The sequence below is a fragment of the Streptomyces sp. NPDC029292 genome (assembly GCF_055569295.1).
On record NZ_JBVHXR010000005.1, the window covers coordinates 110,659 to 168,046 of the forward strand.

Annotated in this window: 51 protein-coding genes, 2 tRNA genes and 1 pseudogene (1 of these 54 cut by a window edge); 21 read left to right on the forward strand and 33 right to left on the reverse strand. The window is 68.0% G+C overall.

Annotated features, from left to right (window positions below; all coding sequences use genetic code 11):
- The 4 genes in view from ACZ4WS_RS13915 to ACZ4WS_RS13930 are tightly spaced (at most 31 nt apart) and all read right to left on the reverse strand, a layout consistent with a single transcriptional unit that may run on beyond the window.
- A protein-coding gene (locus ACZ4WS_RS13915; RefSeq protein ID WP_467980164.1) for an aminodeoxychorismate/anthranilate synthase component II crosses the window boundary here: on the reverse strand, window positions 1–344 show its 5' portion. 295 nt of this gene lie to the left of the window's left edge; the window shows 344 of its 639 coding nt (coding positions 1–344); it begins with the start codon at window positions 342–344; the stop codon falls past the left edge of the window.
- Window positions 341–502 carry a hypothetical protein gene (locus ACZ4WS_RS13920; protein WP_046727640.1) on the reverse strand — a complete coding sequence of 54 codons (162 nt, stop codon included), beginning with the start codon at window positions 500–502 and terminating at the stop codon, window positions 341–343. The genes ACZ4WS_RS13915 and ACZ4WS_RS13920 overlap by 4 nt, the downstream gene beginning before the upstream one ends.
- Before the next feature lie 31 nt (window positions 503–533).
- Entirely contained in the window at window positions 534–1,292 is a 759-nt protein-coding gene (locus tag ACZ4WS_RS13925) for a class E sortase (RefSeq protein ID WP_467980165.1), read from the reverse strand.
- 24 nt (window positions 1,293–1,316) lie between these two features.
- Window positions 1,317–2,096, reverse strand: coding sequence for a DUF881 domain-containing protein (locus ACZ4WS_RS13930; protein WP_467980167.1), 780 nt, complete (start codon window positions 2,094–2,096; stop codon window positions 1,317–1,319).
- Window positions 2,097–2,238: 142 nt separating this feature from the next.
- Between ACZ4WS_RS13930 and crgA the strand changes: the two genes are divergently transcribed.
- Entirely contained in the window at window positions 2,239–2,493 is a 255-nt protein-coding gene (crgA, locus tag ACZ4WS_RS13935) for a cell division protein CrgA (RefSeq protein WP_189187114.1), read from the forward strand.
- Window positions 2,494–2,748: 255 nt separating this feature from the next.
- On the opposite strand, the gene ACZ4WS_RS13940 is transcribed toward crgA, so the two are convergent.
- On the reverse strand, window positions 2,749–3,663 hold the full coding sequence (locus tag ACZ4WS_RS13940) for a rhomboid family intramembrane serine protease (protein WP_467980168.1): 915 nt from the start codon (window positions 3,661–3,663) through the stop codon (window positions 2,749–2,751).
- Window positions 3,664–3,774: 111 nt separating this feature from the next.
- Window positions 3,775–4,308, reverse strand: a complete 534-nt coding sequence (locus tag ACZ4WS_RS13945; protein ID WP_467980170.1) for a peptidylprolyl isomerase — start codon at window positions 4,306–4,308, stop codon at window positions 3,775–3,777.
- Window positions 4,309–4,704: 396 nt separating this feature from the next.
- On the opposite strand from ACZ4WS_RS13945, the gene ACZ4WS_RS13950 reads away from it, so the two are divergent.
- Complete coding sequence (locus ACZ4WS_RS13950) at window positions 4,705–5,394, forward strand: DUF5324 family protein (protein ID WP_467980172.1); 690 nt, start codon at window positions 4,705–4,707, stop codon at window positions 5,392–5,394.
- A 126-nt stretch (window positions 5,395–5,520) separates the two neighbouring features.
- On the opposite strand, the gene ACZ4WS_RS13955 is transcribed toward ACZ4WS_RS13950, so the two are convergent.
- Window positions 5,521–5,742 (reverse strand): hypothetical protein, encoded by a 222-nt coding sequence (locus ACZ4WS_RS13955; protein ID WP_467980174.1) that lies wholly within the window; start codon window positions 5,740–5,742, stop codon window positions 5,521–5,523.
- Window positions 5,743–6,020: 278 nt separating this feature from the next.
- Between ACZ4WS_RS13955 and ACZ4WS_RS13960 the strand changes: the two are divergent.
- Window positions 6,021–6,175, forward strand: a pseudogene (locus ACZ4WS_RS13960) (NAD(P)H dehydrogenase); the annotation flags it as partial.
- Window positions 6,127–6,420, forward strand: coding sequence for an aromatic-ring hydroxylase C-terminal domain-containing protein (locus ACZ4WS_RS13965; RefSeq protein WP_467980175.1), 294 nt, complete (start codon window positions 6,127–6,129; stop codon window positions 6,418–6,420). The pseudogene ACZ4WS_RS13960 and the gene ACZ4WS_RS13965, both read left to right, overlap by 49 nt.
- 245 nt (window positions 6,421–6,665) lie before the next feature.
- Here the strand turns inward: ACZ4WS_RS13965 and ACZ4WS_RS13970 are convergent.
- A tRNA-Ala gene (locus ACZ4WS_RS13970) sits at window positions 6,666–6,738 on the reverse strand.
- Between the two features lie 183 nt (window positions 6,739–6,921).
- Between ACZ4WS_RS13970 and ACZ4WS_RS13975 the strand changes: the two genes are divergently transcribed.
- Both ACZ4WS_RS13975 and ACZ4WS_RS13980 read left to right on the forward strand, forming a co-directional pair.
- Window positions 6,922–7,470: a helix-turn-helix domain-containing protein gene (locus tag ACZ4WS_RS13975; RefSeq protein WP_005482990.1), complete on the forward strand. Its 549-nt coding sequence runs from the start codon at window positions 6,922–6,924 to the stop codon at window positions 7,468–7,470.
- Between the two features lie 190 nt (window positions 7,471–7,660).
- On the forward strand, window positions 7,661–9,715 hold the full coding sequence (locus tag ACZ4WS_RS13980) for a serine/threonine-protein kinase (RefSeq protein ID WP_467980177.1): 2,055 nt from the start codon (window positions 7,661–7,663) through the stop codon (window positions 9,713–9,715).
- 1 nt (window position 9,716) lies between these two features.
- Here ACZ4WS_RS13980 and ACZ4WS_RS13985 read toward each other — a convergent pair whose 3' ends face one another.
- On the reverse strand, window positions 9,717–11,237 hold the full coding sequence (locus tag ACZ4WS_RS13985; protein WP_467980179.1) for a hypothetical protein: 1,521 nt from the start codon (window positions 11,235–11,237) through the stop codon (window positions 9,717–9,719).
- A gap of 229 nt (window positions 11,238–11,466) precedes the next feature.
- Window positions 11,467–11,595, reverse strand: a complete 129-nt coding sequence (locus tag ACZ4WS_RS13990; protein ID WP_003999697.1) for a DLW-39 family protein — start codon at window positions 11,593–11,595, stop codon at window positions 11,467–11,469.
- 326 nt (window positions 11,596–11,921) lie between these two features.
- On the opposite strand from ACZ4WS_RS13990, the gene ACZ4WS_RS13995 reads away from it, so the two are divergent.
- On the forward strand, window positions 11,922–12,281 hold the full coding sequence (locus tag ACZ4WS_RS13995; RefSeq protein ID WP_467980181.1) for a DUF6344 domain-containing protein: 360 nt from the start codon (window positions 11,922–11,924) through the stop codon (window positions 12,279–12,281).
- A gap of 351 nt (window positions 12,282–12,632) precedes the next feature.
- Here ACZ4WS_RS13995 and ACZ4WS_RS14000 read toward each other — a convergent pair.
- From ACZ4WS_RS14000 to dnaA, 9 genes are all read right to left on the reverse strand, one after another.
- A tRNA-Ile gene (locus tag ACZ4WS_RS14000) sits at window positions 12,633–12,706 on the reverse strand.
- 111 nt (window positions 12,707–12,817) lie between these two features.
- Window positions 12,818–13,507, reverse strand: a complete 690-nt coding sequence (locus tag ACZ4WS_RS14005; protein WP_467980182.1) for a DUF3566 domain-containing protein — start codon at window positions 13,505–13,507, stop codon at window positions 12,818–12,820.
- 18 nt (window positions 13,508–13,525) lie between these two features.
- A complete protein-coding gene (gyrA, locus tag ACZ4WS_RS14010; protein WP_467980184.1) occupies window positions 13,526–16,123 on the reverse strand; it encodes a DNA gyrase subunit A in 2,598 nt (865 codons plus the stop codon).
- 42 nt (window positions 16,124–16,165) lie between these two features.
- Window positions 16,166–18,226: a DNA topoisomerase (ATP-hydrolyzing) subunit B gene (gene gyrB / locus ACZ4WS_RS14015; protein ID WP_467980186.1), complete on the reverse strand. Its 2,061-nt coding sequence runs from the start codon at window positions 18,224–18,226 to the stop codon at window positions 16,166–16,168.
- A gap of 354 nt (window positions 18,227–18,580) precedes the next feature.
- Complete coding sequence (locus tag ACZ4WS_RS14020; RefSeq protein ID WP_467980187.1) at window positions 18,581–19,168, reverse strand: DciA family protein; 588 nt, start codon at window positions 19,166–19,168, stop codon at window positions 18,581–18,583.
- Window positions 19,165–20,289, reverse strand: coding sequence for a DNA replication/repair protein RecF (gene recF / locus ACZ4WS_RS14025; protein ID WP_467980189.1), 1,125 nt, complete (start codon window positions 20,287–20,289; stop codon window positions 19,165–19,167). The genes ACZ4WS_RS14020 and recF overlap by 4 nt, the downstream gene beginning before the upstream one ends.
- A 126-nt stretch (window positions 20,290–20,415) precedes the next feature.
- On the reverse strand, window positions 20,416–21,291 hold the full coding sequence (gene gnd / locus ACZ4WS_RS14030; protein ID WP_467980191.1) for a phosphogluconate dehydrogenase (NAD(+)-dependent, decarboxylating): 876 nt from the start codon (window positions 21,289–21,291) through the stop codon (window positions 20,416–20,418).
- A 161-nt stretch (window positions 21,292–21,452) separates the two neighbouring features.
- Window positions 21,453–22,583 (reverse strand): DNA polymerase III subunit beta, encoded by a 1,131-nt coding sequence (dnaN, locus tag ACZ4WS_RS14035; protein ID WP_467980193.1) that lies wholly within the window; start codon window positions 22,581–22,583, stop codon window positions 21,453–21,455.
- Between the two features lie 978 nt (window positions 22,584–23,561).
- The gene (dnaA, locus tag ACZ4WS_RS14040) at window positions 23,562–25,637 is read right to left on the reverse strand and encodes a chromosomal replication initiator protein DnaA (protein WP_467980195.1); all 2,076 of its coding nucleotides are present in this window, start codon (window positions 25,635–25,637) and stop codon (window positions 23,562–23,564) included.
- A 398-nt stretch (window positions 25,638–26,035) separates the two neighbouring features.
- Here dnaA and rpmH point away from each other — a divergent pair, with 398 nt between their 5' ends.
- The 9 genes from rpmH (at window position 26,036) to ACZ4WS_RS14085 (ending at window position 33,034) form a co-directional block, all read left to right on the forward strand.
- Window positions 26,036–26,173, forward strand: a complete 138-nt coding sequence (gene rpmH, locus ACZ4WS_RS14045; protein WP_006381191.1) for a 50S ribosomal protein L34 — start codon at window positions 26,036–26,038, stop codon at window positions 26,171–26,173.
- A gap of 18 nt (window positions 26,174–26,191) precedes the next feature.
- Window positions 26,192–26,563 carry a ribonuclease P protein component gene (gene rnpA / locus ACZ4WS_RS14050; protein WP_467980196.1) on the forward strand — a complete coding sequence of 124 codons (372 nt, stop codon included), beginning with the start codon at window positions 26,192–26,194 and terminating at the stop codon, window positions 26,561–26,563.
- The gene (gene yidD / locus ACZ4WS_RS14055; RefSeq protein WP_467980198.1) at window positions 26,560–26,925 is read left to right on the forward strand and encodes a membrane protein insertion efficiency factor YidD; all 366 of its coding nucleotides are present in this window, start codon (window positions 26,560–26,562) and stop codon (window positions 26,923–26,925) included. Before rnpA ends, yidD begins: the two co-directional genes overlap by 4 nt.
- A 3-nt stretch (window positions 26,926–26,928) precedes the next feature.
- On the forward strand, window positions 26,929–28,212 hold the full coding sequence (gene yidC / locus ACZ4WS_RS14060) for a membrane protein insertase YidC (protein ID WP_467980200.1): 1,284 nt from the start codon (window positions 26,929–26,931) through the stop codon (window positions 28,210–28,212).
- A 15-nt stretch (window positions 28,213–28,227) separates the two neighbouring features.
- Entirely contained in the window at window positions 28,228–28,737 is a 510-nt protein-coding gene (locus tag ACZ4WS_RS14065) for a Jag family protein (RefSeq protein ID WP_467980202.1), read from the forward strand.
- Between the two features lie 129 nt (window positions 28,738–28,866).
- Complete coding sequence (gene rsmG / locus ACZ4WS_RS14070; protein WP_467980203.1) at window positions 28,867–29,583, forward strand: 16S rRNA (guanine(527)-N(7))-methyltransferase RsmG; 717 nt, start codon at window positions 28,867–28,869, stop codon at window positions 29,581–29,583.
- Between the two features lie 340 nt (window positions 29,584–29,923).
- Window positions 29,924–30,997, forward strand: a complete 1,074-nt coding sequence (locus ACZ4WS_RS14075) for a ParA family protein (protein ID WP_467980205.1) — start codon at window positions 29,924–29,926, stop codon at window positions 30,995–30,997.
- Window positions 30,994–32,088: a ParB/RepB/Spo0J family partition protein gene (locus ACZ4WS_RS14080; protein ID WP_467980207.1), complete on the forward strand. Its 1,095-nt coding sequence runs from the start codon at window positions 30,994–30,996 to the stop codon at window positions 32,086–32,088. The genes ACZ4WS_RS14075 and ACZ4WS_RS14080 overlap by 4 nt, the downstream gene beginning before the upstream one ends.
- A gap of 328 nt (window positions 32,089–32,416) precedes the next feature.
- Window positions 32,417–33,034 carry a GNAT family N-acetyltransferase gene (locus ACZ4WS_RS14085; protein WP_467980209.1) on the forward strand — a complete coding sequence of 206 codons (618 nt, stop codon included), beginning with the start codon at window positions 32,417–32,419 and terminating at the stop codon, window positions 33,032–33,034.
- Window positions 33,035–33,135: 101 nt separating this feature from the next.
- Here ACZ4WS_RS14085 and trxA read toward each other — a convergent pair whose 3' ends face one another.
- The 7 genes from trxA to ACZ4WS_RS14120 form a co-directional block, all read right to left on the reverse strand.
- Window positions 33,136–33,468 (reverse strand): thioredoxin, encoded by a 333-nt coding sequence (gene trxA, locus ACZ4WS_RS14090; protein ID WP_327430080.1) that lies wholly within the window; start codon window positions 33,466–33,468, stop codon window positions 33,136–33,138.
- 43 nt (window positions 33,469–33,511) lie between these two features.
- On the reverse strand, window positions 33,512–34,477 hold the full coding sequence (gene trxB / locus ACZ4WS_RS14095; protein WP_467980210.1) for a thioredoxin-disulfide reductase: 966 nt from the start codon (window positions 34,475–34,477) through the stop codon (window positions 33,512–33,514).
- Between the two features lie 181 nt (window positions 34,478–34,658).
- Window positions 34,659–35,612: a hypothetical protein gene (locus ACZ4WS_RS14100; protein WP_467980212.1), complete on the reverse strand. Its 954-nt coding sequence runs from the start codon at window positions 35,610–35,612 to the stop codon at window positions 34,659–34,661.
- Window positions 35,609–36,325, reverse strand: a complete 717-nt coding sequence (sigM, locus tag ACZ4WS_RS14105) for an RNA polymerase sigma factor SigM (RefSeq protein ID WP_467980213.1) — start codon at window positions 36,323–36,325, stop codon at window positions 35,609–35,611. The genes ACZ4WS_RS14100 and sigM overlap by 4 nt, the downstream gene beginning before the upstream one ends.
- Before the next feature lie 28 nt (window positions 36,326–36,353).
- On the reverse strand, window positions 36,354–38,072 hold the full coding sequence (locus tag ACZ4WS_RS14110) for a protein kinase family protein (RefSeq protein WP_467980215.1): 1,719 nt from the start codon (window positions 38,070–38,072) through the stop codon (window positions 36,354–36,356).
- A 118-nt stretch (window positions 38,073–38,190) separates the two neighbouring features.
- A complete protein-coding gene (gene murJ, locus ACZ4WS_RS14115; protein WP_467980217.1) occupies window positions 38,191–40,440 on the reverse strand; it encodes a murein biosynthesis integral membrane protein MurJ in 2,250 nt (749 codons plus the stop codon).
- 46 nt (window positions 40,441–40,486) lie between these two features.
- Window positions 40,487–42,904, reverse strand: coding sequence for a DUF6049 family protein (locus ACZ4WS_RS14120; protein ID WP_467980218.1), 2,418 nt, complete (start codon window positions 42,902–42,904; stop codon window positions 40,487–40,489).
- A gap of 222 nt (window positions 42,905–43,126) precedes the next feature.
- Here ACZ4WS_RS14120 and ACZ4WS_RS14125 point away from each other — a divergent pair, with 222 nt between their 5' ends.
- A complete protein-coding gene (locus tag ACZ4WS_RS14125; RefSeq protein WP_467980220.1) occupies window positions 43,127–44,593 on the forward strand; it encodes a CCA tRNA nucleotidyltransferase in 1,467 nt (488 codons plus the stop codon).
- 103 nt (window positions 44,594–44,696) lie between these two features.
- On the opposite strand, the gene ACZ4WS_RS14130 is transcribed toward ACZ4WS_RS14125, so the two are convergent.
- The 4 genes from ACZ4WS_RS14130 to ACZ4WS_RS14145 form a co-directional block, all read right to left on the reverse strand.
- A complete protein-coding gene (locus ACZ4WS_RS14130; RefSeq protein ID WP_467980221.1) occupies window positions 44,697–45,197 on the reverse strand; it encodes an LppU/SCO3897 family protein in 501 nt (166 codons plus the stop codon).
- A gap of 112 nt (window positions 45,198–45,309) precedes the next feature.
- The gene (locus tag ACZ4WS_RS14135; RefSeq protein ID WP_467980222.1) at window positions 45,310–46,578 is read right to left on the reverse strand and encodes an MFS transporter; all 1,269 of its coding nucleotides are present in this window, start codon (window positions 46,576–46,578) and stop codon (window positions 45,310–45,312) included.
- Between the two features lie 101 nt (window positions 46,579–46,679).
- Window positions 46,680–47,762: an inositol-3-phosphate synthase gene (locus tag ACZ4WS_RS14140; protein ID WP_467980224.1), complete on the reverse strand. Its 1,083-nt coding sequence runs from the start codon at window positions 47,760–47,762 to the stop codon at window positions 46,680–46,682.
- Between the two features lie 44 nt (window positions 47,763–47,806).
- Window positions 47,807–48,490, reverse strand: coding sequence for a PadR family transcriptional regulator (locus ACZ4WS_RS14145; RefSeq protein WP_467980226.1), 684 nt, complete (start codon window positions 48,488–48,490; stop codon window positions 47,807–47,809).
- A gap of 374 nt (window positions 48,491–48,864) precedes the next feature.
- Between ACZ4WS_RS14145 and ACZ4WS_RS14150 the strand changes: the two genes are divergently transcribed.
- Both ACZ4WS_RS14150 and ACZ4WS_RS14155 read left to right on the forward strand, forming a co-directional pair.
- Window positions 48,865–51,561, forward strand: a complete 2,697-nt coding sequence (locus ACZ4WS_RS14150) for a transglycosylase domain-containing protein (RefSeq protein ID WP_467980227.1) — start codon at window positions 48,865–48,867, stop codon at window positions 51,559–51,561.
- A gap of 118 nt (window positions 51,562–51,679) precedes the next feature.
- Entirely contained in the window at window positions 51,680–53,185 is a 1,506-nt protein-coding gene (locus tag ACZ4WS_RS14155) for a glycosyltransferase family 87 protein (protein ID WP_467980229.1), read from the forward strand.
- A gap of 119 nt (window positions 53,186–53,304) precedes the next feature.
- On the opposite strand, the gene ACZ4WS_RS14160 is transcribed toward ACZ4WS_RS14155, so the two are convergent.
- The 3 genes from ACZ4WS_RS14160 to ACZ4WS_RS14170 all read right to left on the reverse strand — a co-directional run bounded on the left by ACZ4WS_RS14160 (window position 53,305) and on the right by ACZ4WS_RS14170 (window position 56,075).
- The gene (locus tag ACZ4WS_RS14160) at window positions 53,305–54,336 is read right to left on the reverse strand and encodes an alanine racemase (RefSeq protein WP_467980230.1); all 1,032 of its coding nucleotides are present in this window, start codon (window positions 54,334–54,336) and stop codon (window positions 53,305–53,307) included.
- 128 nt (window positions 54,337–54,464) lie between these two features.
- A complete protein-coding gene (gene femX, locus ACZ4WS_RS14165; protein WP_467980232.1) occupies window positions 54,465–55,586 on the reverse strand; it encodes a peptidoglycan bridge formation glycyltransferase FemX in 1,122 nt (373 codons plus the stop codon).
- Window positions 55,587–55,754: 168 nt separating this feature from the next.
- Window positions 55,755–56,075, reverse strand: a complete 321-nt coding sequence (locus ACZ4WS_RS14170) for a hypothetical protein (protein WP_467980233.1) — start codon at window positions 56,073–56,075, stop codon at window positions 55,755–55,757.
- A gap of 287 nt (window positions 56,076–56,362) precedes the next feature.
- On the opposite strand from ACZ4WS_RS14170, the gene rpsF reads away from it, so the two are divergent.
- Window positions 56,363–56,653 carry a 30S ribosomal protein S6 gene (gene rpsF, locus ACZ4WS_RS14175; protein WP_006604399.1) on the forward strand — a complete coding sequence of 97 codons (291 nt, stop codon included), beginning with the start codon at window positions 56,363–56,365 and terminating at the stop codon, window positions 56,651–56,653.
- A gap of 78 nt (window positions 56,654–56,731) precedes the next feature.
- Window positions 56,732–57,334 carry a single-stranded DNA-binding protein gene (locus ACZ4WS_RS14180; protein ID WP_467980235.1) on the forward strand — a complete coding sequence of 201 codons (603 nt, stop codon included), beginning with the start codon at window positions 56,732–56,734 and terminating at the stop codon, window positions 57,332–57,334.
- The last annotated feature ends 54 nt before the right edge of the window (window positions 57,335–57,388 follow it).

Consider the following 57,388-nt stretch of genomic DNA (forward strand, 5'->3'; position numbering starts at 1 on the left):
TTGCCCTCGTGCTCGACGAGCGAGGTCTTGCCGTGCAGCAGCTCGGGCGCACGGTCCACGACACCGCCGTACGCCACCTGCATCGACTGCATGCCGAGGCAGACGCCGAAGACGGGGACGCCGGTCGTGGCGCAGTGCCGGACCATCTCGATACAGACGCCCGCCTGCTCGGGGGCGCCGGGGCCCGGCGAGAGCAGCACCCCGTCGAAGCCGTCCTGGGCATGCGCCGTCGACACCTCGTCGTTGCGCAGCACCTCGCACTCGGCGCCCAACTGATAGAGGTACTGGACCAGGTTGAAGACGAAGCTGTCGTAGTTGTCGACGACGAGAATCCGCGCGCTCACTGGTTGTCCACCGTCACATCGTTGAAAGGAAGCAGTGGTTCGGCCCAAGGGAAGACGTACTGGAAGAGCACGTAGACCACCGCGAGGACCAGTACGAGTGAGATCAGCGCCCTCACCCAGACGTTCCCCGGCAGATGCCGCCAGATCCAGCCGTACATGCCGTCCCTTCCGTCGCCGTACCGCACCAGACTAACGGCGCAGGGCCTCCGGTTTCCCAGCCTCCACAGGCTGCGTGGAATCAAGGTGTGCCCAGACGATCAGCCGATGACTGTGCCCCCACTCCGGGTCGCACGTGGTCAGTGTGAGATAGCGGCCCGGACGCGTGTATCCGGACGCGCGTGGCACAGGATCGATCACCGCGATGTCCGTGGGCAGCGTTTTGTAGGGGCCTTTGTCGATCCGATACGTGAACCAGGTCGTCCCGTCGGTCAGCACCACCGCGTCACCCCGGCGCAGCTTGGGAAAGTCCTTGAGAGGGTCGCCGTACGTGCGCCGGTGGCCCGCGACGGCGAAGTTCCCCGTCTGCCCGAGCTGGGCCGTGCCCCGGTAATGGGCCAGCCCCTTCTTGAGGACGTCCGTGGCGGTGCCTTCGAGCACGGGCTTGTTCCACGTGAAACCAAGCCGGGGGATGTACATGATCGCGAAGGGCTTGCCGTAGGCGTAGGGCCCGGGTGACTTGGGGCTTTCCGTGACGGGGGCGGTGGTCGGGGCCTTCGACCCGGACCCGGTCGACCCGGACCCGCCCGACCCGGACCCGCCCGACCCTGATCCGGCCGACCCGGATCCGACCGCGCCCTTCGACCACTGCTCCTGGAGCTGGTCGATCTGGTGGTTCATCGCGCTGTCGGCCTTCACACCGGTCCAGAACAGCACGTAGACCACGAAGAGCACGATCAGGGTGCCGACGGTGATGCACAGTTCACTGATCGTCCTGACGACCACTCGCACCGACACAAGGTCCCCCAGCGGCAGCTACTCCACAGGCTTCGCGTAGTGGAGATCCACTGTGCCCGAGTAACCGGGAAGAGTCACCGTCCCGTCCTCGTCGACTTTCCAGCCGAGCCCGTAGACGTTGACGTACACCATGTAGTTCTGGATCGCCTTGGACGCGGCGAGCGCGTTCTGGAGCTTCTGCGGGTCACCGACAGCGGTGATCTTGTACGGGGGTGAGTAGACCCGGCCCTGGAGGATCAGGGTGTTGCCGACACAGCGCACCGCGCTCGTGGAGATCAGCCGCTGGTCCATCACCTCGATGCCCTGGGCGCCGCCCTGCCAGAGGGCGTTCACGACCGCCTGAAGATCCTGCTGGTGAATGACCAGGTAGTCGGGCTGCGGCTCGGGGTAGCCGGGCAGCTTGGCCGTGGCGTTCGGCGGGGCGTCGTTGAGCGTGACCGTGACGGCCTCGCCCTTGAGCTTCTGGGTGCCCGCGTTCTTCTCCAGCGCGGCCAGCTTGGCGTCCTCGGCCTTCGTGCTGCCGTTCTCCCGTCCGGCGAGGGTGTCGACCTCGTCCCGCAGGGTGCCGTTGGACTCGTCCAGCGACGCGTTCTTGTGGCTGCGCTCCTGGATCAGGTCGGAAAGCTTCAGCAAGGACGTATCCGTGCGGATATTGGTGCCCTTGGCCGTATTGAAACTGGTGAAGAAAATGAGGCCGGCGAGAGCGAAGACGGCTGCGGTGAGGACGCGTACGGGCCGGAAACGGCGCGTACCGGCAGGACTGGAACCCGTCCCGGGGGAGTCGGCAGAATTGCTCAACGTACCCTTATCTCCTTCGGCGCCGCGGAAGCACTACGCTAACGGACGCCCGGGGGAGCACTCAGTGTCCCCTTGTACGCTGCCCCGGAGCCCGCCCCAGTTCCCTGCGCGGCCACGCAGCGCATCGACAGGAGAGACCCTCGTGCCGAAGTCACGTATCCGCAAGAAGGCCGACTACACGCCGCCCCCGGCGAAGCAGGCGACCAACATCAAGCTGACCAGCCGCGGCTGGGTCGCACCGGTCATGCTGGCCATGTTCCTCATCGGTCTCGCCTGGATCGTCGTCTTCTATGTGACGGACGGTTCCCTGCCGATCGACGCGCTCGACAACTGGAACATCGTGGTCGGCTTCGGCTTCATCGCTGCGGGATTCGGCGTCTCCACACAGTGGAAGTAGCTCTGCCCACGGCTATCCACTGAGTTATCCACAGCGGTTTTCCACAGGTGGAAAAGAAAGACGATCTGTGGATAACCCATCTGGGGTTGACGCCGGTGTGACTGACCTACCGGCATCCGGAAGCTTGTTCGCCCCCCGCTTGACCTGGGAAAACTCGGGTCAGTGACGGGGGGCACAGCTGTTCCCGCACAGTGTGCACAAGATCCACCACGATCTGTGGACAACATCGGTTCCTCAGGTGAGCCGAGGGCGTCCTCAGGTGAGCTGAGCGGTCCTGACCAGCGTCGTGACGACCACCGCGGCCAGGACCAGGGCACACACCCCGTACTGGATCAGGGCCCGCCGCTCGCGCGGCGCGTGGACCATGGCGTAACCGACGACGACACCGGCGACGAGGCCGCCGATGTGGGCCTGCCAGGCGATGTTGAATCCGGGGCTGAAGGTGAAGATGAGGTTGATCACCAGCAGGGCGATGACCGGGCGCATGTCGTAGTTGAGCCGGCGCATGAGGACGGCGGTGGCGCCGAAGAGGCCGAAGATGGCACCGGAGGCGCCGAGCGACGGCTGGTTCGGGGCAGCGAGGAGGTAGCTGAGCGCGCTGCCCGCGAGGCCCGAGACGAAGTAGAGGGCGAGATAGCGGGCGCGGCCGAGGGCCGCCTCCAGGGGACCGCCGATCCACCACAGGCTGAGCATGTTGAACATGATGTGGATGTAGCTGCCGTGCAGGAACATCGCCGTCAGCAGCCGGTACCACTGGCCTTCCGCGACGCCTTCCAGCGGGCCGAAGGGCGTGAAGGTCGCCCGGCCGACGAGGTCGAAGCGGTCGGTGAAGGTGTCGCCGACCGACAGCTGGACCAGGAAGACCGCGAGGTTGATCCCGATAAGGATCTTGGTGACGAGCCGGGGGTCCGCGGCGATCGTGCCGCCCGCGAGGGTGCGGGGCTGGTTGGCCGCGGGGGCGTGACCGGTGCCGGAGCCGCCGCGTACGCAGTCGGGGCACTGGAAGCCGACGGAGGCGCTGACCATGCACTCGGGGCAGATCGGGCGCTCGCAGCGGGTGCAGCGGATGCCGGTCTCGCGGTCCGGGTGCCGGTAGCAGGTGGGCAGGCTCTGGGCGTCCTGCGGTCCCTGGTCACGCGGGCCCTGCGGGCTGCCTGGCGCCTGGTCCATGGGGTCCCCTCAATCGGTCGTACGCAAATGCACCGCCCCGCCCATCCTTACGGATGAACGGGGCGTTTGGTTCCCTGCGGGAGCCCTCAGGACCTTGCGGGTCTTGGGAGCTCAGCCCTCGCGGGTCTCGACGACGACCGACTCGATGACGACGTCATTGACCGGGCGGTCGGTGCGCGGGTTGGTCTGGGTGCCCGCGATGGCGTCCACGACCTTCTGGCTGGCCGGGTTCGTGACCTCGCCGAAGATGGTGTGCTTGCGGGTCAGCCAGGCCGTCGGGGAGACGGTGATGAAGAACTGCGAGCCGTTGGTGCCCGGGCCGGCGTTGGCCATGGCCAGCAGGTACGGCTTGTCGAAGGCGAGGTCCGGGTGGAACTCGTCCTCGAACTGGTAGCCGGGACCGCCGGTGCCGTTGCCCAGGGGGTCGCCGCCCTGGATCATGAATCCGCTGATCACCCGGTGGAAGACCGTGCCGTCGTAGAGCTTGTCCGTGGACTTCGCACCCGTCTCCGGGTTGACCCACTCACGCTCGCCCTTGGCGAGCTCGACGAAGTTCCGGACCGTCTTGGGCGCGTGGTTCGGCAGGAGCCGGACTTCGATGTCGCCTTGGTTGGTCTTCAGGGTGGCGTAAAGCTGCTCAGCCACGATCTGCCTTCCGTTGCCTTCTTTTGACCCCCCGATCCTTGCACGGACCGGACCGCACGTCGCCCGGCCACCACCTCTGGGCGAATATCCGGGTGTCGCGCTTGCAGAATTCCGGTCGAGTCGCCCCGGGACAGGGGCGCGGCGCGGCGATCCGTGGCATTGTCGACGACAAGCTCCCGTTGCCCCGTATTCATCCGCTATTGCATGTGATCGACACCTGACCGGCTCTCGCTCTGAGCTCACCGGAGTCAGCGCCCATGACCCGGATGCCCGCCCTCACATGCCCCGGTCGGTCCTCTCGGGCGGGCATGATCCCGCTAAGGGTGGAAAGGTGAACTGTGTGTCATTGGGGGCACTCGGACCCCCGACGTACGCCACCGAGGAGGAGGAAAACCCGTGACCCGCATCGACAGCGTGCGCGCCGCGACCGGCTCGGCGAAGGACAGCGTGCTGCACGCCGCGGAAGTGGTGGCGCCTTACGCCGACACGGCCAAGGACAGGGCCTCGCACTACGCGAACGAGGCACGCGTTCGGCTCGCACCCAAGGTGTCGCAGGCCGCCGAACAGGCCCGCGTCCAGTACGACGCCCATCTCGCGCCACGCCTTGAACAGGCACGTACGCATGTGCCGCCGAAGGTCGACCAGGCCGCCGTCCGTACCCGTCAGGCGGCTCGTCAGGCCGCCGAGTACTCCAGGCCGAGGATCGAGCAGGCGGTGGCCGCGGCCCAGCCCGTTCGGGACGAGGCCGCGTCACGCGGCGCGGCGGCGATCGCCGCGCTGCGCGGTCAGGTCTCGCCGCAGGAGATCCAGAAGCTGGCCCGTCGGCATGAGCGGCGGGCGAAGGTCGGCCGTCTCGCCAAGGGGCTGGCCCTTCTGGGGATTCTGGCGGGCGGTGCCTTTGCCGCCTGGAAGTGGTGGGACAAGCAGGCCAACCCCGACTGGCTGGTCGAGCCGCCCGCCGCGACGGAGGTATCGGCGAGCGATCGCCTGGCCTCGGTCGACGGCAGCCCTCAGTCCGACCTGGACCCCGAAGTCCGGGCCAAGGAGGCCGATGAGCAGGCGGCGAAGCGCGACGACCGCCGCTGAGTCCTGGTCCGGAACGTCAACATCGCCGTGGGGCGGGAGACTTGAGGGTCTCCTGCCCCACGGCGATGTTTCACGTGGAACATGTAGGCCGGACTCACGGCCCGGGCGGCTCCGCGACCCACCGCCCTATGCGGAGGTCAACTGTGCGGTGGATGCCGGGAAGTGAGGCACCACGTACTCGCCGAGTTCGTGCAGCACGCCTTCGACCGGCCTGCGCCCGCACTTGAGGTTGAGGACGACGTGGTGGACTCCGATGTCGCGCAGCCCCGCCAGGTGATCGAGTAGGAACCGCCGTGGGGTGCGATAGCCGAGATGAATCGCCGACGGGCGGGTGCCGGGCTGTTCCACGAGATCGACGTAGAGCGACTGGGAGACGGCTTCGCGCCGCCGCCGCTCTGCTCCAGCGCCTGCCGCCAGGCCATGGTGACCTTGCGCTGCTCGGCGAGCGGCCTCGGATGCATCAGCCAGCCGTCGCCGTGCACGTCTGCGGCATCGGCGCGGTCGTGCCCGCCGGAGGATCGGGGGCGGCTGGTCCATGACCCCGCGTGGGAGTGCGGGCCGCCTCCCGCACTCCGGGCCCGACAGCCCGTGCGGTCCGCCCACCACCGACAGGGAGCTCAACGGCCATGACCAATGTCGCCGTCATCTACTACTCGTCCACCGGCAACGTCCACCCCAGCTGGCCGACGCCGCGGCCACGGCCGCGCAGAAGGCCGGGGCGGACGTCCGGCTGTGCAGGGTCGCGGAGACGGCGCCGCAGGCCGCGATCGAGGCCAACCCCCGAAGGACATCGTCGGTCTGCTGCGCGAGGGCCGCCCGCTCCTGCTGCTGTCCGGCGAAGCCTACGCACGGTACGAGGCGGAGGCACAGGGCTGGAAGCACGTCCTACGTGTCGTGCGGACCCGCGGCGACCAGGCGCTGCCCCATGAGGCGCTGCTGATACGCCCCGACGGCCATGTCGCCTGGATGGCGAACGGTGGCGGTCTCCCGCAGAACCTGCGGGCCTGGTTCGGCGCACCACGCTGACCGGGTCCGCCCCGAGCGGCTCGGCGACGGAAGCCCGTTCCCACCCGACCACGCATTGTCACAGCGCCGCCTCCGCTTCCCCTCCTCCACACGACTCCAACGGGTCGGTGGAGGAGGGATCAACGCGCCAACGCCTTGGAATCAAAGGGCCCCGTTGCCGCCGGTGGGCACCGCCATGCCCACCGATGGGCACGAAAAATGCCCCCCAAAGCCGCGTTTTCGCAGTTCGGGGGGCATTCACCAGGTGGAGCCTAGGGGAGTCGAACCCCTGACATCTGCCATGCAAAGACAGCGCTCTACCAACTGAGCTAAGGCCCCGGAAGTGGAACGTCCGGCCGCAGGAACCACCTGCCGTCGGGCGCCGCAGACAAGAGTACCGGGTCACCCCCGGTATCTCGCAAAAAGATTGGGGGTCCCCGTGGACGACCACTCTCCGTAAGATGCTCGACGTGGTTCGCGACAGCGAACCACGGTATTTGGGGAAGCGATGGGGAGACGCGAATGGACGCCGCACAGCAGGAAGCAACCGCAAGAGCCCGGGAGCTGCAGCGGAACTGGTACGGGGAGCCGTTGGGGGCGCTCTTCCGTAGGCTCATCGAGGATCTGGGTCTCAACCAGGCGCGCCTCGCGGGGGTACTGGGACTGTCCGCGCCGATGCTGTCGCAGCTGATGAGCGGTCAGCGCGCCAAGATCGGCAATCCCGCGGTGGTCCAGCGTGTCCAGCTGCTGCAGGACCTGGCGGGGCAGGTCGCGGACGGCAGCGTCAGCGCCGCCGAGGCGACCGAGCGCATGGACGAGATCAAGAAGTCACAGGGGGGCTCGGTGCTCAGCAACACCACGCAGTCGACGACCAGTTCGGGTGCGCCCACGGTCAAGCGGGTGGTCCGCGAGATCCAGTCGCTGCTGCGTTCGGTGGCAGCCGCCGGGGACATCATCGAGGCGGCGGACACCCTCGCCCCGACCCACCCGGAACTGGCAGAGTTCCTCCGGGTGTACGGCGCCGGCCGCACCTCCGACGCCGTCGCGCACTACCAGTCGCACCAGAGCTGAGCCGACACCTCGGACACCGGGGACTCTCACGCCGGGGGGTGCGCGAGAGTCCTCACCGCCGGCGAGACCCGCACGGTTTCCGGCGGAGCCGGGGCGCCGGGCTCCCTCGGGAGATCCGGCGACCAGGTACCTCGTGGAGCTAGTGGCCGCAAGAGACGACCGACTGCCGAAGGGGGAGCGACGCACGACCATGGGTGAGGTCTTCGCCGGACGCTACGAACTGGTCGACCCCATTGGGCGCGGGGGAGTCGGTGCGGTCTGGCGCGCCTGGGACCACCGGCGACGCCGGTATGTGGCCGCCAAGGTGCTCCAGCAGAGCGACGCCCATGCGCTGCTGCGCTTCGTACGCGAGCAGGCGATGCGGATCGACCACCCTCACGTGCTCGCTCCCGCCAGCTGGGCCGCCGACGACGACAAGGTCCTGTTCACCATGGACCTGGTCGCCGGGGGCTCGCTGGTCCACCTGGTCAATGACTACGGCCCACTGCCTCCACCCTTCGTCTGCACCCTGCTCGACCAGCTGCTGGCGGGGGTTGCCGCGGTACACGCGGAGGGGGTCGTGCACCGCGACATCAAGCCCGCCAACGTGCTGCTCGAGGCGACCGGCACTGCTCGGCCACGACTACGCCTGTCCGACTTCGGCATCGCCATGCGGCTGGGCGAGCCACGGCTGACCGAGACCAACTACGTGGTGGGGACGCCCGGTTACTTCGCCCCCGAGCAGATGCTGGGCGCCGATCCCGACTTCCCCGCCGACCTGTTCGCCGTGGGTCTGGTCGCCCTGTATCTGCTGGAGGGCGCCAAGCCCGACGCCAAGGCCCTGATCGAGTACTTCGCGGCGAACGGCACGCCCCCCGCGCCACGGGGCATACCCGAGCCGCTGTGGCAGGTCGTGGCAACTCTGCTGCAGCCTGACCCTCAGGCGCGGTTCCGCACCGCCACGGGGGCCCGTAAGGCGCTCGCCTCGGCCGCCGAGCTACTGCCCGAGCCCGGCCCCGACGACGAACTGGTCGAGGTCTTCGACCAACTCGGCCCGCTTCCAGAAGGGTTCGCCCCCCGGGGACCGCTCCGGGCCACGCCCGGGGTGAGCCCGGGTGCCGGCCTGTCCCACCCACGCGCGGACACGACAGCCTCCCGACTCGACCCCGACAGCACCCCGCCGTGGCCTGGCCCGAACTCCGGTCCTGGGCGGGAGTCCGTATCTGCTCTCGGCTCCGGCTCTGAGTCCGAATCTGTTGCTGGGCCCGGCTCCCGCTCTGGGACCGACTCTGCTGCTGGGCCCGGCTCCCAGCCTGCGGCCGCGCCTGTCCCTGGGCCCGGCTTCCGCCCTGGCCGTGGCTCTGTGGCTGAGCCCGACTCCAGACCCGGCCCCGACTTTGTCTCCAGGCCCGACTCCAGCTCCGGACCCGGCTCCGACTCCAGCTCCAGCTCCAGCTCCAGCTCCAGCTCCAGCTCCAGGCCATGGGATCACGGCTCGGGCACGCTGCCTCAGGAGCCCGTCTCCCGTCGCATGTGGCCAGAGTCCGTCACCGGTCACGTACAGCCGGAGTCCGTCCCCCCTGACGTACAGCCGGAGTTCGTCACGGGTGACGTACGGCCTGGTTCTGCCCCCAGCGACGTACGGGATCTGCCCGCTCGCGGCGCCGTACAGCCGACGCCCATTCCCGGCGACGGACCACCGCACGCCGACCCCGACGCCGTACCCCCGCAACCGTCCACGATGTCGGACACCGGCAGCTTCCATCTGCCGCCGCCCCAACCGGCCGTCCCCGACGCCACACCCCCGCAACCGCAGCCCCAGCCGCGACCTCACTCTCACCCCCAGCCCCAGCCCCAGCCCCAGCCCCAGCAGGCATGGCACGAGACTCAGCGCCAGCGCACCCCCCACCATCCGCAACACCAGCCCGAGCAGCCGCCCACTCCCCCCACCTCGGTCGCGCTCCCGGCGCCAACTCCCGCCTACGCTCGGCCTTTCGAACCCACCCCCACCCCTACTCCGACGCAAGTGCCCTCCCCCCATCGGCCCGCGGCTCCATCCGCCGCGACGCAGCAGCACGCGTACGCTCCTACTGGTTCATACACCGCTCGGTCCCCGCAGGTTCCGCTTCAGACGAGGGCAATTCCGGGGCACCGCGCCGGGCGCGCGCGACCGCGTCCCGGACCACCCGCGAAGGTGGCCGTCCCCGTCCTGCTCCTCGCGCTGGCCTGCTTCGCGGTGGGTTTCTGGGCGCTGACCCAGATCTGATCTACCAGCCCCGCGGCGCCCCACGCTCCCACGCTGCCGGTGCCGACACCGGCACCGGACTCGAAGCCGTATCCGCGTCCTCCGGCGCCACCCCCGCCCGCCGCCGCGCGACCACCGTCCACACCGCGAGGATCAGCACCAGCGCGCTCCCCGAGCCGATTCCGCCTACGGCGACCAGCTTCATGGTGCTGTCGGCACCGCCGCTCCGGCCGCCCCCGGTACCGACCACACCGCCCACCGCCCCGTCGGCCGCTTCGTCGGAGTCCCCGGCCGGAACGTCGAACGCGTCACGCGGCTCGGCCTGCCCGGCGTACGCCGGACCCGTCCGCGGCGTGCCGTCCACACGCACGCGCAGCGTCAGCCCGAACGGCCCGTCGCCGAACTTGTCGACGACCTGCGCGGCGAGGTGGATCACGAGGTAGTAGGAGCCTGCGAACCGCATCCCGCTCACACGGTCGTTGAGGGCGTAGCGGTTGCCGTACGCGACGGGAGGCAGGGGGTCGAGTGCGGCCGTGCGCTGGCTGCCGTCGTATCCGGCGCCGACGTCGTCGACGAAGCCGCGTACGGGGTTGTAGAGGGACATGGCCAGGGCGGTGCCCACGTAACCGTCCCCGCGCGCCGAACTGCCCAGTTCGGCGGTGGCATAGAACTGCTGTCCCCAGTCGGCCGGCACCTTGTAGAAGAGCGTCTGCCCGGGACTGACCTCGTCCTGCCAGACGCCCTGCCGCAGCGAAGTCGCCGTGGTGAAGCCCGCGCCGCCCTTGCGGGGCTCCGCGTCTCCCGGAAGGGCTTCGGGCGACGCGGAGTTCCAGGACTCGGGAGCGCTCGTCGAACCGACCTTGTTCAGGCCCGGCTCCGACACATAACTGAGTTCCAGGTCCCATTCGCCGGACGGGGTACCGGTCGTACCACTGCGTTCGATGACCACGTAGTACGTCCCCGCCGTCTGGCAGGCGTACTGGTTGCTGCCCCGTTCTCGCGACGCCCAGGCGGCGATGGGGTGGGGGCTCTCCGTGGCGCCGAAGTGGGCGGTCCCGGAGAAGGAGCAGTTGCGGCTGTTGCCGTCCTGCACGGACACCCTGACGCCGTCCGCGTAGGAGACCGTCGTACCAGGCCTGGGGACGGCAGTGGCGGAGACGTACGCGTTGGACGTGGCGTCGAGTTCCAGGCGGTAGTGGAGCTTGTCGCCCCTCGCTATGGAGCTCTTGTAGGCCTTGCCGGGCTCAAGTCGTTCGGAGTCGGTGGTGTCCTCGGTGCCTTCGACCGTCGTGGCGTCCTCGGCGAAGGCGTACGGCTTCGGCGTACCGGCCGCGATGGCCTGCGTACCGGCGGCCACCGATTGCGTACCGGCCACCACCTGCGTACCGGCCGCGGCGGCCTGGCCCGCAGGCGGGACCGTCGCGCACAGCACCGCCACCGCTGCCGCCGCTCTAACAGCCGCCGACGCCCGGCCACGCCACGACATCGCGCGCCACCCCACGGTGCGCCGCCCCATCACGCGCCACCCTTCGTCGTCACCCATCCCCATGGCTCCGGACCGTGGCCCATCCTGCCCCGCCCGCCACCGCGCTACCCGTGCTATCCGTACGAGCGGCCGAAAGGGCCCGAATACGAGCCGCGCCCCACGCCCGACACAGGGCTTCGCCCGCGCAATCGCTTCCTTTGCCCAGGTGAATCGGACGCGTCCCCGGACAACACAAAACCCCGACCGCGAGGGCGGCCGGGGTCTGCTCTGAGACTGTTGTCGATACTCACGAACCCGTGGGCACGGAGTCAGTCGCCTCCGTCCACAGATCCTGCTCGGCGCGATCCGCCTGGATCTGGCGGTACACGAGGAGCCCGCCGATGGCGGCCAGTGCGACCAGGAGAAGCTTCTTCACCGCGCGACCTCGTCTTTCCTTGACGTAGGGGACCTCTGGCGCCCGACTATACACACCGACCGATATCGATCGGTGACCTGGATCGGCCCTCAACTTCCGCCCGGCACACAGCAGTAGAACCGGACCTGACCGCTCCGATCTCAGGGTGATCACACATCACAGACGGTGACTTTCACCATCATCTAGCACTTTTCAGGTCTCTTGCACCCATCCGGGTGGTGTTCATCTGAACATCGACGCGCCACGGGCGTCGGTCCACCACTTCGCGGCCCGCATACACATCATGAGGAAAGTACGCAAATCGCCTGACCCGAAAGTGAGGGGCCATGACCCAGAACAAGGTCATGAAGCTGTGGACCGCCATCGTCACCGCCTTCCTCGCGCTGTGCACAGCGCTCGGACTCATCACGACCACCGCGGCCGCCGCGGTACCGCAGTCCGAGACAGCGCGCAACAGCACCGCCTCCGCGATGGTGCCGACGATGTCCTACTGGAACTGGTCCTACAGCCGGGGCCTGCCCCCCACGATGAAGCAACGCATCCGCGCCGAGGCCCACGGTTCCTCGCCCAGCTGCCGCCACCGCCCGCCCGCCGACGACGACGTCACGGCGGACCTCGCCGCCCTCAGCTCCCTCCAGACCCCGGCCGAGGCCGACACGGAGCCCGTCGCACCACTCCAGCGCTGACCGCACGGCACCACCCCCGGCACCCCTGACGTAGCGGCGAACTTGCGTACAAAGCCACACAGGGCACAGGCCCGGCAGCTCACCCGAGCTGCCGGGCCTTCGACATGCCCCGCCCCCCAGCAGCCGGACGCCCGTCCAGGCACCCTCACCCACCACGGGCCCACGCCACACTGGGCTGATACCGGCCCGCTCCTGAGCCCACTCCTGAGCCCATCCCTGCGCTCGCTCCTACGCTGACTCCTGAGCCCACGGCTGCGCCCACTCCTGAGCCCACTCCTGGCTGATGTCAGCGCCGTCAGCCACAGACGCCGAAGACCCCCAGCCACATTTGGCTGGGGGTCTTCGATGCTGTGGGGCTAACAGGATTTGAACCTGTGGCCTCATCCTTATCAGGGATGCGCTCTAACCAACTGAGCTATAGCCCCGCCGCGCTCTGCGGTGTGTGTCCCGCGCGCTGACCTCTGAAGATTAGCGCACGACGTGGCCAGTCCCAAAATCGATAGTCGGCGGACGTTTGAGAGGGGGCCTACCGGCGCCTACTCGTCCTCGGCGAGCGTCAGCTCGATGCCGCCGACGAAGCCGGCGGAGAGGTTGTAGATGAACGCGCCGAGCGTGGCGAGCGCGGTGGCGAGGACGACGTCGATGACCGCGATGATCGACGTGAACATCAGGACGTGCGGGAGCGAGAGGTAGGACTGGAGGTCGAATCCGTTGGATTCGTTCGAGCCCGTCGCCTCCGAGATCGTGCCGCCGACGGTCGAGAAGACGCCCATCGCGTCCATGACCATCCACAGCACCGCGGCCGCCACGATCGTGCAGATGCCCAGCGCGATGGAGAGCAGGAAGCTGACCTTCATCACCGACCACGGGTCGGCCTTGGCCACCCGCAGCCGCGCCTTGCGCGTGCGCGGCGTCGTACGCGCCCCGGTGCGCGGCCGGCGGACCGCGCCCGACGGCTGCTGCTGGGCCGGGTAGGCCTGCGGCGGGTGATACGGCTGCGCGGACTGCGGCTGCCGTTCCCCCGGCAGCGGCGAGCCCGGCGCCGGTGGTGCCGCGGCCGGGGCCGCCGGCCCGCCCGCGTACTGCTGGGCCTGCGGGCCTCGGGTGTCCGTCACAGTTCCCCCCTGGGATCCATGAGAGTCATGGGAGTCAGTCGCATCCGTGGCGGGGCCACGGCCGCCGTCCGTTTCCGTACCGGTCGATCCGGCGCCCGTGGCTCCGCTCACGATGACTCACTCCTCGCGCTACTCGGCCGAGGACGGCTCGCCCTCTTCCGTACCGACGGCCTCGACGCCCTCGGCGGCCTCGTCCACGGCGTCCTCGCCGTCGACTTCCTCCGCCTCGCGACCGGCCTCGGCGTTACGAGCGATACCGACCACGGCATCGCGCTTGCCCAGGTTGATCAGTTGGACGCCCATGGTGTCACGGCCCGTCTCCCTGACCTCGTTGACTCGCGTACGAATCACCCCGCCCGACAGTGTGATGGCGAGGATCTCGTCGGTCTCCTCGACCACCAGCGCACCGACGAGCGAGCCGCGGTCCTCGACGATCTTGGCGGCCTTGATACCGAGGCCACCGCGACCCTGGACGCGGTACTCGTCGACGTTGGTCCGCTTCGCGTACCCACCGTCTGTGGCAGTGAACACGAACGTACCGGGTCGAACAACATTCATCGAGAGAAGCTCGTCTCCCTCGCGGAAACTCATTCCCTTGACACCCGAGGTGGCACGGCCCATCGGGCGCAGCGCGTCGTCCGTCGCGGTGAACCTGATCGACTGCGCCTTCTTGCTGATCAGCAGCAGATCGTCCTCGGCCGAAACGAGTTCGGCTCCGATCAGTTCGTCGTCGGAACCGTCCTCCGTCTCACGGAGGTTGATGGCGATGACGCCGCCCGAGCGCGGGGAATCGTAATCCTTGAGGGGGGTCTTCTTTACGAGGCCGCCCTTTGTGGCCAGCACCAGATAAGGCGCCGCCTCGTAGTCGCGGATCGCGAGGATCTCGGCGATCGCCTCGTCCGGCTGGAAGGCCAGCAGGTTGGCGACGTGCTGACCGCGCGCGTCGCGTCCGGCGTCCGGGAGCTCGTACGCCTTCGCGCGGTAGACGCGGCCCTTGTTGGTGAAGAACAGGAGCCAGTGGTGCGTCGTCGACACGAAGAAGTGGTCGACGATGTCGTCCTGCTTCAGCTTCGTGCCGCGTACGCCCTTGCCGCCGCGCTTCTGCGAGCGGTAGTCCTCGGTCTTGGTCCGCTTGATGTAGCCGCCGCGCGTGATGGTGACGACGATGTCCTCTTCGGCGATCAGGTCCTCCATGGACATGTCGCCGTCGAAGGGCACCAGCTTGGAGCGGCGGTCGTCGCCGAACTTCTCGACGATCGCGGCGAGCTCTTCGCTGATGATGCCGCGCTGGCGCACGGGCGAGGCCAGGATCTCGTTGTACTCCGTGATCTTCGCCTGGAGCTCGTCGTGCTCCTGGATGATCTTCTGGCGCTCCAGGGCGGCCAGTCGGCGCAGCTGCATCTCGAGGATGGCGTTGGCCTGGATCTCGTCGATCTCCAGGAGGCCCATCAGGCCCTCGCGCGCGATCTCGACGGTGTCGCTGCGCCGGATCAGCGCGATGACCTCGTCGATGGCGTCCAGGGCCTTCAGGAGGCCGCGCAGGATGTGCGCGCGCTCCTCGGCCTTGCGCAGCCGGAACTTCGTACGGCGGACGATGACCTCGATCTGGTGCGTCACCCAGTGGCGGATGAACGCGTCCAGGGAGAGCGTGCGCGGCACGCCGTCGACGAGCGCCAGCATGTTGGCGCCGAAGTTCGACTGCAGGTCAGTGTGCTTGTAGAGGTTGTTCAGGACGACCTTGGCGACCGCGTCGCGCTTCAGGACGATGACCAGGCGCTGGCCCGTCCGCGAGGACGTCTCGTCACGGACGTCGGCGATGCCGCCGACCTTGCCGTCCTTCACCAGGTCGGCGATCTTCTGCGCGAGGTTGTCGGGGTTGGTCTGGTAGGGGAGTTCGGTGACCACCAGGCACTGGCGGTTCTGGATCTCCTCGACCTCGACGACCGCGCGCATCGTGATGGAGCCACGGCCCGTGCGGTACGCCTCCTCGATGCCCTTTCGGCCCACTACGAGAGCACCGGTCGGGAAATCGGGGCCCTTAATGCGCTCGATCAGAGCGTCCAGGAGCTCCTCGTGGGAGGCCTCGGGGTTCTCCAGGTACCACTGGGCACCCGCCGCGACCTCGCGGAGGTTGTGCGGCGGGATGTTGGTCGCCATGCCGACCGCGATACCGGCCGAGCCGTTGATCAGCAGGTTCGGGAACCGGGCCGGCAGAACCGTCGGCTCCTGATTGCGGCCGTCGTAGTTGTCCGTGAAGTCGACGGTCTCCTCGTCGATGTCACGGACCATCTCCATGGACAGCGGCGCCATCTTGCACTCGGTGTAGCGCATGGCGGCGGCGGGGTCGTTGCCCGGAGAGCCGAAGTTGCCGTTGGAGTCCACCAGCGGCATCCGCATCGACCACGGCTGCGCGAGGCGGACCAGCGCGTCGTAGATCGAGGAGTCGCCGTGCGGGTGGTAGGTGCCCATGACGTCGCCGACGACACGGGCGCACTTGTAGAAGCCCTTCTCGGGCCGGTAGCCGCCGTCGTACATGGCGTACAGGACGCGGCGGTGGACGGGCTTGAGGCCGTCCCGGACGTCGGGCAGCGCACGCGACACGATGACGGACATCGCGTAGTCGAGATACGAGCGCTGCATCTCTGTCTCGAGCCCGACGGGCTCGACACGCAGGACGATCTCGCCGCCCTCTTCTTCAGGCGTGCTGGGAGTGTTCTCGTCGGCCATTGCTGGTGAAGATCCTTTCTGCTGCGGTCAGCTGAGACCGACTCAGATGTCGAGGAAGCGGACGTCCTTGGCGTTGCGCTGGATGAACGCGCGGCGCGCCTCGACGTCCTCGCCCATGAGGACCGAGAACAGGTCGTCGGCCTGGGCCGCGTCGTCGAGCGTGACCTGACCGAGGACGCGGTGTTCCTGGTCCATGGTCGTGATGCGCAGTTCCTCGGCGTTCATCTCGCCGAGGCCCTTGAACCGCTGGATCGAGTCTTCCCTGACGCGCTTGCCCGCCTGGCGGCCGAGCTCGGTCAAGGCGTCGCGCTCGCGGTCCGAGTACGCGTACTCGAAGTCGTCCCGGCCCCACTTGATCTTGTAGAGCGGCGGGCGCGAGAGGAAGACGTGCCCGGCCTCGACCAGCGGCCGCATGAAGCGGAACAGGAAGGTCAGCAGCAGGGTGTTGATGTGCTGGCCGTCGACGTCGGCGTCCGCCATCAGGATGATCTTGTGATAGCGGAGCTTCTCGATGTCGAAGTCCTCGTGGACTCCGGTGCCGAAGGCGGAGATCAGCGCCTGGATCTCCTGGTTCTGCAGGATCTTGTCGATCCGCGCCTTCTCGACGTTGAGGATCTTGCCTCGGATCGGGAGGATCGCCTGGTACTGCGGGTTACGGCCGGACTTGGCCGAGCCGCCGGCGGAGTCACCCTCGACGATGAAGATCTCGCACTTGGTGGGGTCGTTCGACTGACAGTCGGAGAGCTTGCCCGGCAGGGACGCCGACTCGAGGAGGCCCTTGCGGCGGGTGAGGTCACGCGCCTTGCGGGCCGCCACGCGCGCGGTGGCCGCCTGGATGGACTTGCGGATGATGTCCGCGGCCTCGTTCGGGTTGCGGTCCAGCCAGTCATTGAGGTGCTCGTAGACCGCCTTTTGGACGAAGGTCTTCGCCTCCGTGTTGCCCAGCTTGGTCTTGGTCTGGCCCTCGAACTGGGGCTCGCTCAGCTTGACCGAGATGATCGCGGTCAGACCCTCGCGGATGTCGTCACCCGTGAGGTTGTCGTCCTTCTCGCGCAGCAGCTTCTTGTCGCGCGCGTACTTGTTGATCAGCGAGGTCAGCGCCGCACGGAAGCCCTCCTCGTGCGTACCGCCCTCGTGGGTGTGGATGATGTTGGCGAAGGAGTACACGCCCTCGCTGTAGCCGCTGTTCCACTGCATCGCGACCTCGAGGGACAGGCTCTTGTCCTTGTCCTCGGCCTCGAGGTCGATGACGGTGGGGTGCACCGCTTCTCCCTTGCGGGAGTTGAGGTACTTCACGAAGTCGACGATGCCGCCCTCGTAGTGGTACGCGACGGTCTTGACCTCGTCCTTCTCGTCAGCACCCGCCTCGTCCGCCCCGGCAGTGGCCTTCGCCGACTCGCGCTCATCAGCGAGTTTGATCGTCAAACCCTTGTTGAGGAACGCCATCTCCTGGAAGCGCCGCGAGAGCGTCTCGAAGGAGTACTCGGTCGTCTCGAAGATCTCGCTGTCGGCCCAGAAGGTGACCGAGGTGCCCGTCTCGTCGGTGGCCTCGTGCTGGGCCAGCGGGGCCGTCGGGACGCCCATCTTGTAGTCCTGCGTCCAACGGGAGCCGTCGGTCTTGACCTCGACCGAGACCTTGCTCGACAGGGCGTTCACGACGGAGACGCCGACGCCGTGCAGACCACCGGAGACCGCGTAGCCGCCGCCGCCGAACTTGCCGCCCGCGTGCAGCACCGTCAGCACGACCTCGAGGGCCGGCTTGTTCTCGGAGGGGACGATGCCCACCGGGATGCCACGGCCGTTGTCGACGACGCGCACGCCGCCGTCGGCGAGGATCGTGATGTCGATCGTGTCCGCGTGGCCGGCCAGCGCCTCGTCGACGGAGTTGTCGACGACCTCGTACACGAGGTGGTGAAGTCCGCGCTCACCGGTCGAGCCGATGTACATACCGGGTCGCTTGCGGACCGCGTCCAGACCCTCGAGGACGGTGATGGCGCTGGCGTCGTACGAGGCGGTGACCTCGCCGTTCGAGGTGTTGGCCTCGCCGATCGCGCCTGCGTCGGTGGACGGGATGTTCTCGTTGGGGTTGCCGGAATCGGCCACGAAGCGCCCTTTCTGGCACAGCACAAGCCAAGCTCCCGGCGGGTGGCCGGGGCGGCTGCGGCGTGTTGCGTTGGTAAGCCTTAGTCAGCGTTGCTCGGTGTGTCCCACAAGTGGGGCGGGATTAGCTTCCAGTCTACCGGTAGCGCCGACAGTGATGGGGGTTTGCCGGTACCTGAGTCCGCATGTGCCGCCCTGAACCGGTCTCGGCCGACTCCCCATATGCGGACCCGGGCTCAAAGAGGCTTACAGCGGCACTCAGCGCTTCCGGGTGTCAACCCTTGGCTACTGCGGAGTCAGGTCGGTGTTCGCAACCGCGTCCGTTCGCACGTGGCCGACGGTTCCGGCCGATCCGGATCAGCCGTAGGTGTCGCCGGGACCGGTGCTCCCAGGGGCGCGCAAGGGGCCGAAACGCCGGGCGGGACCCCCGGGGCCCTGCACCTTGATCAGCCGCACCGTGCCGTGTCCGAGGTCCTGGTTCAGCCGTGCGACCAACTGCGGGGCGAGCAGGCGCAGCTGCGTCGCCCAGGCGGTCGAGTCGCACTGCACGGTCAGCACCCGCTCGGCCGGATCGTCGTCATACCGCAGCGGAACGCAGTGCTTGGCCAGGTCGTCGCCGACGATCTCCGGCCAGCGGCCCATCACGCCGCCCACCGCGGCCGGGGTCTCCCAGCCCCGCTCGGTGAGCAGCCGGTTGATGGCGGAGCCGAGCGCCATGGGGTCGCGTCCGTCGGCACGCGCGCCGGAGCGCAGGCCGCCGCCGCGCCGCGCCTGCTTCTTCTGCTGCGCCGCGTCGCCACGCGCGCGTGCCTGCTCCTTTGCGGCGCGCAGGGCCACGCGCGCGAGGTCGACGCCGGAGGGTTCGGAGGGCTTCTTCTCGGGGGCCTCGCCGGACGCGCCTTCGCCGGCGTTTCGCGGCGCGCTCTCCGGTGTGTTTTCCGTCATACGCGCTCCACGGTGCCCTCGGACACGGTGTACCGCGTCCCTGCCAGTACATCCGGTACATCGTCGTCCACCGCGGCGGTCACCAGCACCTGCTCGCCGGGAGCGACGAGTTCCGCGAGGCGCTCTCTTCTGCGAGTGTCCAGCTCGGCGAAGACGTCGTCGAGGACCAGGACCGGCTCATTGCCCTCGGCCCGAAGCAGGTCGTACGAGGCCAGGCGCAGCGCCAGCGCGTACGACCAGGACTCGCCGTGCGACGCGTACCCCTTCACGGGCAGCTGACCGAGTTTGAGAAGCAAATCGTCTCGATGGGGTCCTACAAGGGTCACGCCCCGCTCGATCTCCTGCTTGCGGACCTCCGCGAGGGCGGCCATCAGCTGCTCGTACAACTCCTCGCGCGCGTGGCCGACGATTTCGGGCGAGGACGGCCGGTACTCCAGGGCTATCGGTCCGCCGCCGGGCGCCAGCTGCTCGTACGCCTTGTCGGCCAGCGGCTGGATCGCGGCGACCAGGTCGAGCCGCTGGGCGAGCAGCTCGGCGCCCACGCGCGCGAGGTGCTGGTCCCACACGTCGAGGGTGGACAGGTCCATGGTGCGGCCGCCGTGGCGCCGGGCCAGCGCGGCCGACTTCAGGAGGGTGTTGCGCTGTTTGAGGACCCGGTCGTAGTCGGAGCGGACGCCCGCCATGCGCGGGGAGCGGGCGGTGATCAGCTCGTCGAGGAAGCGGCGGCGCTCTCCGGGGTCCCCCTTGACCAGGGCGAGGTCCTCGGGGGCGAACAGCACGGTCCGTACGATGCCGAGCACGTCACGGGGCCTGACCTGCGAGGACCTGTTGATGCGGGCGCGGTTGGCCTTGCCGGGGTTCAGCTCCAGCTCGATGAGCTGCTGGCGCTCGCCCTGGCGGACATTGGCCCGGATGATCGCGCGGTCGGCGCCCATGCGCACGAGCGGCGCGTCGGAGGAGACGCGGTGGCTGCCGAGGGTCGCGAGATAGCCGACCGCCTCGACCAGGTTCGTCTTGCCCTGTCCGTTGGGGCCCACGAACGCGGTGACGCCCGGGTCGAGCGGGACCTCGACCCGGGCGTACGAGCGGAAGTCGGCCAGCGACAGATGCGTGACGTGCATGGTCGTTCGCCGACCTCCCCCAACGTGGTGCTTCGGGCTTCCCCGACTTTCGGGGCTACCCGCCTTCGGTTTTCCCCGGCTGTGGACAACCGGGTCACCCCTGGGGGCGGATCCCCAGGGTGTGGATTACTTCTTCTCGACCGCGTGGCCGCCGAACTGGTTGCGCAGCGCCGCGATCATCTTCATCTGCGGTGAGTCGTCCTGGCGGGAGGCGAACCGCGCGAACAGCGACGCGGTGATCGCGGGCAGCGGCACGGCGTGGTTGATGGCCGCCTCGACGGTCCAGCGGCCCTCGCCGGAGTCCTCCGCGTAGCCGCGCAGCTTGTCCAGGTGTTCGTCGTCGTCCAGGGCGTTGACGGCGAGGTCCAGGAGCCAGGAGCGGATGACCGTGCCCTCCTGCCAGGAGCGGAAGACCTCACGGACGTCGGTGACGGAGTCGACCTTCTCCAGGAGCTCCCAGCCCTCGGCGTAGGCCTGCATCATGGCGTACTCGATGCCGTTGTGGACCATCTTCGAGAAGTGGCCCGCGCCGACCTTGCCGGCGTGCACCGCCCCGAAGTCACCCTCGGGCTTGAGGGCGTCGAAGACCGGCTGGACCTTCGCGATGTTCTGGGCGTCGCCGCCGTACATCAGCGCGTAGCCGTTCTCCAGGCCCCAGACGCCGCCGGAGACGCCGCAGTCGACGAAGCCGATGCCCTTGATGCCCAGCTCGACGGCGTGCTTCTCGTCGTCCGTCCAGCGGGAGTTGCCGCCGTCCACGACGACATCGCCCGGCTCCAGCAGGGCGGCCAGCTCGTCGATGGTGGACTGGGTCGCGGCACCGGCCGGGACCATCACCCACACCACGCGCGGGCCCTTGAGCTTGCTCACAAGCTCTTCCAGGCTGTGGACATCGGCGAGGTCCGGGTTGCGGTCGTATCCGAGGACGGTGTGGCCTGCGCGGCGAATCCGCTCGCGCATGTTGCCGCCCATCTTGCCGAGGCCGACGAGACCGAGCTCCATCAGTTGTTCCTTAGGTTTGCGACGTGGCGTGAGGGCACTTTCGTGCCCGTCTCTGAGCCTAAACCCGGACGCTCACGCACACCTGTGGGCATAGCCGCTCAGGCGTACACCCCACCTGCGGATTCGCCCGCCGGGCCGTGCGGACCGGCGGGCGCAGGGGCTCAGCCGGACAGGCGCACCGGCATGATCAGGTACTTGTAGGCCTCGTCCGCCTCGGCGTCCACGGCGGGCTTGCCGCTCAGCAGCGCGGGCTTGGTGGACGTCGTGAAGGAGAGCTGCGCCACCGGCGAGTCGATGGCACTCAGGCCGTCGAGCAGGAAGGTCGGGTTGAAGGCGATCGAGATGTCGTCGCCCTCCAGCTGGGCGTCGACCCTTTCCACAGCCTGTGCGTCGTCGCTGGAGCCGGCCTCCAGGATCAGCACGCCCTGCTCGAAGCTGAGCCGCACGGGGGTGTTGCGCTCGGCGACCAGGGCCACACGCTTGACGGCCTCCACGAAGGGGGCGGTCTCGATTACGGCGATGGAGTTGAACTCCGTCGGGAACAGGGTGCGGTACTTCGGGAGGTCGCCTTCGAGCAGACGGGTGGTCGTACGCCGTCCCGCGCCCTCGAAGCCGATCAGGCCCTCGCCCGCACCGGAGCCGGACAGCGCCAGGATCACGCTGTCGCCGCTCGTGAGGGCCTTGGCGGTGTCCAGGAGCGTCTTGGCGGGCACCAGGGCGACCGCGGACGCCTCCGGGTTCTCCGGCTTCCACAGGAACTCGCGGACCGCGAAGCGGTAGCGGTCGGTGGAGGCGAGGGTGACGGTGTCGCCCTCGATCTCGATGCGGACACCGGTGAGGACGGGGAGCGTGTCGTCCCGGCCTGCCGCGATGGCCACCTGGGCGGCCGCCGAGGCGAAGACCTCACCGGGGACGGTGCCGGTCGCCGACGGCATCTGGGGCAGCGCCGGGTACTCCTCCACAGGCAGGGTGTGGAGTGTGAATCGCGAGGAGCCGCAGACCACGGTCGCCCGTACACCGTCTGTGGAAATCTCCACCGGCCGGTTGGGGAGGGCGCGGCAGATGTCGGCGAGCAGACGACCGGACACGAGGACCGTGCCCTCTTCGTCGACCTCCGCGTCCACGGAGACGCGCGCCGAGACCTCGTAGTCGAAGCTGGAGAGGCTGAGGGCGCCGTCCTCGGCCTTCAGAAGGAGGCCGGCGAGCACAGGCGCCGGCGGACGGGCCGGGAGGCTGCGTGCCGCCCAGGCCACTGCCTCCGCGAGTACGTCGCGTTCCACCCGGATCTTCACCGTTGCCGCCTCCGTCTGTTGCCGGCGCTCTCGCCCTGCTGGCCTTCGTCGTCTGACTCGGTGTCTCTCGGCCCTGTGAGGGGAAGGACACCGGGGACCAGTCTGACGCACCGCGCTGACAGTCGGTGCCCCTCGGGGTCAAGTCGTGCCGAGCGGCACCTGCGCCTCCGAGCTCGAGTTGTGCACAGCCCCGTCTTCGAAACGGTTCTCAGGCTCTCTCTAGTTGGTCTTAGTAGTAGGCCCTGTGGAAACCGTGGATAACCGCGTTTTCGCAGCTCAGCGGCGATTTTTTGTCCACTGACCCTGTGGGTGGAGGCGGTGGAAAACCGGGGGTCTCTGTGGACGGCGAAAAGTTCTGCACACTCGATGCACAGCCTGGGGGCACTTCTCCCCAGCGGCGTCCCCAGGTTTACCCACGTTGCCCACAGCCCAACCGGACACCTTGATGTGACGCCTTTCACTCGACACGGTGAGAGAGCGCGTCGCGTTGCCGAACAGTGGACAGGGGTGTGGAGAAGCTGGGGATCACTGGGGACAACCGGCTCCAGCCTGTGGGTCGGCGGTGGACAACTGCATGCACACCCTGTGGATCTTTTCTTCGTCCACAGTCTGTGGAGAGTGTTTGTCCACGAATCCACAAGGGGTTGACCTGGTCTGATGGTCTTTCAACAGCACCCTCTGTGGACACGATCTGGACAACTTCCCAGTCCCCAGGGTGTGGACGCCAGAAAGTCACCGAATCTGTGGAGAGTGGCCGTAACCGGGCTCGTATTCGAACAACGGGTGCCGCGTGCGTGACCGCGGGACGTCGCGGCCGCCCTCCGGACGGCTCCCTGGAGACCCCTGAGAACGGCGAAAGACGCCCTCGGAACGTGTGCGAGGACGGCGAAAGGCGCCCTCAGAGCGCGTGCGAGAACAGCGAAGGGCGCCCTCGGGAGCGAGTCCCGGGGCGCCCTCAGCGGCGTGCCGCCGCGCCTGTCAGCCGTTCTTGATGCGGTTCGTGAGCTCGGTGACCTGGTTGTAGATGGAGCGGCGCTCGGCCATCAGCGCGCGGATCTTGCGGTCGGCGTGCATGACGGTCGTGTGGTCGCGGCCGCCGAACTGCGCGCCGATCTTCGGCAGCGACAGGTCGGTGAGCTCACGGCACAGGTACATGGCGATCTGCCGCGCCGTCACCAGGACGCGGCTGCGCGAGGATCCGCACAGGTCGTCCACCGTGAGGCCGAAGTAGTCGGCGGTGGCCGCCATGATGGCCGTCGCGGTGATCTCGGGGGCCGAGTCCTCGCCGCCCGGGATCAGATCCTTGAGGACGATCTCCGTCAGACCGAGGTCCACCGGCTGCCGGTTGAGCGACGCGAACGCCGTCACCCGGATCAGCGCGCCCTCCAGCTCGCGGATGTTGCGCGAGATCCGGGACGCGATGAACTCCAGGACCTCCGGCGGAGCGTTGAGCTGCTCCTGCACCGCCTTCTTACGAAGGATGGCGATACGGGTCTCCAGCTCGGGCGGCTGGACGTCCGTGATCAGACCCCACTCGAAACGGTTCCGCAGTCGGTCCTCCAGGGTTACCAGCTGCTTGGGCGGCCGGTCACTGGAGAGCACGATCTGCTTGTTCGCGTTGTGGAGCGTGTTGAAGGTGTGGAAGAACTCCTCCTGCGTCGACTCCTTGTCCGCCAGGAACTGGATGTCGTCGACCAGCAGGATGTCCATCTCCCGGTACCGCTTGCGGAAGCTGTCGCCCTTGCCGTCGCGGATGGAGTTGATGAACTCGTTGGTGAACTCCTCGGAGCTCACGTACCGCACCCGCGTGCCCGGGTAGAGGCTGCGCGCGTAGTGCCCGATCGCGTGCAGCAGGTGCGTCTTGCCGAGACCCGACTCCCCGTAGATGAACAGGGGGTTGTACGCCTTCGCCGGCGCCTCGGCGACCGCGACCGCGGCGGCGTGCGCGAAGCGGTTCGAGGCCCCGATGACGAAGGTGTCGAAGAGGTACTTCGGGTTCAGGCGCGCGGTGGGCTCGCCAGGACCGGTCGCCGGCGCGGGCTGCGCGGCGAGCGGGCCGGGGGCGCCGCTGGAGGAGGGCAGCGCGGGCCCGCCGCGGTGCACATGACCGCTGCCCGAGGACGGCTCCTGGCGATCGCGGCGGTCCGGGCGCTGGTCGTAGTCGGAGCGCGGCTGGTCGTAGTCCGGGCGCTGGTCGTAGGGCGGGCGCTCCATGGACTGCGGCCGGTAGTCCTGGGACGGCGAGGCGTACGGGTCACGCTCGGGGAAGCCGAGGCGCTGCTGCTGCCAGCCGTAGTCGTCCTGGGAGTGCCGCGGCCAGGCGCCCGGCTCGGGGCGCTGGTAGTCCGGGTACGCGGGGCGGGCGGTCGGGAGCTGGTCTCCGCGGCCGTTCGGAAGCTGGTCCGGATGGCCGGAGGGCAGCTGGTCGCCGGGTGCGCCAGGGAGCTGGTCGGAGCGGCCGGACCTGCGGTCGTCGGCGCGGTGGCGGCCGTACCCCTCGTATCCGTCGCGTCGCTGCCCGTCGTAGGCGTTCCGTTCGTCACGTGCCTGGTTGTCGTAGCCGTTCCGCTCGTCGCGGCCCTGGTTGTCGTAGCCGTTCCGCTCGTCGCGGCCCTGGTTGTCGTAGCCGTTCCGCTCGTCGCGCGGCTGGCCGCCGTACGTGTTCTGCTCGTCGCGGCCCTGGCTGTCGTACGGGTCGCGGCCCTGGCCCGACCCGGAGGGGAGCTCCTTCTCCTCGTAGCGGGGCTGGGCGGGCGGAGCAGGGGCCTGAGGCTCGCCGGCGGAGTCGTCGACGGTGATCGCGATCCGGATCGGGCGGCCGCACTCGCGGCTCAGGGTTTCGCTGACGATCGGTGCCAGGCGTCCTTCGAGTACGCCCTTCGCGAACTCGTTCGGGACTGCGAGCAGTGCGGTGTCCGCGACCAGCGCCAGGGGCTGGCAGCGCTTGATCCAGTGCTCGTCCTTCGTCTCGACACCCTGACCGCGGCCCTCACCGAGAAGCTGTTCCAGTACTCGTGGCCACACTGCGGCAAGATCGGCAGGTACGTCGGCCACAAGGCACGCTCTCTCACGGGTCCCACGAACGTGTGGTTCTGGGAACAGGTTGGGAAGTCAGTCGGGTGGGGCGGGAGGAACAAAACCGCTGGGGCGGTGGGAAGGGAACGAATCGGAGTTCAGCCACGGTAGTCAGAGCGACCGCTGCGGTTCAAGTTGTTGTCCCCAGCCTGTGGATAGTGTCTCCTGGCGGAGGCTGGTTTGACCGGATGGCGTAGCCCCGCGTACCGTGACCAGGTCGAGTTGTCGATGGCTGCTGCCGCCTGCCTCCGATGGGCACAGGTCACGTCGAGTGATCGGGAAGCGGTGCACTCGGGCGTAATTACGAGCTACTCGTGGGCGCACGGTGACAGCCAAGGCGGCACCCCGCCACCACCGATTCTTTCTGGAGCCCCCGAGTGAGCAAGCGCACCTTCCAGCCGAACAACCGTCGTCGCGCCAAGACCCACGGCTTCCGCCTGCGGATGCGCACCCGTGCCGGCCGCGCGATTCTCGCGAACCGCCGTGGCAAGGGTCGCGCGAGCCTGTCCGCCTGATCACTTACAGGTCATGACGTGCTGCCTACCGAGCATCGGCTGAGGCGGCGCGAGGACTTCGCGACCGCGGTACGCCGAGGACGCCGGGCCGGACGCCCGCTCCTCGTCGTCCACCTTCGTAGCGGTGCAACGGACCCGCACGCGCCTGGGGAGAGCGCTCCCCCGACGCGTGCGGGTTTCGTCGTGAGCAAAGCCGTGGGTGGAGCGGTCGTACGCAACAAGGTGAAGCGCAGGCTTCGCCATCTGATGCGTGACCGAGTGGCCCTGTTGCCCCCCGGTAGCCTGGTAGTCGTACGAGCGCTGCCCGGTGCGGGCGACGCCGACCATGCACAGCTGGCCCGAGACCTGGATGCCGCCCTTGAGCGGCTACTGGGAGGGGGCGCGCGATGAAGTACCCGCTGTTGGCTCTCATCAAGCTGTACCAGTGGACCATCAGCCCGCTGCTCGGGCCGGTGTGTAAGTACTACCCGTCGTGCTCCCACTACGGCTACCAGGCCATCGACCGGCACGGTGCGATCAAGGGAACGGCACTCACCGCCTGGCGCATCCTCCGGTGCAATCCGTGGTCGCTGGGCGGTGTGGACCATGTCCCGCCGCGTAAGCGTCCGCGGTGGCACGAATTGCTGCGTAACGCCTGGCGTGCACGCAAGGGCGGGACCTCCGCCGCCGAACAGGCCATCGAGGGGCACGGTATGTCCGACCACCCCTCGAGCCCGGCCGCCGAGACCCCGTCCCATGCTCAAGGAGCCTGATTAGTGGACACGATTGCCAGTCTTTTCAGCTTTATCACGACACCCGTTTCGTGGGTCATCGTCCAGTTCCATGCCGTATACGGGAAGATCTTCGGTCCCGATACGGGCTGGGCCTGGGGCTTGTCCATCGTGTCCCTGGTGATCCTGATCCGTATCTGCCTCATCCCGCTCTTTGTGAAGCAGATCAAGTCGACTCGGGCGATGCAGACGCTGCAGCCCGAGATGAAGAAGATCCAGGAGCGCTACAAGAACGACAAGCAGCGCCAGTCCGAAGAGATGATGAAGCTGTACAAGGAGACGGGTACCAACCCGCTCTCCTCGTGTCTTCCCATCCTGGCGCAGTCGCCGTTCTTCTTCGCCCTGTACCACGTGCTCAACGGCATTGCGACCGGCAAGACGATCGGCGTCATTGACGACCAGCTGCTGGCCAGCGCGCGACAGGCACACATCTTCGGTGCCCCGCTGGCTGCGAAGTTCATGGACAGCTCGGCGAAGGTCGAGGCGCTGGGCGCCTCGCTGACCGACGTCCGCGTCGTCACCGCGGTCATGATCGTGCTGATGTGCTTCTCGCAGTTCTACACGCAGCGTCAGCTGATGACGAAGAACGTCGACACCACGGTGAAGACGCCCTTCATGCAGCAGCAGAAGATGCTGATGTATGTCTTCCCGGTCATGTTCGCCGTCTTCGGCATTAACTTCCCGGTCGGTGTCCTCGTCTACTGGCTGACCACCAACGTGTGGACCATGGGCCAGCAGATGTACGTCATCCACAACAACCCGACCCCGGGCAGCAAGGCCCAGGCCGCGTTCCTGGAGCGCCTGCAGAAGCACGTCACGCACCACGGCAAGACCCGCAACCGCCGCGAGAAGGCGATCGTCAAGGCGATCGTCGCCAAGGGCCGCGACCGCAACGAGTACGAGCGCAAGTTCATCAACAGTCTGACGAAGGTGGGCCTCGCGGCCCAGTCCGACGGCGCCGTGGCGAAGAGCGAGAGCACGACCGTCACCGAGACCGAGGACGGCACCCCGACCACCGGCGGCGGCGCCCCCAAGCGTCAGCAGCCGAAGCGGCAGTCCAAGTCCCAGCGCCAGTCGGGCACGGCCAAGGCGGCCGGCGAGTCCGAGCCGAAGACCTCGCTCAGCAAGTCCGACGAGCCGGAGGACGCCAAGCCCAACGCCGCCAAGCCGGCAGACGGCGGCAACAAGCCCGGCACCGGTACCCGCAGCAAAGCCCAGTCCGGACAGCGCAAGGGTCCGCAGCGGCCCAAGTCCCCGTCCAAGAAGTAAGAAGGAGTCCATCCCGTGACGGAAGGCACCACCTCCGCCGCCACCGAGGGCGACACCCTGACCCGCCTGGAGCAGGAAGGCGAGATCGCGGCGGACTACCTCGAGGGTCTGCTGGACATCGCCGATCTCGACGGCGACATCGACATGGACGTCGAGGCCGACCGCGCCGCTGTCTCGATCATCAGCGACGCCGCCGGCCGCGACCTGCAGAAGCTGGTCGGCCGTGACGGTGAGGTGCTGGAGGCCCTACAGGAGCTCACGCGCCTGGCCGTGCACCGGGAGACCGGAGACCGCAGCCGCCTGATGCTGGACATCGCGGGCTACCGCGCCAAGAAGCGCGAGGAGCTTTCCGAGCTCGGTGCCAAGGCCGCGGCCGAGGTCAAGAGCTCCGGCGAGCCCGTGAAGATGAAGCCGATGACGCCCTTCGAGCGCAAGGTGGTGCACGACGCGGTCAAGGCCGCCGGACTGCGCAGCGAGTCCGAGGGCGAGGAGCCGCAGCGCTTCGTCGTCGTGCTTCCCGCCTGATCGGTACGTACGTTCCTCCGGCCCCGTCTGTTGAGCAGGCGGGGCCGAAGTTTGTCAGCCTGGTAGTCCCTGAATAGTCCTGGTGGTCAGCGCTCAATGCGCTTATGCGGTACGGAAGGACGGTCCCCCGTGACGGAGGCAGCGGAGCTTCCTCCCGCGCCCGAGCAGGCGCGCGAGGTATTCGGTGATCGCTTCGCGGACGCGGTCCGGTACGCGGAGCTCCTGGCCGAGACGGGAGTGAAGCGGGGGCTGATCGGCCCGCGTGAAGTGCCCCGACTGTGGGAGCGGCACCTGTTGAACTGCGCGGTGCTCTCCGAGGTCGTACCCGAGGGGGTGACGGTGTGCGATGTCGGTTCAGGTGCCGGGCTGCCTGGTATTCCGCTGGCGCTCGTCCGCGAGGATCTCAAGATCACGTTGCTTGAGCCGCTGCTGCGGCGCACGAACTTCCTCACCGAAGTCGTGGAGCTCCTGGGCCTCGACCATGTGACGGTCATCCGTGGCCGTGCCGAGGAGGTCATGGGCAAGCTTCCGCCTGTCCACGTGGTGACCGCGCGCGCCGTGGCGCCTCTGGACCGCCTGGCCACCTGGGGTATCCCGCTGCTGCGCCCGTACGGCGAGATGCTCGCACTCAAGGGCGACACTGCGGAGGAGGAGCTGAAGAGTGCTGCCACGGCGCTCAGCAAGCTCGGTGCTGTGCAGACCTCCGTCCTCCATGTCGGAGAAGGAGTGGTGGATCCGCTCTCCACCGTCGTGCGTGTCGAGGTCGGGGAGAGCCCTGGCGGTGTGCGCTTCGCGGCCAAGCGAGCGAAGGCCGCCCGGACCGGGCGAGCGCGACGTCGGCGCTGAGCCCGAGAGGCTGGATGGACCTTGGACTCCCGGTTCCGAACGGTGGAGCCGGGAGTTTTTCGTCACTCCCGCTGATCCGTCCTGACGACGAGTCGTACTCCACACAAGCTGCCAAACCTACGCATCTCGGAGTGTCGCGCCGCGATGGCCGTGGCGGCTAGGCATCGTGTTTCACGTGAAACGTCGCTCACTGTTGCACGGCATCATCAGTCGCGGCCGAGCCGCGGCCGAACCCCGCGACCGGAAGCCTCTCGGTTCACTCCGAGAGGGTGTGGAGTTGTCCACAGAGGTGGATTTCTCCACAGAAGAACGGGCCTCGCTGGTTCACGACCCCGAAGACATGGGAGGCTCTGTTCATTGCGAGCCTGAAGTCGAGGAGAGTGAATCCTTGCGGTCCGACGCCAACATCGCGGGACCGATGACCGATCCGGTCCCCGGTCCCCGTACCGAGTCGATGGGGGAGGATGTTTCACGTGAAACACCGCCCCCGATGGACGACACTCCCATCGGTCGTGCTGCCCAACTGGCAGTGGAGGCGCTAGGTCGCGCCGGTGAGGGTCTGCCACGGCCTGAGCAGACCCGTGTCATGGTGGTCGCCAACCAGAAGGGCGGGGTGGGCAAGACCACGACCACGGTCAACCTTGCCGCCTCGCTCGCCCTGCACGGCGGGCGCGTCCTGGTGATCGACCTCGACCCCCAGGGCAATGCCTCCACCGCGCTGGGCATCGACCATCACGCCGAAGTGCCATCCATCTACGACGTGTTGATCGACAGCAAGCCGCTCTCCGAAGTCGTCCAGCCGGTCCCTGATGTCGAGGGTCTCTTCTGCGCCCCCGCCACGATCGATCTCGCCGGTGCGGAGATCGAGCTGGTGTCCCTGGTGGCCCGAGAGAGCCGGCTGGAACGAGCGATCCAGGCATACGAGCAGCCGCTGGACTACATCCTCATCGACTGCCCGCCGTCACTCGGCCTCCTGACGGTCAACGCGCTGGTTGCCGGCGCGGAGGTCCTCATCCCCATCCAGTGCGAGTACTACGCGCTGGAAGGCCTGGGCCAGCTCCTGCGCAATGTCGACCTGGTCCGGGGGCACCTCAACCCGAACCTGCATGTGTCGACCATCCTGCTCACCATGTACGACGGCCGGACCCGCCTGGCGTCCCAGGTCGCCGACGAGGTGCGCAACCACTTCGGTGACGAGGTGCTGCGGACGAGCATTCCTCGCTCGGTCCGTATCTCCGAGGCCCCGAGCTACGGGCAGACGGTGCTGACCTACGATCCAGGGTCAAGCGGTGCCCTCTCGTATCTTGAGGCCGCACGAGAAATCGCCCTCCGCGGAGTCGGAGTGGCATACGACGCGCAACACGCCCACGTGGGCGCACAGAACGATCAGAACATGGTGGAGGGGATCCAGTGAGCGAGCGACGACGAGGGCTGGGACGGGGCCTCGGCGCACTGATCCCCGCGGCTCCGACGGAGAAGACGGTTTCCTCGCCGGCGGGTGGAGCTTCCGCGTCGCCGACGGCCGTACCGGTGCTCACCGCGGAGCGCGGTGTAGCGGCGGCGAAGGTGGCCACGCTGCCGCCTGTTTCACATGAAACAGAGGAGCTGTCGTCGAACGCGGTCCAGGAGGTGCCTTCGGCGCCTGTCGGTGCTCACTTCGCCGAGCTGCCCCTCGACTTCATCACCCCGAACCCGCGTCAGCCCCGAGAGGTATTCGACGAAGACGCTCTTGCTGAGCTCGTCACCTCCATCAAGGAGGTCGGGCTGCTCCAGCCCGTCGTCGTACGTCAGGTGGGTCCCGCGCGCTACGAGCTCATCATGGGCGAGCGGCGCTTCCGGGCCTGCCGTGAGGCGGGGCTCGAGGCCATTCCGGCGATCGTTCGGGCCACCGACGACGAGAAGCTCCTCCTGGACGCACTGCTGGAGAACCTGCACCGCGCTCAGCTGAACCCGCTGGAAGAGGCGGCTGCCTACGACCAGCTGCTCCAGGACTTCAACTGTACGCACGATCAGCTGGCGGACCGCATCGGCCGGTCGCGCCCGCAGGTCTCCAATACCCTGCGTCTGCTGAAGCTCTCTCCCGCGGTCCAGCGTCGTGTCGCCGCCGGAGTTCTCTCCGCTGGGCATGCGCGGGCCCTGCTGTCCGTCGCGGACTCGGAGGAGCAGGACCGGCTTGCCCACCGCATCGTGGCCGAGGGGCTCTCGGTGCGGGCCGTCGAGGAGATCGTCACCCTCATGGGATCGCGGCCTCAGACCGCCCCGCGCTCCAAGGGGCCTCGGGCCGGCGCTCGGGTCTCTCCGGCGCTGAGTGATCTGGCGACGCGCCTGTCGGACCGCTTCGAGACCCGGGTGAAGGTCGACCTGGGCCAGAAGAAGGGCAAGATCACCGTCGAGTTCGCCTCGATGGACGACCTTGAGAGGATCCTCGGCTCCCTCGCCCCGGGCGAAGGTCCGGTCCTTCAGAAGAGCCTCCTGGACGATGACCCCGAGGACACGGAAGCCTGAGTCGGCCGGTGGCGTGCCGGTCTCCGGATCGGCCAATCACCAGAGTGGGCCGTGTCCGGTGTGTACCGGAACACGGTCCGCTCTTTGCTTTCTGGCGGTATCGATGGAATCGCATCGTGGATACGATGCATCCGGGTATGGCGCATCCACCTGGCAGCACCTTCATTGGGGAGGCGGGGGCCATGCAAACCGTCAGCCGTGCCGGACTGGTGACCGTGGGCCTGGGCCTGGGAGCGGTCGGCGGCTTCGTCGGCAGCCTGCTCAGGGAGCGGAGCGCTCTGACAGCTGCCCGTGACGCTGCGGGCGAAGGAAGCGAGGAACATCCTTCATGGGGCGTCGGCTCGTACCACTCACGCTGGACAACCTTCAGGACCTTCCCAAGCGCTGTCGCGCGTGCGTCTTCTGGGAGCTGGACCCAGTCAGCGGTGAGGCCGCGGTAAAGGCGGGAACGCCCGGGCTGGAGAAGGAAGCCTGGATCTCAGCTGTCCTGCTGGACTGGGGATCCTGCGGGCGTGTCGTCTACGTGGACGACGTACCCGTGGGCTTCGTGCTGTACGCGCCACCGGCGTACGTTCCCCGCTCGACCGCCTTCCCCACGAGCCCGGTGTCGCCGGACGCGGTCCAGTTGATGACCGCCTTCATCATGCCGGGCTATCAGGGCCAAGGGCTCGGCAGAGTGATGGTCCAGACGGTTGCCAAGGATCTGCTGCGTCGGGGCTTCAGGGCGATCGAAGCCTTCGGGGACGCCCGGTGGAAGGAGTCGGCCTGCGTGCTGCCCGCCGACCATCTGCTGGCCGTCGGCTTCAAGACGGTGCGGCCTCACCCCACCTATCCCCGCCTCAGGCTGGAGCTGCGGACGACGCTCTCCTGGAAGGAAGACGTGGAGCTGGCGCTGGACCGCCTTCTGGGAGCAGTACAGAAGGAACCGGCGCTCCGCCCTCTGTAGCGGGCGCTCTGCCTCTGTAAAGCGAATGGGCCAACCCGGAAGGGCTGGCCCATTCGTGTTTCACGTGAAACACACGCCGCTTGCGCGCGGCGGCTCACCGACTACTCGGCGATGAAGTCCTCGAGGTCACGCACGATCGCGGCCTTCGGCTTCGCACCCACGATGGTCTTGGCAACCTCGCCGCCCTGGTAGACGTTCAGGGTCGGGATCGACATGACGCCGTACTTGGCGGCCGTGCCCGGGTTCTCATCGATGTTGAGCTTGACGACCTCGATCTTGTCGCCGTACTCGGCGGCGATCGCCTCGAGCGACGGCGCGATCTGGCGGCACGGACCGCACCAGGCAGCCCAGAAGTCCACCAGGACGGGCTTGTCGCTCTTGAGGACGTCGGTCTCGAAGGAATCGTCGGTCACGTTCTTCAGGGTGCCGGCCACGGCGGGCTCCTTAACTTGTTGATGCGGTGGGGCGGATGGGGGATCAGACGGCGGCAGTCGCGGCAGCAGCCTCGCTGTCGGCGAGAGCGGCGAGGTAGCGCTCGGCGTCGAGGGCGGCGGAGCAGCCGGTGCCGGCCGCGGTGATCGCCTGACGGTACGTGTGGTCGACGACGTCACCGGCGCCGAAGACACCGGTCAGATTCGTCCGGGTCGAGGGCGCCTCGACCTTCAGGTAACCCTCGTCATCCAGGTCCAGCTGCCCCTTGAAGAGCTCGGTGCGCGGGTCATGACCGATCGCGATGAACAGACCGGTCACCGGCAGCTCGGAGAGCTCGCCAGTCTTCAGGTTGCGCAGCGTCAGGCCTTCGAGCTTGGGGTCGCCCTTGACCTCGGCGACCTCGCTGTCCCAGACGAACTTGATCTTCGGGTCGGCGAAGGCACGCTCCTGCATCGCCTTCGAGGCGCGCAGGGTGTCCCGGCGGTGGACGATCGTCACGGACTTGGCGAAGCGGGAGAGGAAGGTCGCCTCCTCCATCGCGGTGTCGCCGCCGCCGATCACGGCGATGTCCTGGTCCTTGAAGAAGAAGCCGTCACAGGTGGCGCACCAGGAGACGCCGCGTCCGGAGAGGGCGTCCTCGTTGGGCAGGCCGAGCTTGCGGTGCTGCGAGCCCGTCGTGACGATGACGGCCTTGGCGCGGTGCACGGTGCCCGCGGTGTCCGTGACGGTCTTGATCTCGCCGGCCAGGTCGACGGCGACGACGTCGTCCGGGACCAGCTCGGCACCGAAGCGCTCGGCCTGGGCGCGCATGTTGTCCATGAGCTCGGGGCCCATGATGCCGTCCTGGAAGCCGGGGAAGTTCTCCACCTCGGTGGTGTTCATCAGCGCACCGCCTGCGGTGACGGCGCCCTCGAACACCAGCGGCTTCAGCGACGCGCGCGCGGTATAGAGCGCTGCCGTGTAGCCGGCGGGCCCGGAGCCGATGATGATCACGTTACGGACGTCGCTCACGGCTTGAATCCTCGTCTCTGGAGACTGCTGCTTACCGGTGGGAGCCTCTCTCAGTACTCTCACCCCACCCAACGGATCCTAAGGGGCTTCAATTCCCGGTGTGTCCGGGCACACGGAGACGGGGCACCGCACAGAGATGCCTAGCGGTGTCTGGGGATGAGGGCGGTCGGTGCTGACGCGCTCAGGACCGGGCGTACGACTGCGTCAGCAGGAGCTTTCCGGGGGATGCGGAGTCCTGCTTCGCGCAGGCGGAGTCAACGATGTATGCCGTGACTTTTGTGCCATCGGAGGCATCGGGCAGCACGAGGAGATAGACACTCGTCCCCTTGTATGTGCCCTTCTCAGCGGCGAGGACGGCTCCGCCGTCTCCGGTCCCCTGCTGGACGCAGTCGGGGACCGGCACGGTGGGCACGTTCAAGGTACTCGGTCCGCCTGACTCGGAACCCGCGGTATTGGACTCGAGGCCCCAGGGCTTTGCGCTGCCGGAGCGGCTGCCCGTGTTCTTGTTCTTCGCGAGAAGATCCGCGACCTGGCTCTCCAGCTTCCCCTCGGAGAAGGTGACCTTCGAGCCGGAGTCCGGTTGACTCGCTGTCTGAGGACTCTTGCCGGAGCTGTCGTCGCCCATCGACTGCACAAGGATCGCGCCCAGCCCCAGCACGGCGGCTGTGAAGACCGTGCCGAGAACGACCGTCCTGCGGCGCCCCCGGCGTACCCGGTGGGCACGGCCGGGGCCGGTGGCGGCGCGAGGATGTCCGGAGGGGCGGTCTGCCGAGGAAAGAGAGCCCGGGTCGGCCGATGCGACGGAGACGTCGGCCGTCGATGTTTCACGTGAAACGCTCGCGCGTTCGCCCTTCGCACCGGACTCACGATCGGGTGCCGTGGCACTCAGTAGGGCTTCCGCGGCCAGGGCGGCATCGATACGGCCGGCCACGTCGTCGGGCATGCGTGAAGCGCCCGGCAGGGTGCCGAGCAGCCCCCGGATCTCCTCCAGCGAGTCGTACACGTCGGCACAGAGCACGCAGTCATCGAGATGACGTCGCACGTCCGCGGTACGAGAGGGCGGGAGCAGACCTTCGGTGAGGTCGGAGATCTCCGCGACGTCCGGGTGCCCGGCCGTATCCGTCGTGGATGTCACGCTCGCCCACCTCCGCCCTTCACAGCAGCTGAATCGCTTGGCCCTGCATCAGTTGGTCCCGCTGCCGGTGGGACGGATGTCCCCTGCGTCCGGTTCCTTCCGCCGCCCGACTTCTTGCTGTCCTCGCTGCTCCCGTTCTCCGTGCGGAGGTGGGTGAGCAGGGGAAGCAGTCTGGCTCTGCCGCGTGCGCAGCGGCTCTTCACCGTCCCGGTCGGCACATCGAGGATGCGGGCTGCCTCCGCCACCGGGTAGCCCTGCATGTCCACCAGGACGAGGGCGGCGCGCTGGTCGGCCGGGAGGGTGCCCAGTGCCTCCAGGAGCTCGCGATGCAGGTCATTGCGCTCGGCCGGAGCGGAGGCGGACTCATGCGGCTCGAGGAGCTGCTCCAGGCGTTCGGTGTCATCCACGGGGGAGGTTTTCCTGGAGGCTGCCTTGCGGGCGCGGTCCAGGCAGGCGTTCACCGTGATGCGGTGCAGCCAGGTAGTGACGGCCGACTGGCCACGGAAGGTATGAGCGGCCCGGTAGGCGGAGACCAGCGCGTCCTGGACCGCGTCAGCGGCTTCCTCGCGGTCTCCCAGCGTCCGCAGGGCCACCGCCCAGAGCCGGTCGCGATGGCGCCGCACGATCTCACCGAAGGCCTCAGGATCGCCCTCTACGTGACGGGCGAGGAGGTCCTGATCGCTTGCGTCGCCGTATGCGGTTTCATCGGCCATCGGACCCCCTCCCCTTCGTCGACGAGCGTCAGCCGGTGAACTTCACGTCCGTGATGGCTTGCTTGTAGCCGGCGTAGCTGTAGTTCGCGGAGTCGTCCCCGGAGTACGGCATAGCGGTCAGCCACACCAGCACGTAGCGGCTCTTCACCGGCTTGTCGACCGTCACCTTCGCGGAGGTGACGGTCGTCGTCACCGTGCCGACCTGATTCATGGAGCTCAGCGGTGTGGACGACGTCGGTGAGTCGGTCGCATACAGCTCGACCGTTGTGTGATCGCCGCCGTATCGCAGAGCGAGGTTCGCGGTCGCCACACTCTGGGCGGACCCTAGGTCGTAGACGATGCCGACGCCGGGCTTGATCAGTATCTTCGGACCTTCCTTGTAGCTGTTGGTCCGCCAGCCCGTGGACATGCTGCTGTCGTACGTCTTGTCCACGTCGCCGGGATGCTGAGCGTCGCCCTCGGCCACGTACTCCTGGGCACCCTGAATCGCGATTGGCTTGACTGGCTTGGTCTTGTCGGTGTTCTTGTCGTTGCCGTCCGTCGTCTTGGTCTGCTGCGTGTCGTCGGACTTGCCGCGGTCCATGAGCGCGTCCGCGAGCTGCCAGCTGCCGAGACCCAACGCGGCGATGAGCAGAGCCGACACGGCCCACTTGAGGGCCTTGCCGGTACGGCTCTGCAGCGGGGGCGGCGGGGCCGGCACGGGCTGTGTGGCGCCCATCCGCGGTGCCTGGCGGCCGTACGTGCCCTGCTGGTACGTCGTGCGCTGGTACTCGGGCGGGGCGGTGAACGCCGGCTCCGGCGGGCGGATGCGGGGCATCTCGCTGATCGCCTTCACCAGCTCCTCCGGCGTGGTGCACGGAGATTCATGGCGGGAAGCCGTCGCGCCGTCATTGGCGAGAGCGCGCATGGCGAGCTCCGACAGGCCCCGGTGAACTCCGGCCCGCACCTGATCGGGAGCGATGAGACCGACGCCCTTGGGCAGCCCCGACAGACCGTACGCGTCGTTCTCGTACGGCCAGCGCTGGGTGAGCGCGGCGTACAGGAGCGCGCCGATCGCCTCGGTGTCGGTGCGCTGCGGGGTGTCGGAGCTGATGCCGCGCAGCGCGGCGTTCACGGCGAGCCCACGGATGCGCCACTGGCCGGACGAGGTGCGCAGCACGGCACCCGGGGTCAGTCGCAGATGCGCGAGGCCCTCGCGGTGCGCGGCAGCCATGGCCTGGGAGACCTGGCTGACCATCTGGTAGGCGTCGTGCACCTCCAGCGGGCCCGGGGCCAGGAGCGTGGTCAGCTCCGTGGCGTCGGGCAGCCACTCGTGCACGACATAGACGAGGTCGTTCTCCTCAACCGCGTCCAGGACCTGGACGAAGCGGGGATCGCCCAGCAGGGCGGAAGAGCGGGCCGCCGCCAGCACGGAGCGGGCCCGCGGATGACCGGCGGGCAGTAGATGCACGCCGACGGCGCGGCGGAGTTTCTCGTCCACCGCACGCCAACTACTGAAACCGTCCAGACGGGTGACGCACTCCTCGAGACGGTAGCGTCTGGCGAGCTTGTGACCGCTGTGCAGCTCGGGTGGTGAGGCCTTTCCGGGACGCTCGGTCCCGCCGCTCCCCTGTGCCTCTTCGCTCTCCGTGTCCCGCTCCCGGTTCTGGGCCACCCCGTCGGCCGTGGACTGGTCCGCCTTGGCGGTCAGCGGCTCGTCACCGCTGTTGTCTGCCACGTCGACGGCAGCTGTGCTCCGTTCCGCCACCGTCGTTCCCGCCTCCCCATCCGTTGCACGCTGTCCGACGCCGAAACCAATTGTGCCCACAGTCCGCCGCTATGCACGACACACGGCGGCGGACGATGGTTGTGCGCTTACCCCCGCCTCAGCGCCCCAGGCGCCCGCGGACCATTCCGACCATTGAGTTGAGTTCTTCGATGCGCATCTTCCGCGCGGCGATGTAGAAGACGCCGAGCAGGGCGATGCCTCCGGCGAGGAGGGCCGCCAGGGAACCCGCGACCCCCTGTCCGAGCGTGTGGCCGATGCCATAGCAGGCCGCGCCACTCAGCAGAGCGGCGGGCACCGAGGCGATACCGAGGCGGGCGTACGTCCGCAGGACGCGGGCTCCGTCCAGGTCGCCGCCCAGCCGCTTGCGCAGTCGGCTCCAGGCGACCCCGACGCCGATCGCGTAGGCGAGCCCGTAGGCGGCAGCCATGCCGACCACTGCCCAGCGGGACGGCAGCATGAAGTAGCAGAACGCCGAGGCCCCGGCATTGACGGCGGCCACGATGACCGTGTTGTAGAACGGCGTCCGGGTGTCCTCGTACGCGTAGAAGGCGCGCAGCACGACGTACTGCACGGAGTACGGGATCAGGCCGAGGCCGAACGCCATCAGCATGTAGCCCATGTTCGTGGCTTCGCTGGTGCCCGAGGAGCCGAAGATCAGGGTGCACATCGGGATGCCGAGGGCGACGAAGCCGAAGGAGACGGGCACGATCGCCACGGCCGTGGTGCGCAGGCCCTGGGAGATGTCGTCGCGGACTGCGCCCGCGTCGCCCTCGTGGGCCGAGCGGGACAGCCTAGGCAGCAGGGCGGCCATCAGGGACACGGTGATGATGGCCTGTGGCAGGCCCCAGATGAGCTGAGCGTTGGCGTAGGCCGCGAAACCGGTGCCGTCGACGGGAGAGTCCTTGCCCGCCGCGGTGGACAGCTGGGAGACGACGATCGCGCCCGCCTGGTTGGCGAGCACGAAGAGCACGGTCCACTTGGCGAGCATCGCGGCCTTGCCGAGGCCGTGACCCTTCCAGTCGAAGCGCAGCCGCAGACGGAATCCCGTCTCACGCAGGTACGGGATCATCGCGAGCGCCTGCACGACGAGGCCGAGCAGGACACCGATGCCGAGGAGCCGCTCGGCCTCCGGCGGGATGGTGGTGACCTTCATGCCGGAGGTCGCCGCGGAGCCGTACACCCAGATGAACATGCCGAGTGTGACGATGATGACGATGTTGTTGAGGACCGGGGTCCACATCATCGCGCCGAACTTGCCTCGCGCGTTGAGGATCTGGCCCATCACCACGTGGATGCCCATGAAGAAGATCGAGGGCAGGAAGTAGCGGACGAAGGTGATGCCGACCTCGTTGGCCGCCGGATCGCTGGCGACCGGATTCGACAGCAGGCGGATCAGGAGCGGCGCGGCGAAGATGCCGAGTGCGGTGAGTGCGCCGAGGGCCACCATGACGACCGTGAGCAGCCGGTTGGCGTAGGCCTCGCCGCCGTCCTCGTCCTCCTTCATGGCGCGCACGAGCTGCGGCACGAAGACGGAGTTGAGGCCGCCACCGACCGTCAGGATGTAGATCATCGTCGGCAGCTGGTACGCGACCTGGAAGGTGTCGCCGAGCAGGCCGACGCCCAGTGCGGAGACGATCAGCGCGGACCGGATGAAGCCGGTGAGCCGGGACACCAGCGTGCCTGCCGCCATCACCGCGCTCGACTTCAGCAGACCCGACGCGCGCCCGCCGGACTTCTTCGGAGCGGGCGTGGGTGCGGGCGCCGGGGGCTGCGCGGCGGCCGGGGCAGGTTCGTGGGCCGGCGACGGTACGCCGGGCGGGACGACGGGCGGACGGCCACCGCCCTGCTGCTGGTCGCGGAAGAGATGGGCGAACGCGTCGGGCTCGTGGCGTTCCTCACCGGCCTGGGTGACCAGGTCGTCGACGCCCACGTACTGCGTCGTGCGCGCGTCGTCGCCGTACGGCAGATGCCGCGTCGGACCCGCCGGCTCCGGAGCGGGCGTCTGGGCCCACACGCGCGGGTCGGGGGCGTACTGCGGCGTGGGCGGCTGGGCGTAGAGAGGCTGCTGCGGGTAGTACGTGCCGGGGGGCGGCGGGGGGTGCGCTGCACGGTCGTAGAGCGCCTCGGTCACCGGGTCCTGGGCCGAGAGGTCCTGTGCTCGGTAGGGATCCTGGGCGTAGGCGTCCTGGAAGTACATGTCCGCGGGGGGGCCCGGCGGCATCTGGCCGGGCTCGGGCGGCGGGCCCTCGGGGTAACCCTCGGGGTAGCCGGAGTTCCCCGCGCCCTGTTCCGAGTAGCCCGAGCTGCCCGCGCCCTGGCCGCGGTCACCGTCGTACGGCGCGTTCATGGTTACCCCACCTCATCGTCCCCGGGCCCACCGGCCACGACATCGCTCAACGGTCCACTCTCTCACCCGTGCCGGACGGGTCGGTGCTTTCCGGTGCGGTGTCCGGTGTCGGGTCACTCGGGTGCTCCGGGTCGTCTGCCCCGGACTCCGTGCCGGACTCCCCTTCGGGACCGTTCTCGGAGCCCTCGGTGTCCTCAGTGTCTACGGTGCCGTCGGCGTCCTTGTTCACGCTGTCGTCCTCGGGACCGTCCTCCGGCTCCTCCTCGGCCTGCCGGGCCGCCGCGCGCTTGCGCTGCGTGTACATCCGGAATCCGGCGAGCACGAGCAGCAGGACTCCGCCGCCGATGACCAGCATCACCGTGGGGGTGATCTCGGTGACCTTCACCTCGAAGGTGACGCGCGGACCGTACGCCTGGCCGTCCTCCGTGTACAGCTGCGCGACTACCTCCACCGGACCGTTGGCCTCGGCCGAGGTGGTGAACTTCACCGACTGACTGTGCTCGCCCGCGACCTTGATCGGCTGCTCGTAGTACGGACCGTCGCCGATCTTGAGGCGGTTGGGCTTCTGCGACGTGAGGCGCAGCACCAAGTGGTCGACGCCCTGTACGAGGTTGTTCTGCACGGTCACGGGGATAGTGGCGCTGCGGCCCGACAGCTTCGCGTCGGACTTGTCGATCAGTCTGACAAGACCGGTGAGGTCGTCGAGGTACGCCTCCACGCCCTTGCGGAAGGTCTCCGCCTCGGAGGCACGGCCGCGCCAGGACGTGGACATCCCCCGGTCTATGGCCCGACCGAACGGGGTGACCACACGGGACTTGTCGGTGAGGATGACCTGGAAGTTGTCGAGCTTGTTCTGCGTGTTCTGGATCTGCTCGAAGGCCGACCGCGGCAGCTCCTGCTTGCGCAGCGAGGACGGGTACGAGGACGCGGAGGGCACCTTCGTGGTGGCACCCGGGTCCGGCGTGGCCTGGGCGGCCGCGGACAGGCCCTGGGACTCCGTCCAGTTCCCGTCCTGGAGGGCCTTCAGCGCCTGTGCCATCGTCTGGGCCTGGGTCGCGGACGGCATGCGCTGCGGGGCGACCACGATGCTGCGCTGCTCGTTCGGCGTCTGCAGGTTGATCATCAGGCTCTGGGCGAGAAACTCCTGCACGGCGAGCGTGGAGTTGTCGGCCTTCGCCATGTCGCCCTGGAACGCCGTCGACAGGCGGGCGTCCGCGACCACCGCCGTCGTCCCGCCGCCGATGGGGCGGGCCGCGCTCGGCGTGTACGGCAGTCCACCCGTCTCGGGGAAGCTGTCGCTGCGGGCGATTACCTTGTCGGCGCCGGCCGAGGTGGCCACCTTGACGATCGACGGATCGACGGCGCCCTCCGCGGGCCAGGCGAACTCGGTGCTCGGCTTCACGTGAAGGATCGTGTCCACTGTGCTGGAGGCCACATCCGTGGCGTCCTTGAGGTGGCTCAGGGAACCGGTGACGTCCTTGCCGTTGTGGGCCAGCGACGCAAGGTCAGGATCGGCGAAGGGGAGGGCGACGACCTTCTTGTTCTGGACCGTCTTCTCCAGCTTGTCGAGCCAGGCTTTGGCGACCGCCTGGTTCTTCCCCGCCTTGGTGGTGCCGTTCTCGCCCTGGATCCGGTAGCTGTCCCTCATCGCGTCGACGGAGGCCAGCAGGTCAGGGTCGAGCACCCAGGTGACGTCGAGGTTGCTGCCCAGGGAGAGGAGCTGGTCCAGGCGGCCGCCCGGGGAGATCTCCTTGGCGAGGTCGTCGTTCTTGAAGACGGGTGTCTGCTGTTCGTCCGAGCCTGTCTCCGCCGTGAGGTGGACGGTGGAGATGAGCGGCCAGAGGTACGTCGTCTTCGTCTTCGTGTCCGCCGCGTCCGGCTGCCAAGGCAGGAACGTCCGCTCAATGCCCAGCACCTGGTCCCACTGCTGGGCGGCGGTCCGGCCGGTGAGCGAGACACCGAGCTGGTAGACCCCGTCGGAGCCGAGGTTCAGCTCCTTGACGGGCACCGAGATGCTGAAGTGCTGCGAGACGCCCGCGTCGAGCTTGGAGAACTTCGCGACGTACTTGCCGCCGACCTCCACGGGGTCGAGACCCACCTGGAACCCGGTGCGCTTCGCGGCGGTGTCGATCGCGGAGCGGTCGTTCAGGGACGGCCCCACGCGCACGCCCACGTGGGCGTCCGTGACCGGCTGCTTGCCGTTGTTGGTGACCGAGCCCGAGACGGTGAGCGTGTCGCCGTCCGTGGGGACGCTGGGGCTGAGGGAGTCCAGGGAGACGTCGACCGTGCTGGATCCGGTGGCATCGGTTACGGAGGTCTGCTCCGCGGCGTGCGCGGACGTGCTGACGGGCAGCTGGAGCAGCCCGGCCAGCAGCGGCGCACCGGCGAGCAGTGCGCCGCTGCGCCGGAGCCACCGGCGGGCAGGTGAGGAACTCATCCCCTGGAAGTCTGCCGCCTCGGCCACGCGCTCGCCCGTCCCTCGTCGTCGTCAGTGGTCGTCGGAATGTGCGTCCACGCATGGTAACGATGCGCGCTGAGGGGAAGTGCCGCGGTCTGCTCCACAAGATCGGGGGACTGGTCCGACTGTCCTGTATATGCACCTATTGAAGCCCCTGTAGGAAGGGGGCTCCTGTGCACGTTTTATGGAGGCGCTCGAGAGTGCCTCGGCCACGTACCCTTTTCTGTTGTGCCGAACGCCAACGAAGAGAACCCCAGTGCCCTGAGTCAGGTGCAGCGCCGCGCGGTGAGTGAACTGCTGCGGGTATCCCCTGTCGCCGACGACCTTGCCCGCCGTTTCCAGGAGGCCGGGTTCTCGCTCGCCCTGGTCGGCGGCTCGGTCCGGGACGCGCTCCTTGGCCGGCTCGGCAATGACCTGGACTTCACGACCGACGCCCGCCCCGAAGACGTGCTGAAGATCGTGCGGCCCTGGGCGGACGCCGTGTGGGAGGTCGGGATCGCCTTCGGCACGGTGGGCGCGCAGAAGGACGCTCGCGTGGGCGACGTACAGCAGTCCTTCCAGATCGAGATCACGACGTACCGCTCCGAGGCGTACGACCGGACCTCGCGCAAGCCCGAGGTGTCCTACGGCGACTCCATCGAGGAAGACCTCGTGCGCCGTGACTTCACGGTGAACGCGATGGCCGTGGCACTTCCGGAGAAGGAGTTCATCGATCCGTACGGCGGCCGGGACGACCTGGCCGCGCGTATCCTGCGCACCCCGGGCACACCTGAGGATTCCTTCTCCGACGATCCGCTGCGGATGATGCGGGCCGCGCGGTTCGCCGCGCAGCTCGACTTCGAGGTGGCCCCCGAGGTCGTCGCCGCGATGACGGACATGGCCGGGCGCATCGAGATCGTCTCCGCCGAGCGCGTGCGGGACGAGCTGAACAAGCTGATCCTGTCCACGCACCCGCGCAAGGGCCTCACGCTGCTCGTCGACACCAGGCTCGCCGACCATGTGCTGCCGGAGCTTCCCGCGCTGCGACTGGAGCGTGACGAGCACCACCGGCACAAGGACGTGTACGAGCACACGCTGATCGTCCTGGAGCGGGCGATGGCGTTGGAGGAGGACGGCCCGGACCTGATCCTCCGGCTCGCCGCGCTGCTGCACGACATCGGCAAGCCGCGGACGCGCCGTTTCGAGAAGGACGGCCGGGTGTCCTTCCATCACCACGAGGTGGTGGGCGCCAAGATGACCAAGAAGCGGATGACGGCGCTCAAGTACTCCAACGATCTTGTGAAGGATGTCTCGCGTCTGGTCGAACTTCACCTGCGCTTCCACGGGTACGGCACCGGCGAGTGGACCGACTCCGCGGTCCGCCGCTACGTACGTGACGCGGGCCCGCTTCTCGACCGTCTCCACAAGCTGACCCGCTCCGACTGCACCACGCGCAACAAGCGGAGGGCAGGGGCGCTCTCCCGCGCGTACGACGGCCTGGAGGCGCGCATCGCCCAGCTCGCGGAGCAGGAGGAGCTGGACGCGATCCGCCCCGATCTCGACGGCAACCAGATCATGGAGATCCTGGGGATCGGCCCCGGCCCGGCCATCGGCCAGGCCTACAAGTTCCTGCTGGAGCTTCGGCTGGAGAACGGGCCGATGGGGCACGATGCGGCGGTGGCGGCGCTCAAGGAGTGGTGGGCCGAGCAGGGCTGAGGCGCATGGAACGGGGTGATGTTTCACGTGAAACATCACCCCGGGCGACACGAAGGGGCGGTGTTTCACGTGAAACACCGCCCCTCGCGCGTGAGCGAAGCTCTTACTTGGCGGAGTACTCCGACAGGCAGAGGGTGAAGTCGTTCTTGCCGCTCTGGGTGTACTCGGCGTACTTGGTGCGGTCGCAGCCGGAGTCGTCTGTCTTCTTCTGCGCGACCTTGTACTTGGCCTTGGAGCTGCTGCAGTCCACGACCTCGAGGCCCGGGTCGGTGGCGCTGTCCGGGTTGCTGATGCTCATGCAGTCGCCGACCTTGGCGGTGTCGGCGTCGTCACGGCTCGCTATGTAGCCAACGCCGGCCGCTATGAGGCCACAGACGACGATCGCGATGCGCAGGTACTGCTTGATGCTGCGCTTCGGCCGCTGCGGCGGGACCGGGGCGTACGGGGCGGCGCCCTGCTGCGGGAAGCCGGGCTGGCCGGGCTGCTGGGGATAGCCCGGCTGCTGCGGGTAACCCTGCGGCGGCTGCTGGCCGTACGGGGCCTGACCCTGGGGCGGCTGGCCCTGGGCGAACGGGTTCTGGCCCTGGGGCGGCGGAGTGGTCACTTGGGGGTCCCCCTGGAACGTAGACGTGTGACGTGGATAAGACGCACGTAAGTTATCGGGACCCAGTGACAACGCAGTAGTCCAGAGGGGCTCTGTGGCTCTCATGTGACACTTACTGCAGTTCAAAGCGGGCCATAGCGGCAGCAATTGCTGCGTAGAGCGCCGACACGGTGACGACCAGGGAAACCGAGCGTCCGTCAGAAGGCAGTATCAGAGCGGCTACTGCGGCCGCGCCGACGAAGGCGACGTTGAACAGCACGTCGTAAACGGAGAAGATCCGGCCGCGGAAGCCGTCATCGACCGAGGACTGCACGATCGTGTCCGTGGCGATCTTCGCGCCTTGTGTGGTCAGGCCCAGGACGAAGGCGGCGGCCAGCATGGCAGCGGGGGCGAACGGGAGGCCGAGCGCGGGCTCCAGGACCGCGGCCGCGCCGGCGCACATGACGATCCAGCCACCGGGGCCCAGCCGCCCCACCGCCCAGGGCGTCACCACGGCCGCGATGAAGAAGCCCGCCCCGGAGATGCCCACGGCCAGCCCCAGCAGCGCGAGCCCGTTGTCCGAGCCGGACGCGGGTACCCAGGCGTACCGGCAGAGCATCATCACCATGACGGTCAGGGCGCCGTAGCAGAAGCGCATCAGCGTCATCGCCATGAGTGCCCAGGCCGCCTCCCGCCGTGCGGGCTCGGCAAGATGGCGTACGCCCGCCGCCAGGCCACGTGCGGTGCCGACGAGCGCCGCGGCCAGGTGTGGACGTGCCAACTCTTGGTCAGGGCCAAGCAGTTCCGGGGCGATGCGCAGGGAGGCAAGCGCCGCACACACATACAGCGCCGCGCCGAACAGCACGACCGCGGCATCGGAATCGGCGACCAACAGGCGGACGGCGAAGGCGAGTCCGCCACCCGCGGTCGCGGCCAGTGTCCCGGCCGTCGGAGACAGGGAGTTGGCCATCACCAGGCGCTCGGAGTCGACCACCCGGGGCAGGGCGGCGGACAACCCAGCCAGGATGAACCGGTTGACCGCGGTGACGCACAGCGCGGACGCGTAGAAGAGCCAGTCGGGGACATGGCTCAGCATCAGGATGGCCGTCACGCACGCCAGAGCAGCCCGCAGCAGGTTGCCGTACAGGAAGACCTGGCGGCGCCGCCAGCGGTCCAGCAGGACGCCCGCGAAGGGGCCGATGAGGGAGTACGGGAGCAGCAGTACCGCCATGGCGGAGGCGATCGCGGCCGCCGAGGTCTGCTTCTCCGGTGAGAAGACGACGTATGCGGCGAGCGCGACCTGGTAGACGCCGTCGGCGCCCTGGGACAGCAGCCGCACGCCGAGCAGGCGTCTGAAGCCCTGGAAGCGCAGGAGTACGCGCAGGTCACGTACGACAGCCATGGGGCACAGCCTCACATACGTTGAGGGTCCCCGGGCGGAATGCCCGGGGACCCTCAACAACGCTCACAGAGTGGTGCTTTTACGCACCGCTCCTGGTCTCGCTAGCGCTCGACCTCGCCCTTGATGAACTTCTCGACGTTGGCGAAGGCCTCGTCGTCGAAGTACTGGACCGGCGGGGACTTCATGAAGTAGCTCGACGCGGAGAGGATCGGGCCGCCGATGCCGCGGTCCTTGGCGATCTTCGCGGCGCGCAGGGCGTCGATGATGACACCCGCGGAGTTCGGGGAGTCCCAGACCTCGAGCTTGTACTCCAGGTTCAGCGGGACGTCGCCGAAGGCACGGCCCTCGAGGCGGACGTACGCCCACTTGCGGTCGTCGAGCCAGGCCACGTAGTCCGACGGACCGATGTGGACGTTCTTCTCGCCCAGGTCGCGGTCGGGGATCTGCGAGGTGACGGCCTGCGTCTTCGAGATCTTCTTGGACTCGAGGCGGTCGCGCTCCAGCATGTTCTTGAAGTCCATGTTGCCGCCGACGTTGAGCTGCATGGTGCGCTCAAGACGGACACCGCGGTCCTCGAACAGCTTCGCCATCACACGGTGCGTGATGGTCGCGCCGACCTGCGACTTGATGTCGTCGCCGACGATCGGGACGCCGGCCTCGGTGAACTTGTCCGCCCACTCCTTGGTGCCGGCGATGAAGACCGGGAGGGCGTTGACGAAGGCGACCTTGGCGTCGATGGCGCACTGGGCGTAGAACTTCGCCGCGTCCTCGGAACCGACGGGCAGGTAGCAGACGAGGACGTCGACCTGCTTGTCCTTGAGGATCTGGACGACGTCGACCGGCTCCTCGGCGGACTCCTCGATGGTCATGCGGTAGTACTTGCCGAGACCGTCGAGGGTGTGGCCGCGCTGGACCGTGACGCCCTTGTTCGGGACGTCGCAGATCTTGATGGTGTTGTTCTCGCTGGCACCGATGGCGTCGGAGAGGTCGAGGCCGACCTTCTTCGCGTCGACGTCGAAGGCGGCGACGAACTCGACGTCACCGACGTGGTACTCGCCGAACTGGACGTGCATCAGGCCGGGCACCTTGGCCGCCGGGTCGGCGTCCTTGTAGTACTCGACGCCCTGCACCAGCGAGGCGGCGCAGTTGCCCACGCCGACAATGGCTACGCGAACCGAACCCATTCCGATTGCTCCCTGTATGTACTCGGTGAAACCCCGAACGGGTCTCACGTGGTGGTGTCGTCGGACGGATCCGGCCGGGTGCTGTCCCGGTGCCGGGGCAGGCCGCCCGTCTCTCCAGATGTGTTGTCCTGCTGAGCGGAGCCTTCGGTGGCGGAACGCTTCTGGTCCCGCCCCGCTCGCTCGCTCTCGATGAGCTCGTTCAGCCAGCGCACTTCGCGCTCCACGGACTCCATTCCGTGGCGCTGGAGCTCAAGTGTGTAGTCGTCGAGGCGCTCCCGGGTGCGCGCCAGCGAGGCGCGCATCTTCTCCAGGCGCTCCTCGAGACGGCTGCGGCGGCCCTCCAGTACGCGCATGCGTACGTCGCGTGACGTCTGCCCGAAGAAGGCGAAGCGAGCGGCGAAGTGCTCGTCCTCGTACGCGTCGGGGCCCGTCTGCGAGAGCAGCTCCTCGAAGTGCTCTTTGCCTTCCGCCGTCAACCGATAGACGATCTTGGCGCGACGCCCCGCGAGTGGTGCGGCGAGGGCGTCCTCGGGTGTGGCCCCCGACTCCTCGATCAACCAGCCGTTGGCGACCAGCGTCTTGAGGCAGGGGTAGAGCGTCCCGTAGCTGAAGGCACGGAACACACCCAGTGACGTATTGAGTCGTTTGCGCAGCTCATAGCCGTGCATCGGAGACTCGCGGAGCAGGCCGAGTACGGCGAACTCGAGGATCCCGGAACGCCGGCTCATGGTCGCCTCCTCCCTGTCGCTGTCTCGTCGGCACGGTCTTTATGTCGTGCTGATGTATCGAGTCGATACATCAGCACGATAGAACGGCCATCCGGCTGCGACAAGAGGGGTCACGGTGAACGGCGTCACATCACCGATTCATACGAAGCGAGTTGCCTGATTTGGGGTGAACTTCGGTGCTAGGCGGGTTTTGACGGTGCGTAGTCTGTGCGCCATGCACACCACCGGGAACCGAGTGACGCCTGAGGGCGTCATGGTCCCTGGTGCAGTACGGGTGAATGCGAATACGACCGCATCCGTACTTCGGGGGGACCGGAAACCAGCCGCCGTTTCGAGGCGCGCAAGGGTGCGCCTGCCCGAGGAGTAATCGTTCGATGAGCGAGCACCGTCGCAAACTGCCGCAGCCGCAGGAAGGCGGACGTGCCGCGGCCCGACGCGGCCAGTCCGGCTCGTCCTCCGGCCGCCGCGCGGCACCGCGAGGCGCCACCGGGTCTCCTTCCGACCCCTATGGGTCGGGAGGTGAGGAGCGCCCGTACAGCGGCCGTGCCGAGGCCCGGCGGGCGGCACAGAGAAGTAGTGGCGGCGGCCGGCGCAGAGCGGCCGACGGCGCGGGACACGGCGGCCCCGGAGGCGGTGGCCGACGCGGTGGTCCCGGCGGCCCGAACGGACCCGGGCGTGGCCGAGGCCGCGGTTCCGGGCCTGCCAAGAAGCGGATCATCGACTACCCGCGCGCGGGTAAGTACGGCGCGGCGCGCTGGGTCCCGTCCTGGAAACTGGTGACGGGCACGTTCATCGGCTTCTTCGGCACGCTCGTGACGGTCGCGGGTGTCGCGTACGCGATGGTGGGCGTCCCGAACGTCGCGAAAACCGCCACGGCGCAGAACAACGTGTACTACTGGGACGACGGCAGCCAGATGGTCGCCACCGGTGGTGAGACGAACCGCCAGATCATCAGCTACGCACAGATCCCCAAGGAGATGCGGTACGCGGTCATGTCGGCCGAGAACAAGACGTTCGAGACCGACAGCGGCGTCGACCCGATGGGTATCGCCCGCGCCTTCGTCAACATGGCCAAGGGCGGCCAGACGCAGGGCGGCTCCACCATCACCCAGCAGTACGTGAAGAACGCGATGCTGGATGACCAGTCGCAGACGGTCTCCCGGAAGTTCAAGGAGCTGTTCGTCTCCATAAAGGTCGGCGCCTCGGTCCCCAAAGAGCAGATCATGGCCGGCTACCTGAACTCCGCGTACTACGGGCGCAACGCGTACGGCATCCAGGCGGCAGCGCGCGCCTACTTCAACGAGGACGCCACGAAGCTGAACCCGAGCCAGTGCGCCTTTCTGGCGGCGGCACTCAAGGGCGCCACGTACTACGACCCCGCGGGTGCCGTGTCGATCGACCCGGCCGCCACGCCTCAGGCCAACCGCAAGCGCGCCGAGGCCCGGTGGAAGTGGATCCTCGACGAAGAGGTCAAGGACAAGCGCCTGACCGCCGCACAGCGGAACCAGTACACCAAGTTCCCCAAGATCCAGAGCCCGCGGTCCAACGCTGAGCTGAGCGGACAGATCGGCTACCTCGTCGACCTGGCCAAGTCGTACCTCATCAACAACAGCGAGACGACCGGGATCACCGCGGACAAGCTCCAGCAGGGTGGCTACGAGATACACACGACCTTCAACAAGAAGAAGGTCAACGCGCTCGAAGCCGCGGTGAAGGAAGTCCGCAAGAAGAACATCGACGCCAAGGCGCGCCCGAAGACGGACACGTACGTCCAGTTCGGTGGAGCCTCCGTGGACCCGGCCACCGGAGCGATCCAGGCCATCTACGGCGGTGAGGACGCGACCAAGCACTTCACCGACAACGCCGACCAGACCGGTGCCCAGGTGGGTTCGACGTTCAAGCCGTTCGTGCTGGCGGCCGCCATGTCATGGGGTGTGCGGGATCCCAACGGCGACCCGGTCCAGGCGCAGGACGAGCGCACCGTCGTCTCTCCGAAGAGCCTCTACAGCGGCAAGAACAAGCTGAAGATCAAGGACTACGACCACACCGTCTGGACGAACAAGGAGGGCAAGGAGTGGCTTCAGCAGAACGACGGCAATCAGTCGTACAACCCGCCGAGCTACAACATTGACCTCCGTGAGGCGATGCGCGAGTCCGTCAACTCCGCTTATGTCCAGCTGGGCATGGACGTGGGCCTGGACAAGGTCAAGGAGGCCGCTCTGGACGCGGGCATCCTGAAGACCAGCCTGGCCGATGCCAACTATCCGTCCTTCTCCCTGGGCACGTCCGACCCGAGCGCCATCCGGATGGCTGGTGCGTACGCCACCTTCGCGGCCAGCGGTCAGCAGCACGATCCGTACTCGGTCGACAAGGTCACCGACAAGAACGGCACGGTCTTCCAGCATAAAAACAAGGCTGCGCAGGCCTTCACCTCGGACGTCGCCGACAACGTCACCGACGTCCTGAAGACGGTCGTCGAGAAGGGCACCGGCACCGCCGCCCAGCTGACCGGCCGCGAGGTGGCCGGCAAGACCGGCACCACTGACGGCAACAAGTCCGCATGGTTCGTCGGATACACCCCGCAGTTGTCGACCGCGATCGGCATGTACCGCATGGACGACAACGAGACCAGCAAGAATCGCGAGTTCCTGCAGATGTACGGAACGGGCGGCCAGAAGAAGATCCATGGTGCTTCGTTCCCGGCCCAGATCTGGCACGACTACATGGAGCAGGCGCTCAAGGGCAAGAAGGCGGTGGCCTTCCCGAAGCCCGTGGACATCGGCGAGGTCCTCAACGACACTCCGAGCCCGACCGTGACCCCCTCGGCCACCGAGAGCGCGGTGGAGAGTCCGACTCCGACTCCGACGCCGAGTGAGTCCTTGACGTCTCCGTCGCCCTCGACGAGCGACACCTGCGGCAACTTCGGATGGAACTGCAGCGATAGCGGTGGGACCAGCACCGGCGGTACGGACGGAGGAGTGACCTCCACACCGACGGAGACCACCAGTACCGGGACCTCCAAAGGCAATGCCAACGGCAACGGAGGAATCTTCGGAGGACCGAACGGATAGCCGCCTCCGTGTGTGTTTCACGTGAAACACACCGTTTCACGTGAAACAAGGGCCGCCGCACCGATCAGGTGCGGCGGCCCTCGGCGTATTCCTAGGTGCGTACGGCAGGATGTGCGGCATGCCCAGTGCAGAGACGACGCGAGTGAGCGTGCACGAGCCGGAGCTGGTACGGCCGACCAAGGATGACGAGGTCGCCGCGACCGGCAGTGAGCTGATCGGCGGCCCCATCGGACGACGGGCCCTGCTCGGGACGTCCTGGTGGACCCCGGTGCGGGTCATTGCCCTCGTTGCGATCGGCATGTTCGCTCTCGGCATGGTGCAGAAGCTGCCGTGCTACGACGGAGGCTGGTTCTTCGGCGCCAGCTCGCAGTACACGCACGCGTGCTACTCGGACATTCCGCACCTCTACCAGGGGCGCGGCTTCGCCGACGGTCTCGTGCCGTACTTCGACAAGATCCCCGGCGATATGGACTACCTCGAGTACCCGGTGCTGACCGGTGTGTTCATGGAGGTCGCGGCCTGGCTCACTCCGGGCAGCGGGAGCATCCAGGTCCAGGAGCAGATCTACTGGTTCGTCAACGCCGGGATGCTGATGGTGTGCGCGGCGGTCATCGCCGTATGCACCGCGCGCACCCATCGTCGACGCCCCTGGGACGGTCTCCTGGTCGCCCTCGCGCCCGCCTTTGCGCTCACGGCCACCATCAACTGGGATCTCCTCGCTGTGGCCCTGCTGGCCGCCGCGATGCTCATGTGGTCGCGGGGCCGCGTTCTGGCGTTCGGCGTGTTGATCGGGCTCGCCACGGCCGCCAAGTTCTACCCGTTCCTGGTGCTCGGACCGCTCTTCCTGTTGTGCTGGCGGGCAGGCAAGTGGCGCGAGTTCGGGACCGCGCTCCTCGGCGCGGTCGGAGCCTGGCTCGTCGTGAACCTTCCGGTGATGTACCTCGCCCCGGAAGGCTGGGCGAAGTTCTACAGCTTCAGCCACGACCGCGGTGTCGACTTCGGTTCGGTCTTCCTGTTCATCTCGCAGTGGTGGAAGATCACGATCACCTTCGACGCGGCGAATACGTGGGCGCTGATCATGATGCTGATCGCCTGCGTGGGCCTGACCGCGCTCACGCTCACCGCCCCGCGTCGCCCCCGCTTCGCCCAGCTCGCCTTCCTGATCGTCGCGGCCTTCATCCTCACCAACAAGGTCTACTCGCCCCAGTACGTGCTGTGGCTGGTCCCCCTCGCCGCGCTGGCCCGGCCGCGCTGGCGGGACTTCCTGATCTGGCAGGCCTGCGAAGTCGCGTACTTCCTGGGGATCTGGATGTACCTCGCGTACACGACCAGCGGGGACGCCCACAAGGGCCTGCCGACCGACGGATACCAAATCGCCATCGCCGTCCACCTGCTGGGGACGCTGTACCTGTGTGCGGTGGTCGTCCGCGACATCTTCATGCCGGAGCGGGACGTGGTGCGCCGGGCCGGTGACGACGATCCGTCGGGCGGTGTGCTGGACGGTGCGCAGGACGTCTTCGTGCTCGGGGCCGCGGCCCATCCGCCGCGGCACGCGGCGCACTTCGACGGGCCGCAGGTGGAGTGGGGCAGCCGGAGCGCGACGGCCGGTGACAGTTCGCCCTGAGCGAACAGGGTGCAGGCAAGCCACGCAAAAGGCCGTACACGGTGTCCGTGTACGGCCTTTCGGCTGGGTCCGAGCGAAGCCGGTGCTTCGGCTGTGCCTGAACCGGCAGTGGGCTGGGATCAGCGCTCGACGATGCGGTCGAACTGCGTGGTCGTGTGCCGCAGATGGGCCACCAGTTCGTCGCCGACCTTCGGCTCCGTGGCGTCCGAGGGCACGAAGAGGATCGAGACCTGCATGTGCGGAGGCTCCGCGAACCAGCGCTGCTTGCCGGCCCACACGAACGGCGAAAGGTTCCGGTTGACCGTCGCGAGGCCGGCACGGGCGACGCCCTTGGCGCGCGGCATGACGCCGTGCAGCGCCTTCGGGGCCTCCAGGCCCACTCCGTGCGACGTACCGCCCGCCACGACGACGAGCCAGCCGTCGGAGGCCGTCTTCTGCTGCCGGTAGCCGAAGCGGTCGCCCTTGGAGACGCGCGTGACGTCCAGGACGGCCCCGCGGTACTCGGTCGCCTCGTGGTCCCCCAGCCACAGCCGCGTGCCGATGCGGGCGCGGAAGTGGGTCTGCGGGAACTGCTGCTGAAGACGGGCGAGTTCCTCGGCCTTGAGGTGGCTGACGAACATCGTGTGCAGCGGCAGACGGGCCGCGCGTAGACGGTCCATCCAGCCGATGACCTCCTCGACGGCGTCAGAGCCGTCGGTGCGGTCCAGCGGCAGATGGATGGCGAAGCCCTCCAGCCGGATGTTCTCTATGGCGGAGTGCAGGTGGGGTAGATCCTGCTCGCTCACGCCGTGCCGTTTCATCGAGGACATGACCTCGATGACGACACGGGCGCCCACAAGGCCGTACACGCCGTCGATGGACGACACGGAGCGGATGACGCGGTCGGGCAGCGGCACGGGCTCCTCGCCCCGCCTGAACGGCGTCAGGACCAGCAGGTCGCCGCCGAACCAGTCCTTGATCCGGGCGGCTTCGTACGTGGTGCCGACGGCGAGGACGTCCGAACCCAGGCGGGTGGCCTCGTCCGCGAGGCGCTCGTGGCCGAAGCCGTACCCGTTCCCCTTGCACACGGGGACGAGCCCGGGGAACTGCTCCTGCACGTGCTTGTGGTGTGCCCGCCAGCGCGCGGTGTCGACGTAGAGCGTGAGCGCCATGGCCGGTCCCGGAACCTTTCTCGTGGCTGCGGTGTATCAGAACTATGAAGGGAAATTGTGGCGGATCCGCCGGACCGACGGGGCGACGCCGGGCCGGATCAGAGGCTCGACATGCGGTTCGGGCTGGCTCAGCGGCGCGACATGTAGATGTCGAGTGCCTTGTGGAGCAGCTTGTTGAGCGGGAAGTCCCATTCGCCGAGGTATTCCGCGGCCTGCCCGCCCGTGCCCACCTTGAACTGGATCAGGCCGAAGAGGTGGTCGGTCTCGTCCAGCGAGTCGGAGATGCCGCGCAGGTCGTAGACGGTCGCACCGAGGGCGTACGAGTCGCGCAGCATCCGCCACTGCATCGCGTTCGAGGGCCGGAACTCCCGCCCGATGTTGTCCGAGGCACCGTACGAGTACCAGACGTGCCCGCCGACGACCAGCATGGTCGCGGCGGACAGGTTCACGCCGTCGCGCCGGGCGAAGTAGAGCCGCATCCGGTTGGGGTCCTCGGTGTTGAGGGCCGTCCACATGCGCTGGAAGTACGACAGCGGGCGGGGCCGGAAGTGATCGCGGATCGCCGTGATCTCGTACAGCCGCTGCCATTCCTCGAGGTCCTGGTAGCCGCCCTGGACGACCTCGACGCCCTCCTTCTCGGCCTTCTTGATGTTGCGGCGCCACAGCTGGTTGAAGTTCTTGTGGACCTCTTCCAGGGACCGGTTGGCCAGCGGCACCTGGAAGACGTAGCGCGGCTGGACGTCGCCGAAGCCTGCGCCGCCGTCCTCGCCCTGCTGCCAGCCCATGCGGCGCAGCTTGTCGGCGACCTCGAAGGCACGGGGCTCGATGAAGTCCGCCTCGATGTCGCGCAGGCGCTTCACATCCGGGTTCTGGATACCGCCCTTGATGGAGGCGGCCTCCCAGCGCCGGATGATCACCGGCGGGCCCATCTTCACGGAGAAGGCGCCCTGCTGCTTGAGGTGCGCGAGCATCGGCTGCAGCCAGTCGTCGAGGTTCGGGGCGAACCAGTTGATGACCGGGCCCTCGGGCAGATAGGCGAGATAGCGCTTGATCTTGGGCAGCTGGCGGTACAGCACCAGGCCCGCGCCGACCATCTCGCCGGTCTTGTCGTCGAACCAGCCGAGGTTCTCGGAGCGCCACTCCGCCTTGACATCTGCCCAGGCCGGGACCTGCATGTGGCTCGCCGCGGGCAGGCTCTGGATGTACGCCAGATGCTGCTCTCGGCTGATGGTCCTCAGGGTCAGGCTCATTCGGGGCGCTCCTCGGGCTGGTGTGTCCCCATGGGTACAGGGGCTCCGGCTCTCGCGCCGAAGCCTACTGCGCCCTGGGAGCGCCTCGAATGGCCGTATGGAACCTGCGCCCCGACCCGATACGTGGCCAGGACGTCCTGAGGTGTTTTTCGGCTGTTGGGCGGCCCGTCAGCCGATGATGCCGCCGAAGAGGCCGCCGTGCGCCATGCCGAGGAAGAAGCCGATGGCCGAGGCACCAAGACCCAGGATCAGCCCGAAGCGCTCCCGGGTCGTCACCGAGATGAACTGTCCGCCGGCACCGGTGAAGATGCCCAGCAGTCCTGTCCAGGAGCTGATCAGATGCAGACTGTCGAACTGCGCGGTGATGAAGGCCGTCGCCCCGAGCACCAGGGTCACCGCGAGCAGCGTGTCCTGGAGTGGATGCGGTTTGTGGTCGGTGGCGAGTAGAGAGCCGGAGCCGACGGTGTTGGGTCGCAATGTCTGTGCCATAGGGCACCTCCTGCGGAAGGCGGCGCATCGTAGCGCCATACACACCCGATGTGTACAGATTGACGGTCAACCCGGTCGGATTTCAACCGGAAGCCGGTGTGCAGGTAGTCTGTACCCTCTGCACCGGTGTCTGCCCAGGCGAAAGCCAGGTCACGACAGGGAATCCCGCTCGGTATCTCCGACGGGGAACTCGATTGTCAGTGGCGGCCGATACCGTTGCGTACGCATCACAACCCTCCTGCCACGGAACGACCGTGGCCGCTGAGTCCAAAGGAGGTGGGTTCCACATGCGTCACTACGAAGTGATGGTCATCCTCGACCCCGATCTCGAAGAGCGCGCTGTCTCCCCGCTGATCGAGAACTTCCTCTCCGTCGTCCGTGAGGGCAACGGAAAGGTCGAGAAGGTCGACACCTGGGGCCGTCGTCGTCTGTCCTACGAGATCAAGAAGAAGCCTGAGGGCATCTACTCGGTCATCGACCTTCAGGCCGAGCCTGCGGTCGTCAAGGAGCTCGACCGACAGATGAACCTGAACGAGTCGGTCCTCCGGACCAAGGTCCTCCGTCCCGAGACCCACTGAGCTCTCCAGCTCAGCTGATCTCGGGCATCGAGTAGCAGCACTAAGCAGCCAGCAGCAAACCCGCCGAGAGGTACCCCCATGGCAGGCGAGACCGTCATCACGGTCGTCGGCAATCTTGTCGACGACCCCGAGCTGCGCTTCACCCCTTCCGGTGCGGCGGTCGCGAAGTTCCGTGTCGCGTCCACCCCCCGGACCTTCGACCGTCAGACCAATGAGTGGAAGGACGGCGAGAGCCTGTTCCTGACCTGCTCGGTCTGGCGTCAGGCGGCGGAGAACGTCGCCGAGTCGCTCCAGCGAGGCATGCGCGTCATTGTGCAGGGCCGGCTGAAGCAGCGGTCCTACGAGGACCGTGAGGGCGTCAAGCGCACGGTCTACGAGCTGGACGTCGAGGAAGTCGGCGCCAGCCTGAAGAACGCCACGGCCAAGGTCACCAAGACCACCGGTCGAGGCGGCCAGGGCGGTTACGGCGGCGGCGGTGGCGGCGGCCAGCAGGGCGGCGGCTGGGGCGGTGGCTCCGGCGGCGGTCAGCAGCAGGGTGGCGGCGCTCCCGCCGACGACCCCTGGGCGACCAGCGCTCCTGCCGGCGGTGGCAACCAGGGCGGCGGCGGTGGCGGCTGGGGTGGAAACTCCGGCGGCTCCGGCGGCTCCGGCGGCGGCTACTCGGACGAGCCCCCCTTCTAGGCCCTCGGGCCGAGGGTGGGCCGTACCCCCACTTCTTGATCACACAGGAGAAAC

Bases quoted from the DNA above. Each gene is read 5' to 3' on its own strand.
- ACZ4WS_RS13920 (WP_046727640.1), bottom strand. From the start codon at position 502: ATGTACGGCTGGATCTGGCGGCATCTGCCGGGGAACGTCTGGGTGAGG.
- ACZ4WS_RS13940 (WP_467980168.1), bottom strand. From the start codon at position 3,663: ATGGACCAGGCGCCAGGCAGCCCGCAGGGCCCGCGTGACCAGGGACCG.
- ACZ4WS_RS13975 (WP_005482990.1), top strand. From the start codon at position 6,922: ATGGACGCCGCACAGCAGGAAGCAACCGCAAGAGCCCGGGAGCTGCAG.
- ACZ4WS_RS13980 (WP_467980177.1), top strand. From the start codon at position 7,661: ATGGGTGAGGTCTTCGCCGGACGCTACGAACTGGTCGACCCCATTGGG.
- ACZ4WS_RS13985 (WP_467980179.1), bottom strand. From the start codon at position 11,237: ATGGGTGACGACGAAGGGTGGCGCGTGATGGGGCGGCGCACCGTGGGG.
- ACZ4WS_RS13995 (WP_467980181.1), top strand. From the start codon at position 11,922: ATGACCCAGAACAAGGTCATGAAGCTGTGGACCGCCATCGTCACCGCC.
- gyrA (WP_467980184.1), bottom strand. From the start codon at position 16,123: ATGGCCGACGAGAACACTCCCAGCACGCCTGAAGAAGAGGGCGGCGAG.
- ACZ4WS_RS14020 (WP_467980187.1), bottom strand. From the start codon at position 19,168: ATGACGGAAAACACACCGGAGAGCGCGCCGCGAAACGCCGGCGAAGGC.
- recF (WP_467980189.1), bottom strand. From the start codon at position 20,289: ATGCACGTCACGCATCTGTCGCTGGCCGACTTCCGCTCGTACGCCCGG.
- gnd (WP_467980191.1), bottom strand. From the start codon at position 21,291: ATGGAGCTCGGTCTCGTCGGCCTCGGCAAGATGGGCGGCAACATGCGC.
- yidD (WP_467980198.1), top strand. From the start codon at position 26,560: ATGAAGTACCCGCTGTTGGCTCTCATCAAGCTGTACCAGTGGACCATC.
- ACZ4WS_RS14075 (WP_467980205.1), top strand. From the start codon at position 29,924: ATGGGAGGCTCTGTTCATTGCGAGCCTGAAGTCGAGGAGAGTGAATCC.
- ACZ4WS_RS14085 (WP_467980209.1), top strand. From the start codon at position 32,417: ATGGGGCGTCGGCTCGTACCACTCACGCTGGACAACCTTCAGGACCTT.
- sigM (WP_467980213.1), bottom strand. From the start codon at position 36,325: ATGGCCGATGAAACCGCATACGGCGACGCAAGCGATCAGGACCTCCTC.
- murJ (WP_467980217.1), bottom strand. From the start codon at position 40,440: ATGAACGCGCCGTACGACGGTGACCGCGGCCAGGGCGCGGGCAGCTCG.
- ACZ4WS_RS14135 (WP_467980222.1), bottom strand. From the start codon at position 46,578: ATGGCTGTCGTACGTGACCTGCGCGTACTCCTGCGCTTCCAGGGCTTC.
- ACZ4WS_RS14140 (WP_467980224.1), bottom strand. From the start codon at position 47,762: ATGGGTTCGGTTCGCGTAGCCATTGTCGGCGTGGGCAACTGCGCCGCC.
- ACZ4WS_RS14145 (WP_467980226.1), bottom strand. From the start codon at position 48,490: ATGAGCCGGCGTTCCGGGATCCTCGAGTTCGCCGTACTCGGCCTGCTC.
- ACZ4WS_RS14150 (WP_467980227.1), top strand. From the start codon at position 48,865: ATGAGCGAGCACCGTCGCAAACTGCCGCAGCCGCAGGAAGGCGGACGT.
- ACZ4WS_RS14155 (WP_467980229.1), top strand. From the start codon at position 51,680: ATGCCCAGTGCAGAGACGACGCGAGTGAGCGTGCACGAGCCGGAGCTG.
- ACZ4WS_RS14160 (WP_467980230.1), bottom strand. From the start codon at position 54,336: ATGGCGCTCACGCTCTACGTCGACACCGCGCGCTGGCGGGCACACCAC.
- femX (WP_467980232.1), bottom strand. From the start codon at position 55,586: ATGAGCCTGACCCTGAGGACCATCAGCCGAGAGCAGCATCTGGCGTAC.
- ACZ4WS_RS14170 (WP_467980233.1), bottom strand. From the start codon at position 56,075: ATGGCACAGACATTGCGACCCAACACCGTCGGCTCCGGCTCTCTACTC.
- rpsF (WP_006604399.1), top strand. From the start codon at position 56,363: ATGCGTCACTACGAAGTGATGGTCATCCTCGACCCCGATCTCGAAGAG.
- ACZ4WS_RS14180 (WP_467980235.1), top strand. From the start codon at position 56,732: ATGGCAGGCGAGACCGTCATCACGGTCGTCGGCAATCTTGTCGACGAC.